Annotated in this window: 53 protein-coding genes (1 of these 53 running past the window's edge); 29 read left to right on the top strand and 24 right to left on the bottom strand. The window is 70.3% G+C overall.

Translation table 11 applies throughout. The features are described from left to right. From QSK32_RS28110 to QSK32_RS28100, 3 genes are all read left to right on the top strand, one after another. A protein-coding gene (locus QSK32_RS28110; RefSeq protein WP_285473611.1) for an FAD-binding and (Fe-S)-binding domain-containing protein crosses the window boundary here: on the top strand, window positions 1-1,984 show its 3' portion. The gene continues 866 nt to the left of window position 1, outside the view; 1,984 of the gene's 2,850 nt are visible here — the last part of the coding sequence; its start codon lies beyond the left edge, outside the window; it ends in the stop codon at window positions 1,982-1,984. 40 nt (window positions 1,985-2,024) lie between these two features. Beyond that, window positions 2,025-2,792, top strand: coding sequence for a class I SAM-dependent methyltransferase (locus QSK32_RS28105; RefSeq protein WP_045746325.1), 768 nt, complete (start codon window positions 2,025-2,027; stop codon window positions 2,790-2,792). Window positions 2,793-2,861: 69 nt separating this feature from the next. Next, window positions 2,862-3,455, top strand: coding sequence for a DUF4232 domain-containing protein (locus QSK32_RS28100; RefSeq protein WP_285473610.1), 594 nt, complete (start codon window positions 2,862-2,864; stop codon window positions 3,453-3,455). A 903-nt stretch (window positions 3,456-4,358) separates the two neighbouring features. Here QSK32_RS28100 and QSK32_RS28095 read toward each other — a convergent pair. Genes QSK32_RS28095 through QSK32_RS28065 form a run of 7 tightly spaced genes read right to left on the bottom strand, consistent with a single transcriptional unit; the run spans window position 4,359 to window position 11,710 of the window. Continuing rightward, a complete protein-coding gene (locus tag QSK32_RS28095) occupies window positions 4,359-5,492 on the bottom strand; it encodes an amidase family protein (protein WP_285473609.1) in 1,134 nt (377 codons plus the stop codon). Beyond that, window positions 5,474-6,043, bottom strand: a complete 570-nt coding sequence (locus tag QSK32_RS28090) for a cysteine hydrolase family protein (protein WP_052721013.1) — start codon at window positions 6,041-6,043, stop codon at window positions 5,474-5,476. The genes QSK32_RS28095 and QSK32_RS28090 overlap by 19 nt, the downstream gene beginning before the upstream one ends. 10 nt (window positions 6,044-6,053) lie before the next feature. Beyond that, window positions 6,054-6,683 carry a cysteine hydrolase family protein gene (locus QSK32_RS28085; protein ID WP_285473608.1) on the bottom strand — a complete coding sequence of 210 codons (630 nt, stop codon included), beginning with the start codon at window positions 6,681-6,683 and terminating at the stop codon, window positions 6,054-6,056. 19 nt (window positions 6,684-6,702) lie between these two features. Beyond that, entirely contained in the window at window positions 6,703-7,695 is a 993-nt protein-coding gene (locus QSK32_RS28080) for an ABC transporter permease (protein ID WP_285473607.1), read from the bottom strand. A 1-nt stretch (window position 7,696) separates the two neighbouring features. Further along, a complete protein-coding gene (locus QSK32_RS28075; protein WP_045746329.1) occupies window positions 7,697-8,509 on the bottom strand; it encodes an ABC transporter permease in 813 nt (270 codons plus the stop codon). Beyond that, window positions 8,493-10,145 (bottom strand): ATP-binding cassette domain-containing protein, encoded by a 1,653-nt coding sequence (locus tag QSK32_RS28070; RefSeq protein ID WP_285473606.1) that lies wholly within the window; start codon window positions 10,143-10,145, stop codon window positions 8,493-8,495. Before QSK32_RS28070 ends, QSK32_RS28075 begins: the two co-directional genes overlap by 17 nt. Continuing rightward, the gene (locus tag QSK32_RS28065) at window positions 10,142-11,710 is read right to left on the bottom strand and encodes an ABC transporter substrate-binding protein (RefSeq protein ID WP_169792524.1); all 1,569 of its coding nucleotides are present in this window, start codon (window positions 11,708-11,710) and stop codon (window positions 10,142-10,144) included. The genes QSK32_RS28070 and QSK32_RS28065 overlap by 4 nt, the downstream gene beginning before the upstream one ends. A 137-nt stretch (window positions 11,711-11,847) precedes the next feature. On the opposite strand from QSK32_RS28065, the gene QSK32_RS28060 reads away from it, so the two are divergent. From QSK32_RS28060 to QSK32_RS28035, 6 genes are all read left to right on the top strand, one after another. After that, window positions 11,848-12,420 (top strand): TetR/AcrR family transcriptional regulator, encoded by a 573-nt coding sequence (locus QSK32_RS28060; protein WP_285473605.1) that lies wholly within the window; start codon window positions 11,848-11,850, stop codon window positions 12,418-12,420. A gap of 60 nt (window positions 12,421-12,480) precedes the next feature. Next, complete coding sequence (locus tag QSK32_RS28055; RefSeq protein WP_285473604.1) at window positions 12,481-13,791, top strand: amidohydrolase; 1,311 nt, start codon at window positions 12,481-12,483, stop codon at window positions 13,789-13,791. Further along, entirely contained in the window at window positions 13,788-14,279 is a 492-nt protein-coding gene (locus tag QSK32_RS28050; protein WP_285473603.1) for a RidA family protein, read from the top strand. Before QSK32_RS28055 ends, QSK32_RS28050 begins: the two co-directional genes overlap by 4 nt. Window positions 14,280-14,424: 145 nt before the next feature. Next, entirely contained in the window at window positions 14,425-14,625 is a 201-nt protein-coding gene (locus QSK32_RS28045) for a lyase family protein (protein WP_245674217.1), read from the top strand. A 76-nt stretch (window positions 14,626-14,701) separates the two neighbouring features. Next, window positions 14,702-15,469: an HAD hydrolase-like protein gene (locus QSK32_RS28040; RefSeq protein WP_285473602.1), complete on the top strand. Its 768-nt coding sequence runs from the start codon at window positions 14,702-14,704 to the stop codon at window positions 15,467-15,469. Window positions 15,470-15,869: 400 nt separating this feature from the next. Beyond that, window positions 15,870-16,733 (top strand): hypothetical protein, encoded by an 864-nt coding sequence (locus QSK32_RS28035; protein WP_285473601.1) that lies wholly within the window; start codon window positions 15,870-15,872, stop codon window positions 16,731-16,733. 74 nt (window positions 16,734-16,807) lie between these two features. On the opposite strand, the gene QSK32_RS28030 is transcribed toward QSK32_RS28035, so the two are convergent. Further along, window positions 16,808-17,227 carry a hypothetical protein gene (locus tag QSK32_RS28030; RefSeq protein ID WP_285473600.1) on the bottom strand — a complete coding sequence of 140 codons (420 nt, stop codon included), beginning with the start codon at window positions 17,225-17,227 and terminating at the stop codon, window positions 16,808-16,810. Window positions 17,228-17,398: 171 nt separating this feature from the next. Here QSK32_RS28030 and QSK32_RS45765 point away from each other — a divergent pair, with 171 nt between their 5' ends. Genes QSK32_RS45765 through QSK32_RS28015 form a run of 3 tightly spaced genes read left to right on the top strand, consistent with a single transcriptional unit; the run spans window position 17,399 to window position 21,448 of the window. Continuing rightward, the gene (locus tag QSK32_RS45765; protein ID WP_285473599.1) at window positions 17,399-19,690 is read left to right on the top strand and encodes a hypothetical protein; all 2,292 of its coding nucleotides are present in this window, start codon (window positions 17,399-17,401) and stop codon (window positions 19,688-19,690) included. Continuing rightward, window positions 19,687-20,235, top strand: coding sequence for a hypothetical protein (locus tag QSK32_RS28020; protein ID WP_285473598.1), 549 nt, complete (start codon window positions 19,687-19,689; stop codon window positions 20,233-20,235). The genes QSK32_RS45765 and QSK32_RS28020 overlap by 4 nt, the downstream gene beginning before the upstream one ends. Before the next feature lie 28 nt (window positions 20,236-20,263). Next, on the top strand, window positions 20,264-21,448 hold the full coding sequence (locus QSK32_RS28015) for a zinc-dependent alcohol dehydrogenase (protein ID WP_285473597.1): 1,185 nt from the start codon (window positions 20,264-20,266) through the stop codon (window positions 21,446-21,448). Window positions 21,449-21,452: 4 nt separating this feature from the next. Here QSK32_RS28015 and QSK32_RS28010 read toward each other — a convergent pair whose 3' ends face one another. Continuing rightward, a complete protein-coding gene (locus QSK32_RS28010) occupies window positions 21,453-21,905 on the bottom strand; it encodes a hypothetical protein (protein ID WP_285473596.1) in 453 nt (150 codons plus the stop codon). Beyond that, on the bottom strand, window positions 21,902-22,588 hold the full coding sequence (locus tag QSK32_RS28005; RefSeq protein ID WP_285473595.1) for a hypothetical protein: 687 nt from the start codon (window positions 22,586-22,588) through the stop codon (window positions 21,902-21,904). The genes QSK32_RS28010 and QSK32_RS28005 overlap by 4 nt, the downstream gene beginning before the upstream one ends. 541 nt (window positions 22,589-23,129) lie before the next feature. Between QSK32_RS28005 and QSK32_RS28000 the strand changes: the two genes are divergently transcribed. Next, a complete protein-coding gene (locus tag QSK32_RS28000; RefSeq protein ID WP_285473594.1) occupies window positions 23,130-23,720 on the top strand; it encodes a hypothetical protein in 591 nt (196 codons plus the stop codon). A gap of 23 nt (window positions 23,721-23,743) precedes the next feature. On the opposite strand, the gene QSK32_RS27995 is transcribed toward QSK32_RS28000, so the two are convergent. After that, window positions 23,744-24,955: a hypothetical protein gene (locus QSK32_RS27995; protein WP_285473593.1), complete on the bottom strand. Its 1,212-nt coding sequence runs from the start codon at window positions 24,953-24,955 to the stop codon at window positions 23,744-23,746. Window positions 24,956-25,096: 141 nt separating this feature from the next. Here QSK32_RS27995 and QSK32_RS27990 point away from each other — a divergent pair, with 141 nt between their 5' ends. After that, window positions 25,097-25,609, top strand: coding sequence for a hypothetical protein (locus tag QSK32_RS27990; protein WP_285473592.1), 513 nt, complete (start codon window positions 25,097-25,099; stop codon window positions 25,607-25,609). Window positions 25,610-25,705: 96 nt separating this feature from the next. On the opposite strand, the gene QSK32_RS27985 is transcribed toward QSK32_RS27990, so the two are convergent. Further along, entirely contained in the window at window positions 25,706-26,290 is a 585-nt protein-coding gene (locus QSK32_RS27985; protein WP_285473591.1) for an acyltransferase, read from the bottom strand. 240 nt (window positions 26,291-26,530) lie between these two features. On the opposite strand from QSK32_RS27985, the gene QSK32_RS27980 reads away from it, so the two are divergent. Genes QSK32_RS27980 through QSK32_RS27960 form a run of 5 tightly spaced genes read left to right on the top strand, consistent with a single transcriptional unit; the run spans window position 26,531 to window position 31,383 of the window. Further along, entirely contained in the window at window positions 26,531-27,577 is a 1,047-nt protein-coding gene (locus tag QSK32_RS27980) for a Gfo/Idh/MocA family protein (protein ID WP_045747056.1), read from the top strand. Next, on the top strand, window positions 27,574-28,533 hold the full coding sequence (locus tag QSK32_RS27975; RefSeq protein WP_045747055.1) for an NAD-dependent epimerase/dehydratase family protein: 960 nt from the start codon (window positions 27,574-27,576) through the stop codon (window positions 28,531-28,533). Before QSK32_RS27980 ends, QSK32_RS27975 begins: the two co-directional genes overlap by 4 nt. 8 nt (window positions 28,534-28,541) lie before the next feature. Continuing rightward, entirely contained in the window at window positions 28,542-29,645 is a 1,104-nt protein-coding gene (locus tag QSK32_RS27970) for a DegT/DnrJ/EryC1/StrS family aminotransferase (RefSeq protein ID WP_045747066.1), read from the top strand. After that, a complete protein-coding gene (locus tag QSK32_RS27965; RefSeq protein WP_045747054.1) occupies window positions 29,642-30,298 on the top strand; it encodes an acetyltransferase in 657 nt (218 codons plus the stop codon). Before QSK32_RS27970 ends, QSK32_RS27965 begins: the two co-directional genes overlap by 4 nt. Beyond that, window positions 30,295-31,383: a DegT/DnrJ/EryC1/StrS family aminotransferase gene (locus QSK32_RS27960; protein WP_045747053.1), complete on the top strand. Its 1,089-nt coding sequence runs from the start codon at window positions 30,295-30,297 to the stop codon at window positions 31,381-31,383. The genes QSK32_RS27965 and QSK32_RS27960 overlap by 4 nt, the downstream gene beginning before the upstream one ends. Here QSK32_RS27960 and QSK32_RS27955 read toward each other — a convergent pair. Further along, on the bottom strand, window positions 31,380-32,036 hold the full coding sequence (locus QSK32_RS27955; RefSeq protein ID WP_285473590.1) for an SAM-dependent methyltransferase: 657 nt from the start codon (window positions 32,034-32,036) through the stop codon (window positions 31,380-31,382). The genes QSK32_RS27960 and QSK32_RS27955 overlap by 4 nt on opposite strands. 30 nt (window positions 32,037-32,066) lie before the next feature. Here QSK32_RS27955 and QSK32_RS27950 point away from each other — a divergent pair, with 30 nt between their 5' ends. The 4 genes from QSK32_RS27950 (at window position 32,067) to QSK32_RS27935 (ending at window position 36,671) form a co-directional block, all read left to right on the top strand. Further along, the gene (locus QSK32_RS27950) at window positions 32,067-33,272 is read left to right on the top strand and encodes an MFS transporter (RefSeq protein ID WP_285473589.1); all 1,206 of its coding nucleotides are present in this window, start codon (window positions 32,067-32,069) and stop codon (window positions 33,270-33,272) included. A 194-nt stretch (window positions 33,273-33,466) separates the two neighbouring features. Beyond that, a complete protein-coding gene (locus QSK32_RS27945; protein WP_285473588.1) occupies window positions 33,467-34,288 on the top strand; it encodes a TolB family protein in 822 nt (273 codons plus the stop codon). Beyond that, complete coding sequence (locus QSK32_RS27940; protein ID WP_285473587.1) at window positions 34,285-35,439, top strand: glycosyltransferase; 1,155 nt, start codon at window positions 34,285-34,287, stop codon at window positions 35,437-35,439. The genes QSK32_RS27945 and QSK32_RS27940 overlap by 4 nt, the downstream gene beginning before the upstream one ends. Beyond that, window positions 35,427-36,671, top strand: a complete 1,245-nt coding sequence (locus QSK32_RS27935) for a glycosyltransferase family 4 protein (protein WP_045747048.1) — start codon at window positions 35,427-35,429, stop codon at window positions 36,669-36,671. Before QSK32_RS27940 ends, QSK32_RS27935 begins: the two co-directional genes overlap by 13 nt. 401 nt (window positions 36,672-37,072) lie before the next feature. On the opposite strand, the gene QSK32_RS27930 is transcribed toward QSK32_RS27935, so the two are convergent. Beyond that, a complete protein-coding gene (locus QSK32_RS27930; RefSeq protein WP_285473586.1) occupies window positions 37,073-37,399 on the bottom strand; it encodes a hypothetical protein in 327 nt (108 codons plus the stop codon). Between QSK32_RS27930 and QSK32_RS27925 the strand changes: the two genes are divergently transcribed. Beyond that, window positions 37,370-38,167, top strand: a complete 798-nt coding sequence (locus QSK32_RS27925; protein WP_285473585.1) for a helix-turn-helix domain-containing protein — start codon at window positions 37,370-37,372, stop codon at window positions 38,165-38,167. The two genes, QSK32_RS27930 and QSK32_RS27925, sit on opposite strands and share 30 nt — an antisense overlap. A gap of 167 nt (window positions 38,168-38,334) precedes the next feature. On the opposite strand, the gene QSK32_RS27920 is transcribed toward QSK32_RS27925, so the two are convergent. From QSK32_RS27920 to QSK32_RS27895, 6 genes are all read right to left on the bottom strand, one after another. After that, window positions 38,335-39,759 carry a lipopolysaccharide biosynthesis protein gene (locus QSK32_RS27920; protein WP_285473584.1) on the bottom strand — a complete coding sequence of 475 codons (1,425 nt, stop codon included), beginning with the start codon at window positions 39,757-39,759 and terminating at the stop codon, window positions 38,335-38,337. Next, the gene (locus tag QSK32_RS27915; RefSeq protein WP_285473583.1) at window positions 39,759-43,445 is read right to left on the bottom strand and encodes a DUF4082 domain-containing protein; all 3,687 of its coding nucleotides are present in this window, start codon (window positions 43,443-43,445) and stop codon (window positions 39,759-39,761) included. The genes QSK32_RS27920 and QSK32_RS27915 overlap by 1 nt, the downstream gene beginning before the upstream one ends. A 100-nt stretch (window positions 43,446-43,545) precedes the next feature. Continuing rightward, window positions 43,546-44,913 carry an O-antigen ligase family protein gene (locus QSK32_RS27910; RefSeq protein ID WP_052721106.1) on the bottom strand — a complete coding sequence of 456 codons (1,368 nt, stop codon included), beginning with the start codon at window positions 44,911-44,913 and terminating at the stop codon, window positions 43,546-43,548. Next, on the bottom strand, window positions 44,910-45,701 hold the full coding sequence (locus QSK32_RS27905; RefSeq protein ID WP_285473582.1) for a hypothetical protein: 792 nt from the start codon (window positions 45,699-45,701) through the stop codon (window positions 44,910-44,912). Before QSK32_RS27905 ends, QSK32_RS27910 begins: the two co-directional genes overlap by 4 nt. Window positions 45,702-45,711: 10 nt before the next feature. After that, window positions 45,712-47,034: a hypothetical protein gene (locus tag QSK32_RS27900; protein ID WP_157411476.1), complete on the bottom strand. Its 1,323-nt coding sequence runs from the start codon at window positions 47,032-47,034 to the stop codon at window positions 45,712-45,714. A gap of 1 nt (window position 47,035) precedes the next feature. Continuing rightward, complete coding sequence (locus QSK32_RS27895; RefSeq protein ID WP_052721105.1) at window positions 47,036-47,884, bottom strand: glycosyltransferase family 2 protein; 849 nt, start codon at window positions 47,882-47,884, stop codon at window positions 47,036-47,038. A gap of 6 nt (window positions 47,885-47,890) precedes the next feature. Between QSK32_RS27895 and QSK32_RS27890 the strand changes: the two genes are divergently transcribed. Together QSK32_RS27890 and QSK32_RS27885 are read left to right on the top strand one after the other, a co-directional pair. Further along, window positions 47,891-48,820: a WecB/TagA/CpsF family glycosyltransferase gene (locus QSK32_RS27890; protein WP_502872566.1), complete on the top strand. Its 930-nt coding sequence runs from the start codon at window positions 47,891-47,893 to the stop codon at window positions 48,818-48,820. After that, window positions 48,817-49,809 carry a glycosyltransferase family 2 protein gene (locus QSK32_RS27885; RefSeq protein WP_285473580.1) on the top strand — a complete coding sequence of 331 codons (993 nt, stop codon included), beginning with the start codon at window positions 48,817-48,819 and terminating at the stop codon, window positions 49,807-49,809. Before QSK32_RS27890 ends, QSK32_RS27885 begins: the two co-directional genes overlap by 4 nt. On the opposite strand, the gene QSK32_RS27880 is transcribed toward QSK32_RS27885, so the two are convergent. Then, window positions 49,806-50,219, bottom strand: a complete 414-nt coding sequence (locus QSK32_RS27880; protein ID WP_285473579.1) for a nuclear transport factor 2 family protein — start codon at window positions 50,217-50,219, stop codon at window positions 49,806-49,808. The genes QSK32_RS27885 and QSK32_RS27880 overlap by 4 nt on opposite strands. A 138-nt stretch (window positions 50,220-50,357) precedes the next feature. Here QSK32_RS27880 and QSK32_RS27875 point away from each other — a divergent pair, with 138 nt between their 5' ends. Beyond that, the gene (locus QSK32_RS27875; RefSeq protein ID WP_045747041.1) at window positions 50,358-51,296 is read left to right on the top strand and encodes a helix-turn-helix domain-containing protein; all 939 of its coding nucleotides are present in this window, start codon (window positions 50,358-50,360) and stop codon (window positions 51,294-51,296) included. Here QSK32_RS27875 and QSK32_RS27870 read toward each other — a convergent pair. The 3 genes from QSK32_RS27870 to rfbA form a co-directional block, all read right to left on the bottom strand. After that, a complete protein-coding gene (locus tag QSK32_RS27870; protein WP_045747040.1) occupies window positions 51,225-52,712 on the bottom strand; it encodes a sugar transferase in 1,488 nt (495 codons plus the stop codon). The two genes, QSK32_RS27875 and QSK32_RS27870, sit on opposite strands and share 72 nt — an antisense overlap. Window positions 52,713-52,975: 263 nt before the next feature. Beyond that, on the bottom strand, window positions 52,976-53,569 hold the full coding sequence (locus QSK32_RS27865; protein WP_285473578.1) for a dTDP-4-dehydrorhamnose 3,5-epimerase family protein: 594 nt from the start codon (window positions 53,567-53,569) through the stop codon (window positions 52,976-52,978). Further along, window positions 53,566-54,438, bottom strand: a complete 873-nt coding sequence (gene rfbA, locus QSK32_RS27860; protein WP_045747038.1) for a glucose-1-phosphate thymidylyltransferase RfbA — start codon at window positions 54,436-54,438, stop codon at window positions 53,566-53,568. The genes QSK32_RS27865 and rfbA overlap by 4 nt, the downstream gene beginning before the upstream one ends. 46 nt (window positions 54,439-54,484) lie before the next feature. Here rfbA and rfbB point away from each other — a divergent pair, with 46 nt between their 5' ends. Together rfbB and rfbD are read left to right on the top strand one after the other, a co-directional pair. Then, complete coding sequence (rfbB, locus tag QSK32_RS27855) at window positions 54,485-55,462, top strand: dTDP-glucose 4,6-dehydratase (RefSeq protein ID WP_285473577.1); 978 nt, start codon at window positions 54,485-54,487, stop codon at window positions 55,460-55,462. Beyond that, entirely contained in the window at window positions 55,462-56,409 is a 948-nt protein-coding gene (gene rfbD / locus QSK32_RS27850) for a dTDP-4-dehydrorhamnose reductase (protein ID WP_285473576.1), read from the top strand. The genes rfbB and rfbD overlap by 1 nt, the downstream gene beginning before the upstream one ends. Window positions 56,410-57,671 lie beyond the last annotated feature (1,262 nt).

Here is a 57,671-nt window from a genome sequence, read left to right as displayed (position 1 = left end):
GGACCGCACCATCCTCGACCTGTCCCGCCGGAAGATCGAGTACGCCGGCCTGGGACAGCTCCTGGCCGGCGACCCGGCGGCCCTGCTGTTCGTCTCGTTCGCCGGCGACGACGAGCGTGAGCTGCGCGGACGGCTGGACCGGCTGACCGCACGGTGGCAGCGCCACGGACACGGATATCACACCGTGCGCGCCGAGACCCCGGCCCAGCAGGCCGGCCTGCTCAAGGTCCGGGCGGCGAGCCTGGGCCTGCTGATGGCGGCGAGCACCGGAACGCTGCGCCCGCTGGCCTTCGTCGAGGACACCGCCGTCGACCCGGCCCGCCTGGCCGACTACACCCGGGACTTCCAGAAGGTGCTGGACCGGCACGGGCTGCACGCCGGTTTCTACGGCCACTGCTCGGTGGGCTGCCTGCACATCCGCCCGTTCGTGGACGTCCGCCGCCCCGAGCACCGCCGGGCGATGCGGGCGGTGGCCGAGGAGATCAAGGACCTGGTCGTCGCGTACGGCGGCGTCAACTCCAGCGAACACGGCGACGGTCTGGCACGCAGCGAGTTCAACCGGGAGATCTTCGGCGACGAACTCTATGCCGCGCTGCGTACCGTGAAGGAGATCTTCGATCCGCACGGCTTGATGAATCCCGGAAAGATCGTGGACGCACCGCCGATGACCGACCACCTCCGCGACGCGGCCCTCCCACCCGCACCACCGATACGCACCCGCCTGGACTTCACGGTCGTCGGCGGCATGCGGGACACGGCGGACCGGTGCATGAACATCGGGCTGTGCCGCAAGGACGCCACCGGCGTGATGTGCCCGTCCTACATGGCCACCCGCGACGAGGAACACTCCACCCGCGGCCGGGCGAACGCCCTGGTCAAAGCCCTCTCCGAAGCCGACCCCCGGGCCGGGCTGAGCGACGACCGCCTGCACGGGATCCTCGACCTGTGCCTGATGTGCAAGGCCTGCAAGAGCGAATGCCCGCTCGGCGTCGACATGGCCGCCCTGAAGGCCGAGACCCTGGCCGCCCGGCACGACACCCACGGCGTCCCGCTCCGGTCGCGCCTGTTCGGTGCCATCCGCACGGTGAACCGCCTCGGCGCGGCCACCGCCCCGCTCGCCAACCTCCTCACCCGGTCGGCCCCGCTGCGCCGGCTCCTCGACCGCCGGCTGGGCATCACCGCGGCCCGGCCGTTGCCGCGGTTCGCCCGCACCGACCTGATCCGCTGGTTCCGTCACGTTCACCGGCCACCCGGCCCGGAGATCATCCTGCTCGCCGACTCGTTCACCACCTGGACCGAACCGTCCGCCGGACAGGCCGCCGTCACCCTCCTCACCGCGGCGGGCTGGCGGGTGCGGCTGGAGAGCGGCGGCTGCTGCGGGCGCGCGAGCTACTCCAAGGGCCTGCTCGACGACGCCCGGCGCCGGGCCGCGGCGCTCGTCACCCGGCTGGCCGGATCGTCGTCGCCGATCGTCGGATGCGAACCGTCCTGCGTTCTCACCCTGCGTGACGAACACCGGCAGCTGCTCCCCGACGACCCCCGCGTGCCCGGTGTCGCCGGCCGGGTCCGGCAGATCGAGGAGATCCTGCTCGACGCCGACCTCCCGCTCACCGGCCGGTTCGCCGGGCGGCGCATCCTCTACCACGGACACTGCCACCAGAAGGCCGAGGTGGGCACCGCCGCGACCCTGGCACTGCTGCGCCGGATCCCCGGCGCGGAGGTGGTCGAGGTCGACGCCGGATGTTGCGGCATGGCCGGATCCTTCGGGTACGAGTCGGAGCACTACGACCTGTCGATGACCATCGCCGAGAGCCGCCTCCTGCCGGCCGTCCGGAACGAGCCCGCATCCACGATCGTGGCGGCCACCGGCTTCTCCTGCCGGCAGCAGATCCGGCACGGCACCGAACGGGTGGCCCGGCACCCCCTCGAGTTGCTCCTCGAGGCCTGTTCTGTGGATCCTGGTTCTCGTTCCTCGAAACGGTGACAGAACGGCGGAGTCCGCCGTTTTCGGGAAGGATTTGTCGATGTCGCACCGTGATCTCATCCGGCGGGAGTTCGCCCGGCAGGCCGGAACCTTCGAGGACAGCCGCCTCAACGATGCCTTCACCCGGCACCTCGACCGGCTCGTCGACTTCGCCGCACCCACCGCCGACGATGTGTGCCTGGACGTCGCCTGCGGCACCGGGATGGTCGCCCGGGCCCTCGCCGGCCGGGCCCGGCACGTCACCGCCCTCGACCTGACACCGGAGATGCTGGCCACCGGCAAGGCGAGCGCCGACGCCGCGCACCTGCGCAACGTCGTCTTCCAGGAGGGCGACGCCGCCCGGCTGCCCTTCGTCGGCGGCTCGTTCTCGCTGGTCGTCACCCGGTTCTCGATGCATCAGGTGACCGAACCGGAGACGGTGCTGGCCGAGATGGTCCGGGTGTGCCGTCCTGGCGGCCGGCTCGTGGTCGCCGACCTGGTGCGGACACCGGGACTGCGCGGCGACCCGGACCGGATGGAACGTCTGCGCGACCCGTCGCACGGCGCGATGCGTACCGTCGCCGAGATCGAGCAGGCGATGGTGGTGGCCGGGGCGGCCCTGGTGGCCTCCGAGGTGTTCGAGGTGGAACGGCCGCTGCGGGTGTGGCTCGACCAGTCCCGGACCCCGGCGGACGTGGGCGCCGGCATCGAGGCGGAACTGCGCGCCGAACTGGACGGTGGAGAGCCGACCGGGATGCGGCCGCTGCTGGTCGACGGGGAGCTCTGGTTCACCCAGACGTGGTCGCACATCACGGCCCGTGCGGTCTGACCTGACTTTCTTTTCCGGTTGCAGGATGGCCGGCTCTCCGGTTGCAGGATGCTGGCAGGATGACCGGCGATGATCCGTCGACTGCTGACCGTCCTGCCGGTCGTTCTGGTGCTGGGTGCCTGCGCGGCGCCCGGCACGACCCCGCAGACCTGGCCCGGGCCGCCGTCGGTGTCTCCGGTCCCCGGGCTGGTCTCCCCGACCGTGCTGCCGACCTGCCCGCCGTCCGGGGTCCGGATGCGGTTCACCGACGGCGACGCGGCGATGGGGCTGCGGGTGGTCGGGCTGACGCTGACGAACTGCGGTGCGCGGGACTACCGGGTCAGCGGCTATCCCGTGCTGCGGCCCCTCGACGCGGACCGGGCCGTGCTCGACGTGACGGTGCTGCCCGGCGTCACCGAGATCTCCAGCGGCCTGGAGCAGCTCGACTTCCCGGACCGCGAGGTGGTGCTCGCCCCGGGACAGGCGGCCAGCGCCGTGGTGGCGTGGCGCAACACCTACGACGACACCACCCACGGGCCGGTGAACGTGGACTCCGTGTCGGTGTCCCCGCAGGAGGGCCGCCCGTTCCAGACCGTGACACCGGACCACCCGTTCGACCTGGGCAGCACCGGACGGCTCGGCGTCACCCGTTGGGAAGCCGACAGCACGAGCCCCTCGTCATGATCGTCTCGTCGACAGACAACGGCATCAACCTCCGATCTCGCGTTCCGCGCCCCTCCTATCTCGCCTTCGTGGGTGAGGGCTGGTCCTCTTCTCGGCGTGGCATCAAGCCGTACACGACGGCCGGCCCCGGTACTGCCATCGCTACCGCTCGAGTCACGTCTCCTGGTCAGCCGTAGACGACGGCTCGAGGGCGCCCGCTGTCGGCAGCGGCTCAACCACGAGCAGAAACCGACCACAACCGACGGCTGGCACCCCCGAGCCGTCCCTGATGGCTGAACAACGCCTACCAGTCAGCCATGGAGGACGGCTCAGCCGACCGAGCCGTCCTCCATGGCTGTCCGGAAGACCGATAACAGCCGTGGAGCACGGCCGACCAACCCCCAGCCGTCGCCCACGGCTCAACCACAAGCCGAAAACAGCCGTGGAGCACGGCTGAGCAGCCCTCAGCCGTCCTCTACGGTCCGTTTTCGAAGCGGAAGCAGCCGTGACCGACGGCTGGGCTACCACCAGCCGTCGATGACGGTTGTCCAGCGTCGTGGGAGAGCCGTGGACGACGGCCGGGGTGGCCGGGACGCCACGTGACTCGCGTTGACCTTGACCGGAGGCGACACCGTGGCGAACGGCTGGACCACACCGGTACGGCGAGACCCCGGGAAGAGGCGCGCGGCGCAGCGGATGTGGACCGGTGAACGGAGGAGACAGCGGCCCCACTGCGAACCGCGAGGCCAGACGTGGACCGGCGAACGAAACAGAGACCCGCGCGGCGGACCCCGAAGTCAACCGTGGACCAGCGCATGAGGCGGGAACACGGGCGTCGGAACTACGAGTCAGGCGCGGAACGACAAGTCACGCGCGGAACGACGAGTCACGCGCAGAGCGACAAGTCAGGCGCAGAACGACGAGTCACGCGTGGAACGGCGGGGGAGGCAAGGGCGCGCGCACGCGGCGGGCGATGGTGACGGCCACGTCGTCGCGGCCGTGCGGGGCCACCACCTGCAGGCCGACGGGCAGGCCGTCGACCAGCCCGGCCGGGACGCTCACCGCCGGATGCCCGGTGATGTTGAAGTCCCAGCACAGGTCGCCGACGAAGTCGCCGGCCACCGGGCCGTCGTACGGGTGCGCCACGCCCAGCGTCGTCGGTGTGACGATCGCGTCGACCTGGGCGAACACGTCGGCCAGGGCCAGGTCGGCCTGTCGCCGCAGGTCGAGCGCGTGCCGGACCTGCGCGTCGGTGGCGCCGCGCCCGGCGTCGAGGGCCGCCATCGTGTCCCACGCGTCGTCCGGCGGCGCCAGCTCCAGCGGCACCTGGACGACCGTGAGATCGCCCAGTCGGGACCGGACCACCGCCGCCGTCGCCGGGTCAGCCGTCCCACGACCGAAACTGGTCAGGAACGCCACCCGCCACGGCTGATCACACTCGGACGCCGGGACGGGCCAGCGTGGCAGGGCTGCCGGGTCGTGCCGGTCCGGGCCGCTGACCAGCGAGGTCGCCGCCACCACGAGGTCCAGGTCGGCGCCGATCAGGCCGGGGACGGCCAGACCGGTGAGCGTCCGACCCCGGCGCGGGACCCGTCCGGCCGTACCCTTGAATCCCGCAACGCCGCAGAAGGCCGCCGGGATCCGCAGCGATCCCCCACTGTCGCCGCCGGTCGCCAGGGGCACGACGCCGGCCGCGACCGCTGCGGCGGCGCCCGCCGACGATCCGCCCGGTGATCGGGAGAGATCCCACGGGTTGCGGGTGAAGTCCCGGCCGTTCCAGCCGTGCGTCTGCGAGTCGGTGCCGGGCCGGTTGCGGGTCGAGACCCCGATCGGAACCGCACCGGCTGCGACCAGGCGGGTCACGATCGGGGCGTCCGGCCGAGTACCGGATTTGATCAGGAACGGCACCCCGGCGAGCGGCGCGTCCGGGTCGACCCGCCGGGCCGCCGCGCGGGCGCCCGCCGGGTCGAGGCTCTCGGCGAAGTGCAGCACCGGGTCCAGGCGGGCGGCGGCGGCCAGTGCCGCCTCGACGCGGCCGGTCACACCGTGGTCAGCCACGCACCGACCTCGTCGCTGGTCACCAGCGACTTGTGCTGCAGGTAGTGCACCATCTTGAGGGCGTCGTCGTGGGCCTGCTGCGACGACCCGCTGACCACGTCGGTGACCACGTTGATGAACAGGTCGCGCTGGTGCGCGTCGACCGAGGTGTACAGGATGCAGATGTCCGTGAACCCGCCGATCATGATCAGGCTGTCCACGTCGTAGGCGCGCAGCACGATGTCGAGTTCGGTGCCGAAGAACGACGAGTACCGCCGTTTGCGGATGTGGAACTCCTCGGGAAGCGGGGTGAGCCCATGCGCCAATGAGGTGCTCGGCTCCCCCTCGATGCAGTGCGGCCCCTCGGACCCGTCCAGCTCGCGACCGATGTCGATCAGGTGCGGCTTGTGCACTTCCTGAACCCAGATGACGGGTACGCCCTTGGCCCGGCACGCGTCGACCATGGTGATCGCCTTGCCGAGCTGGTCCTTGGCGTAGACCGGGTCGGCACCGGTCAGCGGCCCGCCCTGGAAGTCGACGACGAGCAGTGCGGTCTTTCCTTCGATGTTCACCGCTGTCCCTTCAGAGGCTCGTGAGCCAGGCGTGCACGGCGGCGCTGGAGACCAGCCCGTCGCGCTGGAGGTACTTCATCGCCCGCAGGGCCGCGTCGTGCAGCTCCTGCCCGGAGCCGACCACCATGTCGGACACCGTACGGAAGTGGTAGTCGTACTGATGCGCGTCGAGGGCGGTGTAGTGGATGCACACGTCGGTCATCCCGCCGATCAGGATCACCGTCTCGGCCTTGTATCCGCGCAGCACGATGTCGAGTTCGGTGCCGAAGAACGCGGAGTAGCGGCGCTTCTGGATCAGGTACTCCTCCGGGCGGGGCTCCAGCCCGGGGTGCAGTGCGGTCCGCGGGTCGCCCTCGATGCAGTGCGGACCCTCGTTGCCGTCCAGTTCACGGCCGATGTCGACGAGTGACGGCTTGTGCACCTCCTGGATGAAGACGACCGGGACTTCGGCGGCCCGGAACGCGGTGACCATCTCGACGGCTTTGGCGTTGCGTTCGGCGCGGCCGGGCATCCAGGTCTGCTCGGGTTTGGTGGGCATGAACGGGTTGGCGTTGCCGCCGCCCTGGATGTCGACGACCACCAGGACGACGTTGCCGACCGGCTTCAGCTCCTCGTTCGGGGTGATATCGGTGACCTGCACGGGCATGAGGAGAGACCCCTTAGGAGAGACGGACGCGGGGATCGACGACCGCCAGCGCGATGTCGACGAGTGCGTTGACCACGACGTAGAAGGCGCCGAGCAGCAGGCTGATCGTGGCGACCGTGGCGGTGTCAGCGCCGCCGATCGCGCGGACCAGGAACTGACCGAGGCCGTTCCAGGAGAAGATCTGTTCGACCACCACCAGGCTGGACAGCATCATGCCGACCTGGACGCCGAGCAGGCTGAGTGCCGGGCTGGCCGCGTTGCGCAGCCCGTGCCGCCGGAGCACCGCCGACTCGGTCTCGCCGAGGGAACGGGCGGTCCGGGCGTACGCCGACCGCAGGCTGGTGCTGAGGCCGTCGGCGAGGACCCGGGCCAGGGCGACGCCGGGGCCGAGGCTGGCGGCCAGGGCGGGCAGGATCAGATGCCGCAGAGCATCCATCGCGTACGGAAGATTGCCGGTGAGCAGGCCGTCGAGCACGTACATGCCGGACAGTCCGGTGCTCGGGCCGTATCCGGTACGCCCGGAGACCGGCAGCCAGTGCAGCTGGACGAAGAAGATCAGCACGCCGCCGGTGGCGATCAGGAACGCCGGGGCGCTGGCCGCGCTGAACAGGATCAGTCGCAGTATCCCGGAGAACCGGCTCTTCAGCGTGTAGACCCGGGCCAGCAGGATGCCGATCAGCACCGAGAAGAACACGGTCCACAGCGCGAGTTCGGCGGTGGCCGGGATGCGCTGGGCCAGTTCGGCGGCGACCGGGCGGCGGGTGGCCAGGCTGGTGCCGAGGTCGAGCCGGGCCAGCCGGGACAGGTAGTCGGCGAACTGCACCCAGATCGGCTGGTCCAGGCCGAGCCGGGTGCGCATCGCGGCGACCGCGTCGGCGGAGGCGTTCGCGCCCAGGTAGCCGCGGACCGGGTCACCGCCGTACCGGCTGATCAGGAAGACCAGCACGAGCAGCGCGAACAGGACGACGATCAGGGAGGCGATCCGGCGGACGGTGAAGCGCAGCATGTCAGGCTCCCTTACCGCGCAGCACGGCCCGCAGACCGTCGCCGGCGTAGTTGAACAGCAGCGAGAGCAGGCCGACGGCCAGGCCGGGGAGCACCGGGATCCACCAGGAGTTGACCACGTACTGCAGGCCGGCCGAGGCCATCAGGCCCAGTTCGGGGGCCGGGGCGGGCGCGCCGAGGCCGACGAACGACAGGGCCGCGACGGTGACGATCACCCCGCCGATGTCCAGGCTGGCGGTGACCGCGACGGTCGGCAGCACGCTCGGCAGGACGTGCCGCAGCACCAGCCGGGTGCCGCGGGTGCCGCTCATCCGGGCCGCCTCGACGTGCAGGGCCCGGGCGGTGCGGCGGACCTCGCCGCGGACCAGCCGGGCGTAGAGCGGCCACCACACCACCGTGATGGCGATCATCGAGCTGGTCAGGCCGGTGCCCAGGCCGGCGGCGACGGCCATCGCGACGATGGTGGCGGGCAGCGCCAGGAACAGGTCGGTGACCCGCATGAGCACGGTGTCCAGGACGCCGCCGACGAATCCGGCGAGGGTGCCGATCAGCATGCCGGCCACGGCCGCGATCACCGTGACGACCAGGGCGGTGAGCAGGCTGGTGCGGGTGCCCTCGAGGATGCGGGTGGCGATGTCCAGGCCGAGTTCGTCGGTGCCGAACAGGTGCCCGGCCGACAGCGGCGGCAGGTGCGGCGCCCCGGACGGGATGATCGAGGAGTACGGCGAGAGCAGCGGCCCGATCAGCGCGGCGACCAGCACCACGGACAGCATCACCACCGCCAGGGTCTCGCCGCGTCTAAGCCAGGACGGCATCGAGCAACCTCCGCCCGTATTCGCTGGTCATGTCGGTGCTCATCGAGGCGGCCGGCACCTGTTCGACGATCGTCCCGTCGCTGATCACGTCGACCCGGTCGGCGATGATCCGGGCGGCGGCCAGGTCGTGGGTGACGAACAGGATCGACAGGCCGAGTTCGTGGCGCAGCAGGTTGAGCAGGTTCAGCACCGAGCAGGCCACCGACACGTCGAGCGCGCTGGTCGGTTCGTCGCAGAGCAGCAGCGCCGGTGGCACCACGATGGCCCGTGCGATGGCGACGCGTTGCCGCTGTCCGCCGGAGAGCTGGCCGGGCCGGGAGCCGGCCAGCGCGGGGTCGAGGGCGACCCGTTCCAGCGCGAGGCGTACCCGCTGATCTCTCTCCTTCTTGGGAAGATCTTCGAGGCGTTCGGCGAGCAGCTGCCCGACGGTGCGCCACGGGGTCAGCGACGCGCCCGCGTCCTGGAAGACGACCTGCACGCCTGCTCCCTGGGTGCGGTCCACGTAGACGTCACCGGCGTCGGCCGTCTCCAGCCCGGCGACGATGCGCAGGATGGTGGACTTGCCGGAGCCGGACTCCCCGACCAGCGCCACGCTCTGGTGCCGGGCGACCCGCAGGTCGACGCCGGTGAGCACGGTCTTGTGGGCCGCGCCGAACAGGCCGCCGGTGCGGAAGCTCTTGGTGACCCCGGCCAGCTCCAGGGTGTGGCCGCCCCGGACCTCGGTGCGTTCCCGGGTGAAGGACGACCAGTGCAGGTCGCCCCGTTCCCAGCGGTGTTCCAGGTCGTCCGGCGCCGATCCGGTCTCGCGCATCGCGGTGAGCACGGTCGGGTCGGGCAGCCCGATCGGTCGCTGCCGGTCGGTGGCCAGCGTCAGCCGGGAAGCGACCAGCCGCTGCGTGTAGGGCTCGGCCGGTGCGCCGAAGACGGTCGCGGCCGGTCCGCGTTCCACCAGCCGGCCGTGCCGCATCACGGCCACCTCGTCGCACATCGCCCGGGCCACGCCGAGGTCGTGGGTGATGAACAGGACACCGCAGCCCAGGCGCTCGCGTTCGCGGGTCAGCAGGCGCAGGATCTGCGCCTGGACGCTGACGTCGAGCGCGGTGGTGGGCTCGTCCGCGACGAGCAGTGCCGGCCCGCGGGCCAGGGCCAGTGCGATCATCACGCGCTGCCGCATGCCGCCGGAGAGCTGATGAGGGTACGCGCGGAGCACGGTCCCCGGATCGCGGATCTCCACCGCCTCCAGCCAGCGCAGACTCTCCTGCTTGCTGCCGGTGACGCGGGTCAGCATCCGGCCGACGGTCATCGTCGGGTCCAGCGACGACATCGGGTCCTGGAAGACCGTGGTCACCCGGTGGCCCCGGACGCCGTCCCAGCCGGCTTCCGCGGTGACGTCCAGGTCGACGCCGTCCACGCGTACCGTGCCGTCCGCCTCCACGTGCGTCTCCCGGGTGAGCAGACCCTGGACGGCGGCGCCGATCGTGCTCTTGCCCGAGCCGGACTCGCCGACCAGGCCCACGCACTGTCCGGGTGCGACGGTCAGCGACACGTCGTCGACGGCGAGCACCGCCGGGGTCCGCGAGGTGTACCGGATGCTGAGTCCGGCCACCTCGAGAACCCCGGCGTGGGGCTTGCTCATGCTCCGGCCGGGTGCAGGACGGCCAGGTTCAGCACACCGGTGATCACCGGGTGGTAGGACTGTTCGACACCGGCGACGTCGTCGGCGAAGACCGCGGTGCCGAGACTGGTGGCGACGGTGTACCACCAGCCGGACTCGCTGACCTGGGACGCGACCTGGGCGTACAACTGCTGGTCGCCGGTTTCGCGGGCCTTGCCCAGGGTGTCGGACAGGCCGGGCACCTCGGCGCCGAACAGGTCCAGGCCGCCCTTCGGGGTGTAGAACACGGTGGCCCAGGCGTCCGGGTGTGCGGTGTCCGGGAATCCGGCGAAGAACGTGATGTCCGGGCCGGCCGCGCCCTTCTCCAGTTCGGGGAAGTAGGTGCCCAGGGCGTAACCGGTGCTCTGCGCCGTGATTCCGGCGGCGTTCAGCACGGCGGCGAGGTTGTCGCTCAGGTTCTTGGCATCAGCGCTCGTCGCACCGTACGCAATCTTGATGGTCTTGCTCTTGAGGGAGCCGGCGGCGAGCGACGCGAGCTTGGTCCCGTCGTGGGTGATCTTCTGCTGGTCGTCGGCGCCGGTGAGGAGGTTGGCCGGGAAGACGCCGGTCGCGGGCTTGCCGACCGCGCCGAGGGCTTTGGTCGCCAGGTCGGTGAAGTCGACGCCGGCCAGCAGGTCGAGCCGGGTGGCCTGGTCGGCGAGGGTGGCACTCTTCGGGTTCAGGAACATGGTCGGCGTCTGCATGCTGGAGAACTGGTACGTCTTGAGCTTCTCCTTGGCCTGCAGGGCCGTGAAGGTCGTGCTGTCGCTGTATCCGGCGAGCCCGTCCAGTTCGCCGTTCTCCAGCTGGAGCTGGATCGTGGAGAGGCTGGAGACCACCGAGAACTCCACGGTCGGATATCCCGGCTTGGCGCCCCAGTACCCGTCGTACGCCGTGAGCTGGTACGACGTGTCCGGCGTGAAGGTGCCGTACCGGTAAGGCCCGGTGCCCGCGTCGTTGCTGGCGAACCAGTTCTCGCCGTCCGCGCTGTACGGGTGTGCCTCGATCGCCGCCGGGCTGACGATCTTCGGGCCGAACGGGGAGGCGAGAAGGTCGAGGAAGGCGCTGTTCGGCGCGTCGAGGGTGATGACGACCTGCTTGTCGCTGGGCGTCGCCACGCTCTTGACGTCGCCGACCATGTACGCCGGGCCCTCGCCGACGTCGGTGCGCCGCTGGAAGCTCTTCTCCACGGCGGCCGCGGTGAACGGCGTGCCGTCGTGGAAGGTGACGCCTTCGCGCAGGTCGAAGGTGAAGACCGTGTTGGTCGGGTCGGCGCTCCACGTCGTGGCGAGGGCCGCGGTCAGCTCGGCCTTGTCCTGGCCGGACTTGTAGGTGACCAGGCCCTCGTAGGCGCTGTTCACCAGGTTCAGCTCGGGGCCGTCGTAGGCGGTGTCCGGGTCGGGAGTCTTGACACCGCCCAGAAACGCGAGCTTGAGAAGATCGTCGCCGGCAGCGGCGGAGGTGCCGGGCGTGCCACCGCCGGAGCAGGCGGCGAGAAGTGTCAGGGAGATGGTCAGCAGGGCGGCGGAGGCGGTCTTGCGAAGCACGGGACCCACCTTTCTGATTTCCGATCGCCTGCCTATCAAGCGATAGGCTGTGGTGGACGAAAGAAAAGCCGCTGGATGAGGCGGCGATGTTGACTCGGTGTTTCCAGCAGGAAACTTTGACCAGGAGGCGATCGGCCATGGCGGCCACGGGGCGCGAACGGATCCTGCAGGCCGCGGCGGAGTTGTTCGCCGCTCAGGGTTTCGCGGCGACGTCGACGCGGGAGATCGCGGAGCGGGCTGGAGTGCGGCAGCCGTCACTCTATGCGCATTTCAGGGTTAAATCGGACATATTGCTAGAACTGCTGGTCGAGACGCTGCGGCCCGCGGTCTCACAAGCGGACGTCCTGATGCTGTCGCCGCTGCCGGCCCGCGATCGGCTGGTCGCCCTGCTCGACTTCGACATCCGCGCGCTCTTCGCCGGCCGACGGCCGGTCGCCGTCCTCGGGCTGCTCCCCGAGGTGCGCGGCCCGGAGTTCGCCGAGGCTCACGAACTGCGGGAGCGTCTCCGCACCGGGTACACCGCCCTGATCCGCGACGTACTCACCGCACTGGGCCACCCGCCGGGCGAGGAATACCTGCGCCGGATCAGCGGGATCGTCTTCGCCGTGGTGGAGAGCATCAACCTCCGCCGGTACGAGGACCCGTCGCTCACGGTCGACGACGCGGTCCGCGACACGACGACGGCGATCCTGCGCATTCTCGGCGCCTGATCTTCCCCGGGTACGGGATCCACTATATGTTGACGTGGATCCAACCTAGGGAGACGTTCCGTGACCTCACTCCTGATCGCCCCGGTGGTCACCATGGACCCGGCCGCACCACGGGCCTCGGCCCTCGCCGTCGACGGTGACCGCATCCTCGCCGTCGGCAGCGTCGACGAGGTGCGGGCCGCGTGCCCGCCGGACACCCCGGCCGAAGAGATCGACGGTGTGATCGTTCCCGGGCTGATCGACGCTCACCTGCACATGCAGCGCGGCGGACTCAAGGTGGTGTCGCTCGGCGGCTCGTCCTGGGACGCCCCGGCGCTCGTCGCCGAGATGGACCGCACCTTCGACCTGGACGAGTGGCCGGCGGACTCCGCACCCACACCGGACGACCGGGCCACCGGGCTGCGATTGATCCAGCCGCTGCTGCACGCTCTCGGGATCACCAGCGTGGTGGATCCGGCCGTCACGGCAGACGAGATGCGCGCCTATCAGCGGGCTTGGTCCGCCGACGAGCTGACCATGCGGGTGACCGCGATGCCGCACGCCACGCTGTCTGATTTATCCGGCATCGGCATTCACACCGGCTTTGGTGACGATTTTTTACGAATCGGTGGTGTCAAAGTCTATTTCGATGGTGAAGGAATGAAACGGCAGGCCCTGCTGGAGACCGAGTGGACGCCCGGCTCCGGCGACCTCGGCCTGCAACGCCTCACCGACGACGAGTTCCTCGCCCTGGCGTCGTACTGCGCCCGGCACGGCTGGTCGCTCGGCGTGCACGCGGTCGGCGGCGGCGCGGTCGCCGCGGTGCTGCGGATGTTCGCCGAGATCGACCGGGAGACCCCGATCCGCGACCTGCGCTGGCAACTCATCCACGCCTACCTGGAGCCGTCCGCGGAGAGCATGGCCCTGGCCGCCCGGCTCGGCGTGGTCGCCTCCCTGCAGCCGTCGATCCACTGGCGCAACGCCGACGGACTCATCGCACACCTCGGCGAGCGGGCCGTCGCGGCTGATCCGATCCGGTCCTGGCTGGACGCCGGGGCGACCGTGGCGCTCGGCTCGGACGGCCCGTTCTTCCCGTTCGACCCGCGGCACCTGATGTGGAAGTCGCGCACCCGGATGGCCCGCGGCCTGCCCCGCCCCGTCGCCCCCGCGCAGGCCATCACCGGTTTCGAGGCGCTGGCCGGATACACGACCGGGGCCGCGTACGCCGCGTTCGCCGAACGGGACCGCGGCATGCTGCGCGCCGGGATGCTGGCCGACTGGGTGGCCCTGTCCGTCGACCCGACCACCTGCGATCCCGAAGCCATCCGTACCGCCACCGTCCGGCGCACCGTCGTCGGCGGCCGGACCGTCTATTCCGGAGATGATCTGTGACCAGCCCCGAAGCCCGTGTCCGCGAACTCGGCCTGACCGTTCCCGACTACGCGGACCCGCCCTACGGCGGCCGCTACGGCACGGTGAAACCCTTCCACCGCGTCGGCAACCTGCTGCTCCTGTCCGGCATCACTCCCGAGGACCGGGCCGGCAACCGGCTGCACCCCGGCCGGCTGGGCGACGACGTCACCGTCGAGCAGGGCCGCGAGGCCGCCCGGATGACCGCCGTCAACGCCCTCGGCCTGATCCGCCTGGCCGTCGGCAGCCTGGACCGGGTGACCGCCATGGGACGGAACCTGTGCTTCCTGCGTACCACTGATGATTTCGAGGATCTGCACCTGGTCTCGGACGGCGCCTCGCAGCTCTTCGTGGACGTCTTCGGACCCACCGTCGGGGTGGCCGGCCGGGCATCGATCGGGGTGTCCGCGCTCTCCCGCAAGAACTGTTTCGAGCTGTGGACCGAGCTGGAGGTGGTGGATCACCCATAAGGGTGATGAGATCGATATATAGGTATTTATAGTCGTCAGAGCGCCGGGCCAGTAGACAAACCGCCCGAACCGCGCGGACGAGACACGTGTCATGCCCCGCGAGGGTGTTCCCATGACTGGTGCACGTGAGACTAGAGTCTCGGACATGAAAAGGCAGGTCTTCATGGGTGCCGGGGAGATTCGCAAGTGCCTCGGCGTGTCCCGGCAACGGGCGTATCAGATCATGAACCGGCGGGACTTCCCACCGCCCTACCAAACCCTCGAAATGGGCAAGATCTGGGAGAGGGAGACCTTCGAGGCGTGGCTCCAGATCCACCGCCCGAACCTCCACCTCGACCACTTCTGACCACCGTCGCCACCCCTTCGTCGCGGCACCCCTCCCCGGTGCCGCGCCCCTTCCACCCCTGTCACATGATCAGCTGGTGAGCACCGGCATCCTGATGGACATCGACGGCACCCTCCAGGCCCGCGGCACGGTCATCCCCGGAGCCGTCGAAGCGGTCAGCGAGCTGCGCGCCGGCGGATTCCGGCTGCGTCTCCTCACGAACACCGATGCCAAGACGCCCGAGACCATCAGACAGACCCTTCTCGGGTACGGCCTGAAGGTCGCCGCCGACGAGTTGTTCACCCCGGCCGTGGCCGCGCAGCACCTCTGCACCCGCCCGGGCGTCCGCGCGTACACCCTGGTGGCCCCCGCGATAGCCGGCATGCTCCCCGCCGCGCCCGCCCCGGGCCCGTACACGCACGTGATCGTCGGCGATTGCAGCGCGACCCTGAACTACACCCTTCTGGACGAGGCCTTCCGAGCACTGCGCGCGGGCGCAACCCTGGTGGCCCTGCAGCGGGGCCGTTACTACCGGGCAGCCGACGGCGACCACCTGGACACCGGCGCCATCGTGGCGGCCCTGGAGTACGCGGCCGGCGTCCAGGCTGAGGTCCTGGGCAAGCCGTCCACCGACTTCTTCACGATGGCCGCCGGCTCCCTGGGCCTCGCACCGGCCGACTGCCTGGTGGTGGGCGACGACGCCACCACGGACATCGCCGGCGGCCGCGCGGCGGGTCTGCGCACGGTCCAGGTCCGCACCGGCAAATACGCCGACCAGCAGGCCGAGGCCCTCCCCACCGTCGCCGACCACACCATCGACTCGGTGGCCGACCTGCCGGCTCTCCTCCGAGCCCCCGCTCAGTAACGGCCATACCCCCTGCCCTGAAGCCGACCGAACAGGCGACCACCCGCGGCCACAGCCGCTACCCGCGACCTGGACCGGCTGACTCGACCGACGCGAGGCTCAGCCCCGCGTCCAAGTCGAGCCGTTGCCAGTCACCGCACTCGGCGAGTCGACCGGCGGCGTGAGAGTCGCCGGCGTCAGCGCGGGCGCGCAGTGCCTCGAAGTCGCCGCGCTCGACCGACAACGTGACCAACGGTTCGCGAGCCTGCCATTCGCACCCCGGGAGTTTCTTTAAAGAAGCTTTAAGGAACGCTTGCTCTGCGTCATGAACTGCTGCCACATCATTGCTCGTATTTCTCGGCACAAGCAGTACCGAGACGAAGAGGAGCCGTGCATGTATCGACGCGGAGGCAGCAGCCGGATGCGCAAGCTGTTGATTGGAGGTGCCGCCGCAGCACTGCTCGGTTCGGCTCTGGCGGTCGGCACGGGGATGAGCCAGGCCGCCGAACAGGACAACGCCGGTACCATTAACGCGTTGGTGCCGGCGTTGGGTTTCAGCCCGGGAGATCCGAATGCGACGGCCGACCGGGTGGGCCCCACCGGGGTGAATGTTCCCGGCCGTTGCCCACCCACTCAAGCCCAGGTGAACGCGCAGGTAGCGCTCAAGAATGCGAACCTGCCGAGCGGCACGGACCTTGAAAGCCGCATCCAGCGTTTCGAGAAGACCTTGTCCGCGATTCAAGACCTGAAATGCCCCGCATCCTCCACGACTCTGCTGGGCCGCCTGAAATCGCTGACCGCACTGCGAGCGGACGCGAACCGCGATGACATCCTGCGCGGTCTGGATCTGAACGAAACGCCCGCGGACAAGGCAGCCGCAGGATCCGGTGACGCGGCCGCGGGTGGAGCGACGGAGGATTCCGGAGCCGACTCCGGTGACATCAGCGCGTTGGTGCCGGCGTTGGGCTTCAGCCCAGGAGATCCGAACGCGACGGCCGACCGCGTGGGCCCCACCGGGGTGAATGTTCCCGGCCGCTGCCCACCCACTCAAGCACAGGTGAACGCGCAGGTAGCGCTCAAGAATGCGAACCTGCCGAGCGGCACGGACCTTGAAAGCCGCATCCAGCGTTTCGAGAAGACCTTGTCCGCGATTCAAGACCTGAAATGCCCCGCATCCTCCACGACTCTGCTGGGCCGCCTGAAATCGCTGACCGCGCTACGGTCGGACGCGAACCGCGATGACATCCTGCGTGAACTGGATCTGAACGAAACGCCCGTGGGATAAATCCACGGTAAAAACGGCGACCTGATCCTTCGTGGATCCTGATCCACCGCACGGAACCTCCTCGCCGGAGGCCCTCACACCACGGGGGTCTCCGGCGCATCCGTGTGTGGGCCATGCGCGCGGTGATCGTCATCGAGGGCGACCGCTGAGCAGACGTAGACAGGTAGGGTCATCCGCCGCTCGTCCACACCCACAACAGCGTGGTGATTTCGGGCGTCCAGCACGCCCGAAATCACCACACCACCACGGGCGTGGTGACTTCGGGCGCCCAGCACGCCCGAAATCAACACACCACCACGGGCGTGATGACTTCGGGCGCCCAGCACGCCCGAAATCAACACACCGCCACGGGTGTGGTGAATTGGGGCGTCCAGCGCGCCCGAAATCAACACACCACCAGGGGCGTGGTGACTTCGGGCGACCAGCGCGCCCGTAATCACCACACCCCCACGGGTGTGATGAATTGGGGCGTCCAGCACGCCCGAAATCACCACGCGGACGGGCTTCGCACCCTGACCACGAAACGTGTCTAGCTCGGGCGCCGTTGCCTGTCCGGGGGGAAGAACTCGGACCGGATGGGCGGGCTCTGAGGTATCAGGGCGCGTCGCGGCCCCTCCTGTGAGTGACGACCGGAGCGAACCGGTCGGCGGGTGTGGGAGGCGGTCATGACGGGAACGGGTCTGCGGCGGGTGGGGGTCTGCCTTGCCGGAGCCGTGGTGCTGGCGCTGAGTGTGGTGGCCACGCCCGGCCGGGGCACCGCAACGGGGGCCGCCGTGCCGGAAGCCGGCTCGGCGTCGGTGTTCCCGATGCCTGGTGAGGTGTCTGTGCAGCCTGAGGCGAGTCAGGACTCTGCGAAGCCGGAACCCGGCGACGGTGACGTTTCGCCGGACGTCGGTGGGGTGACCGACTCGCCGGAGGAGGTCGGGTTCAGGGTCAGTGTGAAACGGGCCTTCGGCTGGCCGGGCGACACGGTCGTGGTGACATTTGACGATTTCGCCAAGGGTGACGGCCGTTATCTCGCCGGGTGCCGGGTGCGGTTCGCTGACGATGAGGATCGGTTCTGGGAATGTCCCGCGTCGGCCGAGCCCGGGATGATCGTTCCGTTCGTCTCGGCGACGGTGCCGCCGGGTGCTCGGACCGAGCCGACCGTGCTGCACTGGCGGCTCGACTACCGCGTCATCTCCGACGTCATCGAGCAAGAGGCGGTGCCGGACACATCGCTGACGGGGCAGATTCCGTTCAGCATTCTGCGGGTGGATGTCGCGGCCCGGCCGCGGACGGTTGCGCCGGGTGGGACGGTGACCGTCGGGTTCACCTCGCGGTCCGCCGGGCTGACCGTCACCGACTGTGCGGTTCGGCTGGGGCGGCGGACCACCCGGTGTGACGGGACCAGCGCCGCCGTGACTGTGCCCGCGACCGCTGTGCAGGGACGTGACCTCACGCTGGAGTGGCGTTACACCGCGCGGGAACCTGACGGGACCATCACCCGCAGACCGCCGGACACGCCGGGGCGGCTGACCGTCCACGTCGGGCTGCTGGATCCGGAGTTCAGTGTGACCCCCAGTTCGACCCGGGCCGGGCCTGGGGAACCGTTCGTGACCGGGTTCACGAGTCGCACCCGCGGCGTCACGGTCGACACGTGCCGGCTCGTGGTGGCCGGCCGGGACGCCGCCTGCAGCCCCGGCGGCGTGGCGGTGGTGCTGATCCCGCCGACCGTGCGGGACGGCAGCGTGCTCACCGCCGCATGGGAACTGTCCTACACGAGCAGTCGCGCGGGTGAGGAGCCGGGGATCCGGCGGGGCACGTTCCCGATCCGGATCGTGATCGCGCCGCCGGTCGTCGCGGTGGTCGTGCAACCGGCTTCGGCGGCGCCGGGTGAACCGGTTGTCGTCACCCTCGCGTCGCTGCGGCCGGATGTGCGGATCGTCGGCTGCCAGGTGGCCTTCGCCGGTGATCAGGGCGCAGTCTGTCCGGACTCCCCGACCCGCTGGGTTGCCCGGACCCGGGTGCCGGGCGGCACCGCACCCGGCGCGACCTTGCTGCGCTGGGCCGTCTCCACGACCGTCGGCGACGGCCGGCCGGGCGTCGCCGACGGCGTGATCGCGTTTCCGGTGCTCGGCCCCGTCGTGATCCCGAGCCGCCCACCGGTCCGGCCGAGCACCCCGCCGCCCCCGACCGACGGACCGACCGGCAGCTCGACCGACAGACCGACCGGCAGCTCGACCGACGAACCGACCGACGAACCGACCGACAGCTCGACCGACGGACAGGCTGACGGCTCGACCGGTGGATCAACGGGCGGGCAGAGCGGCGGATCGACGACGACGGCCGGCACGACGCAGACGACGAAAACGACGGAGAACCCGCCGCTGTTCGACGCCCACGTCGACCCCGAATCCGTCGTCGCCGGTAAACAGGCATCGGTCACCTTGGCCGCGATCGATCAGAACGTGGAGATCACCGGGTGCCGTGCCCGCTTCACTGTCGAGGGCGCCGAGACCGCCTGCAGCCGCACCCCGGGCGGCAACTGGACCGCCGTCGCGACCGTGCCGGAGAAGGCCGCGCCCGGCATCGGCACCCTGCACTGGGCCGTCGACTACACGCTGTCCGGCAACACCACGCAGAGCGCCGACGGCCTGGTCACCCTGGGTGTCCTGGCCCCGCAACCGGATTCGCCGTCCTGGCTCGCCGCGCTGCTGCGGATCGGGCTCGCGGGGGTCCTTCTGGGTGGGCTGGTCGCCCTCAAGGCAGGAGCGTCGCGGGTACGCACGAAGTGGCGTCAAGCCCACCCCACGCAAGAGCCGGCCCCCGAGGGACACGTCGGTGCGGTGCTCTGCGCGTACCCCGAAAAAACGAATGTGACCGTGAGTGACCCGCATGCCGCGCCCCGGCAGCTGATCCGGATCCGGGTCGACAGGGGACGGCCGACCGTCCGTCTGAGGGAGGAGTTCCGATGACCACACCGATCCGTGCGGTCTTCTTCGACAGTGCCGCCGACGCGTCCGCCGCGCTCACCACCGCGGTGACCGAAAGTGCCGGGGAGACCCTGGGGCGGATCCCGGGCGCCGCGCGGGAGGCGGTGCTCGCCGAGGCCGGCGAGGTGGCAGCCGGCATCCTGGAGATGGACGTGCAGGACGTGTTCGCGCTGGCCTGGGCGAAATACGCGGCCCTGCGTGACGCTGCCGTCCGCACCCGGGACGATCCGAGCGCCGAGGAGATGGTGGAGCTGGCCGGGCACACCCTGACGTTCGAGCAGCGGCCGGCCGTGGAGATCCGGATCGGTGATCTGGCGGTCGCCTCGATCGAGGTACGAGTGTGCCTGGAGATCCTGGTCCGCTGGCTGCTGGCGGTGATCAGATCCGGTCGTGTGATCGCCGTCAAGGCCGGCGCGGCCGATCTGACCGGCACGCTTGAGGTCGCCGGGCAGCAGGTGGTGCAGCGACGGGCCACCATCTACCTGCCCGCGGTGGTCCGCGACATCTCGGTGCCGGTCGCCGCATAACGCCCGGATCATCGGGTATCCGCCCGGTATGCGAGCACTCACCTGGCAGGGCACCGGCAAGGTATCCGTGGAGACCGTCCCCGACCCGGTGCTCCGGGACCCGACCGACGCGATCGTGCGGATGACCTCCACCGCGATCTGCGGCTCCGACCTGCACCTTTACGACGTCCTCGGGATGTACCTGGATGCCGGCGACATCCTCGGGCACGAGCCGATGGGTGTCGTCGAGGAGGTCGGCGCCGAGGTCACCCACATCCGGCCCGGGGACCGGGTGGTGATCCCGTTCAACATCTCCTGCGGGCAGTGCTGGATGTGCCGGCGCGGTTTCTACGCGCAGTGCGAGACCACCCAGGTCAGCAAGCACGGCAAGGGGGCGTCGCTGTTCGGTTACACCAGGTTGTACGGGCAGGTGCCCGGCGCCCAGGCCGAGTTCCTGCGCGTCCCGCAGGCCCACTTCGGGCCGATCAAGGTGCCGGAGGGCCACCCCGACGAGCGTTTCCTGTTCCTCTCCGACGTGCTGACCACCTCCTGGCAGGCCGCCCAGTACGCCGACGTGCGGCCCGGCGACACGGTGCTGGTCACCGGCCTGGGCCCGATCGGACAGATGTCGGCCCGGATCGCCCGGCACCTCGGCGCCGCGAAGGTGATCGCCGTCGACAACGTGCCGGAACGCCTCGCGATGGCCAGCCGGCACGGCATCGAAACGCTCAGCTTCGACGAGACCACCGACATCCCCGGTGCGGTCCGCGAACTGACCCAGGGCCGCGGCGCCGACTCGGTGATCGAGGCGGTCGGCATGGAGGCGCACGGCACCCCCTTCCAGGCAGCGGCGCAGAAGGCGGCCGGGCTGCTGCCGGACCCGCTCGCCCGCAAGGCCAACGAGACGTTCGGCGTGGACCGGATGGGCGCGCTGCGCACCGCCTTCGACGCGGTCCGCCGGGCCGGCACCATCTCGATCATCGGCGTGTACGGCGGCCAGGCCGACCCGTTCCCGATGATGGACCTGTTCGACAAGGGCGTCACCCTGCGGATGGGACAGGCGCACGTGAAGCGCTGGGTCGACGACATCATGCCGCTGCTCACCGGCGACGACGACCCGCTCGGCGTGGACGACCTGGTCACGCACCGGATGCCGCTGGACGAGGCGCCGGAGGCGTACGAGATGTTCAAGAACAAGCAGGAAGGGTGCATCAAGGTCGTGTTGAAGCCTTGAAACCTCAGCCCGGGGTGGGCCGGGGAAGATTCCCCAGATCGATGACGACCTCATTGGTGACTCCGCACTGCACGGCGCTCCGGTCCGCGTCGACGATCGACTTCCCGTTCGGCCCGGGGCGGGTCAGAATCGAGGCCTGCCCGGGATCACCTTCGGCCACGCCGCGGTACGCCTCGTAGACGGTGACGCAGTATCCGGGATCCGGGCTCGGCGCGACGGGCTCGTCGTGGGTGAGGAGCGCCCCCGCAAACGCGGTGCCGCCGACGATCAGCGAGCCGACAGCCGTCACGATCGCCACCCGGACACTCGGGTCCGCTGCCTGGCGCGGCTGCAGCTCGCCCGGCTCGTGCACCTGCTCGTGCCGGATCAGGATCAGCGCGTCGACCTGCTCGGAGGACAGTTGCCGCGGCCGTGGCCGCACCGGCTCGACAGGCCGCCGGGCTCTCTCCGCGGTCATCGCGGGCCGTCCGGGATGGTGTCGTGGAGGCGCCGCGCCGCCTCGAACTCCCCCGCCACGAGGAGCAGGTCGCGCCGCGCCAGCGCCTCGGCGACATCACTGGTGACCAGGATCGCGTTGCCCGCGGCAACGTCCCGCAGCCGGAACTCCAGCAGCAGCGCCGCTTGCAGACCCTCCCTGCGGTGCCGGGCGGCGACGACGAGCGCGACACCGGAGATCACCGACAGCAGCCCGGCCAGGAGGGTGGCGCCGAGGTACAGATCCCGCTCCCCGGGCGGATAGCTGTGCAGGGAGAACACCCAGGCGGCCGCGACGCTGAGCCCCGATCCGGTGCCGGCCACGCCGCCGACCAGCCACACGGTCCTCCGCCGCGGAATCGGCGACGCGACCCCGACCCAGGTGGCCGGCTCGAAAACCCGCTCCCGGACCACCCGGTTCAGCCGGTGGAAGAACTCGGCGGCGGTGGAGGGCGGTCGCGGCCTGGATCGCCGGAGACTCGCAACGACGAGGATGACCGTGACCACCGCGTAGACGGCCGCCGCCAACTGGAAGGGGTCGGTCAGGTCACGCGACTGAACGTAGAACACCACGACGAAAGTGGTCGCGGACGCGGCACTCAGCCCAAGCAGGAACGTGCGGGCGTCGATCACCCTCCGCCAGCGCACCCACCAAGACTCAGCCATGAACGATCCCCGCCCGCGCATACCGCATCCATCGAAACCGATCACACTCGTCTCGGATGCTAACGGTCCCGGGTCGCCCGAAGAAGTGACCTCCCCCGATCAGCTCTGTTCAGCCGGCGTCGTCAAGCGTGACGCAACTGCGTGCCGGGGTTTGCCGCGCCGGATGTCGCCTCAGCCGCTGTCCGGCGGCATGGACGGCGCGGTCCCGCTCCGGGCCGGGCGCACTGAAGTCCAGGCCGGTGTCCGCCGTGCCGAGTCACGCCACGTCAGGATCCGCCGGTGTCGTCCGTTGCCTCGCTCCACATCGTCAAGCTCGGCGATCTGCCGGCGATCGTCAGCGCCGCCGGCTCCTCGCGTGCCGAGGAAGCGGTGCACCGATGCGGTGCGGAGATCGGCGAGGAGTACGGCTGGTCCGGCTACGTCATGATGAACGTCCTGGACAGCCTGGAGACGCTGGACATCGTGCTGGAGGATCCCGCCCTGCAGGAAGCATCTGCGGCGCTGAACGAGGACGATGAGCACACCTCGTTGATCACCAGCGGTGCCAAGGAACTCCTCCACCGCCTCGACCCGGCCGCCTACGAGCCGTCCGACCTGCTCGACGGCCCGATCGAGCTGGGACTCGACGACGACGAAGCCCGTCCTGGCTTACCTGGGCGCTCAGCAACGCGGTTTCGGCGGCTACTACGCCGAGTCCCCGACGTTCAACGCTGCGCTGAAAGCGCACTACCTGTCTCTGCTCGACGGCCTTCAGCGGCTCTTCGTTCTGCGCCTCGACGGGGGCGCCGGAGACCGGCCGAACCCCGTTCTCCTCATGCTCTTCCGGTCCACCGCCGACTCACTGCTGACGCTGCGTACGCCCTGGTCCAACTTCCTGGAGGCCGGGCTCATCCATCGCAAAATCGACGAAGCGGGCGAGCAGGGTCTACAGGTCAACCGCGCCACCGAACGAATCAACGCAGCCGTGGCCGACGCGCGTGAGGGACACCTGGAGATGCTCGACGCTTTGATCGCAGCCATGCTGGGTGATCGCGCTGACCTGGTCGTGACTGAGTCTGATATCCGCACTGCCGGAATCGACATCATTGCTGAACCGAGCCCGATGGACCACCCCCTCTTCGACGAGGAGTAGCCCTCCGGGTGAGGACGCCGGCGTCAGGGTAGAGGGCCGAGGAGTCCGGGGCCTGGACTGGACACGGTCACGCTGAGGGTGTTCGGGTCGAGGCTCCAGGCGGCGGCTACCAGCATGACGTCGTCCTCGTCGGCGAAGCGGGCGCCCGGTGTGGCCGGGGAGAAGCCCAGGGCGAGTTCGACCGGGGTGGGTGCGCCCGTCTCGTCGGCGATCTCGCTGTCCTCGCTGCACAGGACGTGGCGGACCAGGTGGCCGTCGACGGCCAGGGCCCATTCTGCGTACGCCACGACGCGGTGGTTGCCGAAGTACTGGACCTCGGTGCCGAGCCGGGCGCTGAGTGATGCCACGGAGGAGCCGTCGAAGCCGCGGGCGGCGTTCACCACGAAGATCCAGCCGCTGATCGACGGGGAGACGAAGACCTGATCGTCGTCGGCTGCTGCCACGCCCTCGTCCCAGTCGGCCGGGCGGGCTGCGGTCAGGCCGATGGCGGCGGCCACCTGGTCGACGGTGCTGTCGCGTACGGCGAGCCAGGTCCTTTTCATCCCGAAGTCCGTTCCGGCGGGGGTTCCGGGTGGCAGGTGCTCAACCGGAAGACCTTTGATCATTTGTACGGCTTCAGCACAGACCGTGGTCAGGTCGTCTGCTCTGCCCAGCCAGGTCCGCTCCGCTACCGGACGGTTTCCGGCGCTGCCTGTGCCGGTCAGCCGGACCTCGCCGGTGGACAGTTCCTCGACGTGGACGGCGGCGCATCCGTCGAGCAGGCGCCGGTTGATGCCGGCCTCGGCGAGTGCTTCGGCGTAGTTCGGGGCCTCCCCCGGCTCGCGGTCGGAGTCTGCGAGGGCCGTGGGGAGAGCCTCATGCGGTGATGCGACGCGGGCCGGGCCGACGGCGAAGCCTCTCTCGACCGGCATGACGAGCAGCTCGCCGGTGGCCATCGTTCTGATCACGGCCTTGCGGAGCGCCGGCCAGTTCGGGGCGGTCGCGTCGAGCAGGCGGCACACCGTGGCGCCGAGCCGCTGCGGGAGGTCGTCGGCCGGGGGCGAGGGCAGGGTCTCCTCCGGACCGAACAGGTCGACGGCGACGTGCCACCCGTCCTCGCTGAGGTAGACCCGGGCGGACTTCTCCGGCTGGTAGCGGCGGGCCGGCACACCGGCGGCGTCTTCGCAGAAGGCCCGCCACGAGTCGGCCTTGTCCCATGACGACAGCTTGTAGAGCTGCAAGATCGTCTCGCCCAAGCGATCCCGGGAGGGGACGGCCACTCCGGTGGTGAACCGGCCCCGCGTCACGAACAGACGCCCCTGGAAAACCTCGACCTCGCCCCAAGACACGTGCGCAACCTCGTCCATTGAAGATGGATGGGCGGTTAGTATCTCGCGATGCGACGGAGCGGGGCACGGAGCGGGGCATCGATCGTTCTCCTGGCCGTTCTCCTCGCCGGCTGCGGGGACGCGGTGCAGCAGGACGGCGCTGCGCCGTGGACGGTTCCGAGCAGTCCGGCGGCCGGGGAGCGCTGGTCGGAAAGGATCAGTGTTGACCGGGACAGCGGTGTGATCGCGGCGCCGGGATTCAACGAGCTGATCGACCGGGCCTCCCCCGGCTGGGCGGGAGCCGCGGACACCACCGCGGCGGAGCTGCTGGGGCTCAACGGGCCGTTCGACGGGCGGCCCGAGATCTCGCTGCTCCAGGAGAACAGCGAGGACAGCGAGGACGGGACTGTCGTCACGGCGACGCTGTCCCGGCTCGGCGACGACTCGGTGCAGGCCCAGCGGTACCGGGTCGTGCTCACCCGGGGCACGGACGGGCTGTTCCGGTTCGGTTCGGGTGAGCGAACCGTCAAGTGCCACTCCGGGCGGGGGCATCAGGACTTCAGCGTCGGCCTCTGCTCTTGAAAAGAAGGACCCGGCAGCTCAGCCCGGCGGTCGCTGCACGGGCGTGCGTGGGCACACGGCCGCGTGCAGCCACGGTACTTCTGCGTAGGTCGTACCCTAAATGCGGTCTTGAAGTTCGCCGTTGATCTCCTGGTATTCGGCGCCGGTGGCGGGGCAGAGCCAGATGCCGTCGTCCTTCGGCTGCAGGGGGTGGCCGGCGCGGCCGACCCAGCCGACGCGGCGGGCCGGGACGCCGACGACCAGGGCGAAGTCGGGGACGTCCTTGGTGACGACGGCGCCGGCGGCGACCAGGGACCAGCGGCCGACGGTCACCGGGGCCACGCAGACCGCGCGGGCGCCGATCGAGGCGCCCTCGCCGACGGTGACGCCGACGGCGGTCCAGTCGTCGCCGGTCTTGAGGCGGCCGTCGGGGGTGACGGCCCGCGGGTACTCGTCGTTGGTGAGGACCGCGGCGGGGCCGACGAAGACGCCGTCGCCGAGGCGGGCCGGCTCGTAGACCAGGGCGTGGTTCTGCAGTTTGACGTTGTCGCCGATCTGCACGCCGGGGCCGACGTAGGCGCCGCGGCCGACGATGCAGTCGGCGCCGAGCACGGCGTCCTCGCGGATCTGGGCGAGGTGCCAGACGCGGGTGCCGGGGCCGATCGTGGCGCGCGGATCGATGTCGGCGATGTCGGCGCTCACAGGAACCACCCTCCCAAAGAGCCCCAGAATAGACCGGACGATCACCCGGTTGATGTCGGCAAACCGACGTTTACGGTCCAATGTGGCCGATCGTTGAAGCATCGACAACCAAAAGTACCGGGGTGACCCCCCGGCTTCGCCGGAATTCCACTCAGGGTCTGGTAACGAGCCCACCGCGATCGATAGCTTTCTGTGGCGCTTCCACCGCGCACAGTTGCCAACATCGATGGGAAATCCTCCGTGACTTCCGAACGTCCGATCGGCGTCGCCGTCGTCGGGGCCGGCTACTGGGGCCCGAACCTCGTCCGCAACTTCCAGGCATCCTCCGCGTTCCGGCTGCGCCGGCTCTGCGATCTCGACGTCGACCGGGCCCGCCGGGTTCTCGGCGATTATTCGACGGTGATCGCCACCCGCGACCTCGACGATGTCCTCGCGGACCCGTCGGTCGACGCGGTGGCCATCGCCACCCCGGCCGGCACGCATCTGCCGGTCGCTCTGGCCGCGCTGCGCGCCGGCAAGCACGTGCTCGTCGAGAAGCCGCTCGCGGCAACCCACGCCGAGGGGCTGGAGCTGGTCGAGGAGGCCGAACGCCGCGGGCTGACGCTGATGTGCGACCACACGTACTGCTACACGCCGGCGGTGCTGCACATCCGGGAGCGGCTGCACGCCGGTGACCTGGGCGAACTGCACTACCTGGATTCGGTGCGCATCAACCTCGGCCTGGTCCAGCGTGACATCGACGTGGTGTGGGATCTCGCCCCGCACGACCTGTCGATCCTGGACTTCATCCTGCCGCCGGGGATCCGCCCGATCGCGGTCGCCGCACACGGCGCCGACGGGATCGGGGCCGGGCGTGCCTGCGTGGCCTACCTGACGCTGGATCTGAGCAACGGCGCGATCGCCCACATCCACGTCAACTGGCTGTCCCCGGTGAAGATCCGGACGACGATCGTCGGCGGGTCGAAGCGGACGCTGGTCTGGGACGACCTGAACCCGAGTCAGCGGGTGTCGGTCTACGACCGGGGTGTGGACGTCGCGTCCTCCGAGGAGCAGCGGCGGGACATGCTCGTGTCGTACCGGTCCGGGGACATGGTCGCGCCGGCGCTGCCCGAGCGGGAGGCGCTGCGGACCATGGTCGAGGAGTACGCCCGGGCGATCACCACCGGCACTCCCGCGCTCACCGACGGACGCTCCGGCCTGCGTGTGCTGGAGATCCTGCAAGCCGCCTCGCGCAGTCTGGCCGAGGGCGGATCGATGATCAAGCTGGATGAAGGGCGCATGGCGTGACTGGAGTACCGATCGAGGGCGCGCGTGTCCTCGTGACCGGCGGGGCGGGGACGATCGGCTCGCACGTGGTGGACGAGCTGGTGCGGGGTGGTGCCGCGGAGATCGTCGTGCTGGACAATTTCGTCCGGGGGCGTCGCGAGAATCTGGCCGGAGCCGGTAACGCGGTCACCGTCCTCGAAGGCGACATCCGCGACAAATCGCTTGTCGATCAAGCTACTGCCGGCAAGGATCTGGTCTTTCACCTCGCGGCCATCCGGATCACCCAATGCGCCGAAGAACCCCGGCTTGCCAATGAAGTCCTGGTAGACGGGACTTTCAACGTCATTGAGGCAGCAGCCAAGCATGAAGTCCGAAAAATCGTGGCATCGTCGTCCGCCTCCGTTTACGGGCTCGCCGAGGAGTTCCCGACCACGGAACGGCACCACAGCTACAACAACGACACCTTCTACGGCGCGGCCAAAGCCTTCAACGAGGCCACCCTGCGCAGCTTCCACGCGATGACCGGCCTCGACTACGTGGCCCTGCGGTACTTCAACGTCTACGGCCCGCGGATGGACATCTTCGGCCTCTACACCGAAGTGCTGATTCGCTGGATGGAACGGATCGAGGCCGGCCGGCCCCCGCTGATCCTCGGTGACGGCCTGCAGACCATGGACTTCGTGCACGTCGCCGACATCGCCCGCGCCAACATCCTGGCCGCCCGGGCCGACGTCACCGACACGGTGTTCAACATCGCCAGCGGCACCGAGACCAGCCTGGCCGAGTTGGCCGCCGCGTTGACCGAGGTGATGAAGTCGGACCTGGCGCCGGAGCACGGCCCGGCCCGCGCGGTGAACGGTGTCACCCGGCGTCTCGCGGACACCAGCGCCGCCGCCGGCCGGCTCGGTTTTCGCGCGGAGATCGGCCTGCGCGAGGGCCTGCAGGGGCTCGTCGACTGGTGGCGGGCGTCCCAATGATCCCGGTGATGATCCCGATGCTGGGCGAGGAGGAGGCCCAGGCCGCGGCCGAGGCGGTCCGCTCCGGCTGGGTCGCGCAGGGGCCGCGGGTGGCGCGCTTCGAGCAGGAGTTCGCGGCCACGGTCGGCGCGGCGCACGGCGTCGCGGTCAGCTCGTGCACGACGGCGCTGCACCTGACGCTGGTACTGGCCGGTGTCGGCCCCGGCGACGAGGTGATCGTGCCGTCGCTGTCGTTCATCGCGACGGCCAACGCGGTCCGCTACACCGGCGCCACCCCGGTCTTCGCCGACGTGGAGCTGACCACCGGGAACGTGACGGTGGAGACGGTGGACGCGGTGCGCACGCCGCGGACCCGGGCGGTGATCGCGGTGCACCAGGGCGGGGTCCCGTTCGACACGGTGGCGCTGCGCAAGGCAGCGGACGGGTGGGGGGTCGCCCTGGTCGAGGACGCCGCCTGCGCTGCGGGTTCTTCGGCGTACGGGCAACCGGCCGGCACCGGGGCGGCCGCGGCGGCGTGGTCGTTCCACCCCCGGAAGCTGCTCACCACCGGTGAGGGCGGCATGGTGACTGTCGACTCTCCGGAGGCGGCCGCCCGGTTGCGGCGCCTGCGGGAGCACGGGATGAACGTGTCCGCCGCTGATCGGCACACCAGTAAGCAGCCGGTCATCGAGTCGTATCTCGAGACCGCTTTCAACTACCGGATGACGGATATCCAGGCCGCGATCGGGCTGGTCCAGTTGGGCCGGTTGTCCGGTTTGGTGGAGCAGAGACGAGCGTTAGCCCAGAATTACCATGCCTTATTGTCGGATATTGACGGATTAACCCCCATCAAAGATCCGTCATACGGTCAGACGAACTACCAGTCCTTCTGGGTTCTTATGACGAAAAATCGTGACGAAACGCTGAGGGCCCTCGCCGACGCCGGTGTCTCCGCGCGACGCGGGATCATGGCCGCCCACCTGGAACCCGCCTACGAAGGCGTCGACCACGCCCCCCTCCCGGTGACCGAACGCCTCACCCGGAACTCGCTGATCCTGCCCCTGCACCACAAGCTGACCGAGGACGATCAGGTACACATCGCCGGGGTCCTGCGCGAACAGGCCGACCGGTGACCGATCTCGTCATCGTCGGCGCCGGCGGGTTCGCCCGTGAGACGGCTGCCGCCGCGGCAGCGGCCCGCCGGCGGGTCCGGGGGTTCGTCGACGACGACCCGGCCCTGCACGGCACCACCCGGTCCGGCCTGCCGATCCTGGGACCGGTCGACAGCGTGGTCTCGATGCCGGACACCGCGGTCGTCGTCTGCGTCGGCAACCCCCGCGACTACACCGCACGGCAGCGGATCGTGCACCGGCTCGGCCTGCCCGAGGATCGGTACGCCACGATCGTGCACCCCTCCGCCGAGCTGGGCGCGGGCAGCGCGGTCGGCCCCGGGACGGTCCTGCTCGCCGGGGTGGTGCTGACCGCCGACGTCACGGTCGGCGCGCACGTCGCGTGCATGCCGCAGGCGGTGTTCACCCACGACTGCCGGGTCGGGGACTACGCGACGGTCGCCTCCGGGGTCCGGCTGGGCGGCGGCGCGTGCCTGTCCGCGGGCTCGTACACCGGATCCGGCGCCCTGATCCGCGAGGGCGTGACCGTCGGCGAAGGGTCGTTGGTCGGGATGGGTTCGGTGGTGCTGCGTGACGTGCCGGCCGGTGAGGTGTGGGCCGGCAACCCGGCCGGGTTCCTGCGATTCACGAAAGCTCTGGAGGAGAAGACAGCATGACCAGGATTCCGCTCGTCGACCTGGCCGCCGCGCACGCGGAGGTGGCCGAGGAGGTCGAGGCCGGTTTCAAACGGATCATCGCGGAGACCGCGTTCGTCGGCGGGGCCGAGGTGGCCGCGTTCGAACGGGAGTACGCGGTCTTCGGCGGGGTGCCGCACTGCGTCGGGGTGGCGAACGGGACCGACGCGCTGGAGCTGGCACTGCGGGCCGCCGGGGTGGGTCCCGGCGACGAGGTGATCCTGCCGGCCAACACGTTCGTCGCGACGGCCGAGGCGGTGGTGCGGGCCGGGGCGGACGTGGTGCTGGTGGACATCGATCCGCGGACGTACCTGATCGACGTCGCCGCCGCGCGGGCCGCGGTCACCCCGCTGACCCGGGCGATCGTGCCGGTGCACCTGTTCGGGCAGATGGCGCCGGTCGAGGAGCTCACCGGGTTCCCCGGGGTGGTCGTGGTGGAGGACGCCGCGCAGTCCCAGGGCGCGACCCGGCACGGCCGCGGGGCGGGCGCGGACGGGATCGCGTCGACCAGTTTCTATCCGGGCAAGAACCTGGGCGCGTACGGCGACGCGGGCGCCGTCGTCACCGGCGACGAGGTGCTGGCCACCCGGGTCCGCACCCTGGGAAGCCACGGTGGCCTGCGCAAATACCACCATGACGAGATCGGGGTGAACAGCCGGCTGGACGGTCTGCAGGCGGTGGTGCTGCGCGCCAAACTGTCCCGGCTCGCTGCCTGGAACGAGCGCCGCCGGGCCGCCGCCGCCCGCTACGACGAGCTGCTCGCCGGGTGGGACGACGTGACGCCGCCGGTCACCCTGGACGGCAACGAGCACGTGTGGCACATCTACTGCGTCCGGGTGCCGCGGCGTGACGAGGTGCTGGAGCGCCTGAACGCGGCCGGGGTCGGCGCGGCGATCCACTACCCGTTCCCGGTGCACCGGACCGGCGCGTTCGAGCACCTGGGCGGATCGTTCCCGCACGCCGAGACGGCGGCCGCCGAGATCCTGTCGCTGCCGATCTATCCGCAGATCACGGCGGTTCAGCAGGCCCGGGTGGTCGAGGAACTGGCCACCGCACTGCGGTTCTAGGAGATCGCGGTGACCGACTTGATCAGGCCGGCCGCCTTCTCGTACCAGAACGAGGATTCCGGGAAGTAGGAGCGCATCTCGGTGAGGGACAGCAACTCCACGGAGGCGGCGTTGGCGATCGCCTCGGGCAGGTTGTCGGCCCGTCCGGGGCTCAGCGGCCACCGGCGGGTCACCTCGGCCCGGGCCCGCAACGGCAGGAACTGCATGCCGGGGAACACCCAGTGCGGCTCGACCGGGAAGTACCGGTACGGCGTCTGCACCCAGTGCCGGCCGGCGGACCGGCGCACCACGTCGGCGAACCGCTGCCGCTGGTGGTGGCCGCCGACGTGCTCGATCACCGAGTTGGAGACGACCAGGTCGAACCGGCGTCCGGTGATCGCCGGCGGCGGGTCGCAGGCGTCACCGACGACGGTCTCCAGCCAGCCCTCCGAGGGTGGGAACTCCAGGAGGTTCAGCACGGTGACCGAGGCCGGCCGCACGGCGAAGCCCCGCCAGAACGGCGGCTCGCCACCCAGGTCGAGCACGTGCATGCCGGCCAGGCCGGGGAACGTGGCGGCCAGTTTCGCGGCCCGCCGGGAGCGGGCCCGATGGCCGAGCGAACCGGGCCGGGAACCGTCGGCCAGTCGTGCGCGCAGGCGGGGCCCGATCGACATGGCGTCCACTGTAGTCAGCGGGGTCCGGGCATGTACGTGACGGTCCGGGACCGTCCGGGTGGCGCGGCGTCCGCGGGCGGGCGGGTCGCCACGACGGTGCTGCTGCTCGGCACGGTCAGTCTGCTCACCGACGTGTCCTCGGAGATGGTCGCGTCGGTGCTGCCGCTGTATCTGACGGCGGTGGTGGGGCTCAGCCCGGTGGCGTACGGGTTCCTCGACGGGATCTACCAGGGGGTCAGCGCGTTCCTGCGGATCGCCGGCGGCTATGCGGGCGACCGTGCGGGCTACCCGAAGTGGGTGGCGGTCCTCGGGTACGGCACGTCCGCGGTCAGCCGGATCGTGATGCCGGCCGCCACCGGGTTCGGTGCGATCACCGCGGTGGTCACCGCGGACCGCCTGGGCAAGGGTCTGCGGACCGCGCCCCGGGACGCGCTGATCGCCGAGGCGTCCGATCCGGCCGTGCTGGGCCGCGCGTTCGGGGTGCACCGGGCGCTGGACACGATCGGGGCGGCGCTCGGCCCGCTGGTGGCGTTCGCGCTGCTGGCGGCGGTTCCGGGCGGCTACGACTCGATCTTCGTGGTGTCGTTCGCGTTCGCCGTGGCGGGGCTGGCCGTGCTGGTGCTGTTCGTGCCGAACCTGCGGACCGCGGCGGGCACGGCCCGGGTGGGGTTGCGCCGGGTGGCCCGCGAGGTCGGCGGGCGCCGGCTGCGGCGGCCGCTGGTCGCGGCCGGCCTGCTGGGGCTGGTCACCGTCGGGGACGGGTTCCTCTACCTGGCTCTGCAGGACCGGGACGACTTCGCGGGACGCTGGTTCCCGCTGCTCTACGTGGGCACCAACGTGGCGTATCTGGCTCTGGCCGTACCCCTGGGAAGGCTCGCCGATCGCCTGGGCCGGGCTCGCGTGCTGGTGGCCGGGCACGGCGCTCTGCTCGCGTGTTACTGCCTGGCTGCGTTGCCGGCGGGCGGCGCCGGGCTGACGCTGGTGGTGTTGCTGCTGCTCGGGGTCTTCTACGCGGCGACCGACGGGGTGCTGCCGGCGCTGGTCAGCAGGCTCGTGCCGGACGGGACGCGCGGGACCGGGATCGCGTCCGCGCAGACCGTGGTGGCGCTGGCCCGCTTCGCGTCGTCGCTGATGTTCGGCGTGCTGTGGGGCGTCACCGGCCCCACGACGGCCTTGATGCTCTTCGCGGTGGCGTTGGCCCTGGTCGCACCCCTGGCATGGCGGTTGCTGCGATGACCTTCCGCATGCGGGTCGTCGTGTTGGTCATGGTGGTGATCTCCGCGGTCGCCGGAGCCGGTTCCTATGTCTGGAAAAATCGTCCAAAACCTATTTCACAGTCAAATTCCCATATCAACCTTGATGTTGTACGCGCAAAGCCGCACGTTGTTTTCCGCAACACCGTCCCGGGCCCCGGATACGGCAAGGTCGCCGTGGCTCCACTCGACGACCCGGCCGGTCCGCGGGCGCTGACACCCGCCTCGTGCGAGCGGGTCTACGCCACCGCGGTGGATGCGATCTGCCTGTCCGCGCGGCGCGGGATCGCCACGACATATCGGGCAAATCTCTTAAATCGTGATTTTGTGGCGACGGCTGAGCTTCCGCTGACCGGCATCCCCAGCCGGGCCCGGCTCTCCCCGGACGGCAGCCTGGCCACCACCACGACCTTCGTGTTCGGGGACTCCTATGCCAACCCCGGCCAGTTCTCCACCCGGACCGTCGTCAGCCGCACCACCGGCTCCACTCTCGGCGACATCGAGAAATTCACCCTCCTCGTCGACGGTAAGGAGATCGGCGCCGCCGACAAGAACATGTGGGGCGTCACCTTCGCCGACGACGACCGCTTCTACGCCACCGCGGCGTCCGGCGGAAAGACCTGGCTCGTCGAGGGCTCCCTGAACCGGCGGACCGTCACCGCGATCCGCGGCGACGTCGAATGCCCGTCGCTGTCCCCGGACGGCACCCGGATCGCCTTCAAGAAACACGGCGACCTGCCCGCCGGACAGTGGCGGCTGGCCGTGCTCGACCTCACCACCGGCGAGGAGACCGTGCTGACCGAAACCCGCAGCGTCGACGACCAGGCCGAATGGCTCGACGACCGGACCGTCCTCTACGGGCTGTCCCGGCAGGCCGCCGGCACCGCCTCCAGCGACGTCTGGCAGGTGCCCGCCGACGGCACCGGCACCCCCCGCATCCTCGTCCCCGACGCCTGGTCCCCCGCCGTGATCCGCGTTCCGGAAGGGACGACACCGTGAACGACCTGCTGATCTACCTGGCCGGGACGCCGTACGACGGCCCGGCCGGCACCGACCGGCACATCGCCGACGCACTGTCCCGGCTCACCCCGGTGATGTACGTCGACCCGCCCGTCTCCGCCCTCACCCAGTGGCGCAACCCGGAACAGGCCCGCTCGTGGCAGGCACCGCTGCTGTCGTCGCCGCGCCCCGGGCTGACCCGGCTCGCACCCCGGGTCGCGCCGGGCATGCACCAGCCGGTCCTGCACCACCTCACACCCCCGCTGATGCGCCGGGCCATCCGCAAGGCGGTCTCTGCGAACGGGCCCGTCGCCGCGGTGATCTCCACCCGGGTCGAGGACCTCCTGCACGCCGTCCCGGCCCGGCGGACCGTCTTCTACGCCACCGACGACCTGGTCGCCGGGGCGGACCTGATCGGCATCCCCCGGGACCGGCTCGCCGCCCAGGAACAGGCCACCCTGCGCCGCGCCGAACAGGTCGCGGTGATCTCGCTGCCGCTGCAGGAGAGGTACGCGGCCCTCGGCCACCCGTCGACGGTGGTGCCGACCGGGTGCACGCCGGAGGCGTACGCGAACGTCGACACCGCCGGCATCCCGGAGGACGCCCGGCTGCCCGGCCCGATCGCCGGGTTCGTCGGCCACGTCAATGACCGCATCGACCTGTCCCTGCTCGAAGCGGTCGCCGACCGGGGCGTCTCCCTGCTGATCGTCGGACCGGTCGCGGCGGGATACCAGTCGTCGCGGTTCGCCGCCCTGGCCGCCCGCCCCAACGTGTGGCACACCGGACCGAAGGCCTTCGGCGACCTGCCCGGCTATCTCCGGGTCATCGACGTGGGGCTCACGCCGTACGCGGACACCCCGTTCAACCGGTCCAGTTTCCCGATCAAGACCCTCGAGTACCTGGCCGCCGGGCGTGCCGTCGTCGCCACGCCACTGCCGGCCAACGACTGGCTCGCCACGCCACTGATCACCGAAGCGGCCGGGCCCGCCGGGTTCGCCGACGCCGTGGAGCGGGCTTTGCGCGTACCCCTTCAAGGTTGTGATCGCGCCGAGCGCCGTGCGTTCGCGGCCCGGCACACCTGGACCGACCGTGCCCGGGTGCTGGCCGGCCTGGCCGGCCTCACGACAGGAGAACCCCCTTGCGCATCCTGATCTACCCGCACGCCATGGAGATCGGCGGCAGCCAGATCAACGCGATCGAACTGGGCGCCGCGGTCCGCGACCTGGGCCACGAGGTGGCGGTGATCGGCGAACCCGGGCCGCTCGTCGACCTGGTCGAGAAGCTCGGCCTGGAACACCTGCCGCTGCCCGCTGACCGGAAACGCCCATCGCCGTCGGTGGCCCGCCGGATCCGCGGCCTGGTCCGCTCCCGCAGGCTGGACATCGTTCACGGGTACGAGTGGCCGCCCGCGATGGACGCGGCCGGCGCTACCCTCACGGTGCCCGGCGCGACGGCGGTCTGCACGATCATGTCGATGGCGGTGGCGCCGTTCCTGCCCGCCCACATGCCGCTGGTCGTGGGCACGGAGGCACTGCGCCGCCACTCCGCGGCCCGCCGGCCCGGCCCGGTGCACCTGATCGAACCGCCGGTGGACGTCACCCTGAACACCCCCGACCTTCCGGCCGCCGCGTTCCGCTCGGAGTTCGGGCTCGACCGGGACTCCGGCATCGTGGACATCGGCGTGGTGTGCCGGCTCGTCCCGGAGTTGAAACTCGAAGGCGTCCTGACCGCCATCGACGTGATGGGGACACTCGGCCGCACCCACCCGGTCCGTCTGACGATCACCGGCGACGGCATCGCCCGCGCCGACGTGGAGGCCAGGGCCGCGGCCGCCAACGCGGCAGCCGGACGCCGGGTGGTGGTGCTGACCGGCGAGCTGCGCGACCCGCGTCCCGCCTATGCGGCCGCCGACATCATGCTGGGCATGGGCAGTTCGGCACTGCGGGCGCTGGCGTTCGGACGCCCGCTGATCGTCCAGGGCGAGCAGGGCTTCTGGGAACTCCTGACCCCCGAGACGGTGGACCTCTTCCTCGAGCAGGGCTGGTACGGCCTGGGCGGCTCCGGGGCGCCCGCCCTGACCGCGCACCTGCTGCGCCTGCTCGACGATCCGGCGCTGCGGTCGCGACTGTCGGCGTATGGCCGCGAGCTGGCGGTGGAGCGGTACAGCCTGCTGCGGGCCGCGCACACCCAGCTGGCCATCTACCAGCAGGCGCTGGCCGCGGCCTCCACACGTCCGGCCGGCGCCCGGGCGTGGGAGGCGTCCCGCTCCGCGGCGGGCCTGTTCACCTACAAGGTCGACCGCAAGTACCAAGCATTCCGGGGCACCCAGCGCCGCGACGACTTCAACGTCGCAGTCCTCGCCAAGCAGGCCATGAAGCCCTGAGCATCCAGGCCCCGGCGCGCCAATCGGGTCCACCGGGCCCGACGAACTCAAGCTGCATAACGTCTGCGCGGCCCGAACCTGCCACCACCGACGGCTCCCCACCGCCGGCCGTTGTTCACGGCTCCCGCCAGGCCCGAATCCGACCACCGACAACGGCTCGAACGTCCCCGCCGTTGCCCACGGCTCGAATCCGGCGCGAAAAGGACCGTCAACGGCGGCTCAACGATGTCGGCCGTCGCCGGCGGTTCTTGCGGATCCCTCTGGTGCGGCGGCACTCACATGGTGGCGCGGTGGCGTCCCGGCCTCGGTGATCCAGTTCTGCCGATCGCGGGTCGGCGTGCCCGGCCGCACGTACCATCCACGATCCGGAACGATCGCTGATCGGCACAACGCGAGGGCCGTCAGACATGGCTGATCGGGCGCACCTGCAACTCGTTGATCAGCACGTGGGCGGGCTGCCCCGTGATGTAGGCGATCGCGGCGGCCACCTCGTCGCTCGCCAGATTCCTCCGGCTCGCAACGAGGCCCTCGATGTTCTCCCGGATCGCGGCGACGGTGATACTGCGCCGCCCGCAGGGCGCATTCCAGGCCCGGTCACTACCAGGTTTTCCGCACCGCTGCCGGCCTACCGTGAAGGGATGCGCGGGGATCTTGCCGACTTCCTCCGGGCGCGGCGTGCCCTCGTCGCCCCAGCCGCCGTGGGTCTCCCGGCCGGCGGCCGCCGGCACGTCCGCGGCCTGCGCCGGGAGGAGATCGCCCAGCTGGCGCGGATCAGCATCGACTACTACGTCCGCCTGGAACAGGGCCGCGACCGCCACCCGTCGGCGGAGGTGGTCGGCGCCTTGGCCCGCGCACTGCGCCTCAACGCCGACGCCACCACCCACCTGCACGGCCTCGCCGTCGCCTCTCGGCCGGCCACCGAACCCGGCGGGTGCCAGGTCCGCCCGCCGGTGGCCCGGCTGGTCGACACCTCCCCGTGGCCGGCGGTGCTCCTGGACCACCGGCTGACCGTGGTGCACGCCAACGAACTGGCCACGCTGCTCAATCCCGGTCTCGCCCCCGGCCGCAACCTCGTCTGGGACGCCTTCCTCGACCCGGCCTCCGCGCAACTACACGTGGAGCCGGCTACGGTCCGGGCCGAGTGCGCGGCCGCCCTCCGCTCCGCCGCCGGGATGCACACCGACGACCCGCGAATGCAGCGTCTGGTGGGCGCGCTGTCGATGCGCAGCGCGGAGTTCGCCCGGCTGTGGGCGCGGGCGGACGTGAGCTACTGCCGAACCGGCCGGAAACTGCTTCATCACCCGGCCGCCGGCCGGATGAGTCTCGATTACGAGACCCTCGAGGTCGGCGAGAGCGGCGGTTTGCGGCTGCTGGTCCACTCGGCCGAACCGGGCTCCCCCGACGCCGACAGGCTGGACGCGTTTCGTCATCGGGGTCCGCGTGGAGACGGCAGCCGCCCCTCCCACCCGAAAACACCACACACACCGCGAGTGTGATGACTTGGGGCGTGCAGCCCGCCCGTAATCACCACACCCACCACGGGTGTGGCGACTTGAGGCGTCCAGCGCGCCCGAAATCACCACACGGATGGGCTTCGCATCCTGACCACGACACATGTCTAGCTTTCATCGCCGCACGGTAGGCCGCTGCGGAGAAGCCCTGGTCAAGCGGTGGCGCGCAGCGTTTTCAGGGAGTGGCGGGAGCGGTGGAGCAGGACAGCCAGGGTGGCTGCGCCGATCACGGCAACGCCGGCCAGCGCCGCCGCCGGCACCGGCAGGTAGATCACGGCGGCGAAGGAGGCGGCTGCCGCGACGGCGGTGACGGCGGTGGGCAGTGCCAGACGCGACAGGAACGCGGCCGGGGCGATTGTGGTCCGGCGGAGTTCGTGCAGGTAGAGCGGGAGGATCGCGACCAGCGCCACCGCGAGTTGGGCCGCCGCCGCGCCCGGTGAACCGCCCCAGCGGGCGCCGAGGTAGACCGCGGGGGCCAGGAGCAGCAGCCACGCCACCTGGACGGCGAAGACGACCCGGGTGTTGGCCAGCACCACGAAGTAGTCGTAAATCAGCTCGAAGATGATGCGCAGCGCGCCGAGCAGGGCCAGCCACGGCAGGACCGCGGCCGCCGGCGCCCACGTCGAGCCGTAGACGAGGGTGATCACCGGGGTGGCGGCGACGGCCAGTAGGGCGCAGGCCGGGAACGTGATGGCGGTGAGCAGGCCGGCCGTGGTGAGGAAGGTGCCGCGCATGGCCGGCGGGTCGTGCTGGAGGCGGGCCAGCGCGGCCGGCGCCACCTGGCGGACCGGCTGGGAGAACATGGTGACCGGCCAGTTGGACAGGTTGACGGCCAGGACGTAGAAGCCGAGCGGGACCGGGCCGAGGACCGCGCCGACGATCAGCCGGTCGATGTTGGCGACGGCGAAGACGACGATGCTGGAGCCGGCCAGCGGCAGACCGAAGCGGAGCAGGTCGCGGGCGGTCGCCCGGTCGAAGCCGGGGCGCAGGCCCGCCGGGGCGAACGCCGCCAGGAGGATGCCGCCGGCGACCGCGCCGGTCAGCTGGCCGATGGCGAGGCTCATCGCGCCCTGGCCGGACAGCGCGCAGGTGATCGAGACGCCCGCGCCGAGCCAGGTGGTGACCTGGTCGGCGATCATCTTGCGGCCCTGGCGGAACTGCCGTTGCAGCAGGGCGGCGGGCACTGCGACGACGCCGTTGACCAGGACGCACAGGGTCAGCAGCCGGACCACCGGGGTGGCGGCCGGGTCGCCCATCAGCGTGGCGAACGCCGGCGCCCCCAGGTAGCAGACCGCGTAGACGACGGCGCTGGACAGCATCGAGATGGTGGCGACGGTGCCGGCGATGGCGGACGGTTCGCCGGGCCAGCGGACGATCGCCAGGCTGACGCCGAGTTCGTTGAAGCTGAGCACGGCGAGCAGGGCCACCATCGCCACGGCGAAGGTGCCGAACTGGGCCGGCCCGAGGATCCGGGCCAGGGCGACGCCGATGGCGAGGGTCCCGAGCCGGGCCAGGGCGGTGCTGAGGAAGCTCCAGCCCAGGGCCCGGCCGGCCCGGTCGGCCAGTGTCTGCGCCATCAGTCGCCCGCGGTGGTGGAGGGTTCGAAGTAGACGTCGGTCCAGAAGTTGTTGTTGATCGGCAGGTTGGGGAAGTCGCTGGTGCCGTAGGCATACATGCCGCCGCCCTGCGGGACCCGCAGCGGCGGTGCGATCACTCCGGCGTCGGCGAACCCGTTCGGTGTGACCGCATACTGACCGGCCGCGGTGTGGTAGCCGACGACGTACGTCTGCCCGCCGCTGACCTCGACCGGCGTGGCGAACCGGATCGACTGCCATCCGGAGGCGGTCTCGGTGCCGAAGGTGGCCTGGGCGAGCGGGTCGCCGTCGACGGTCCAGAGGGCGCCGGTGTGGGTGCCGGTGTTCTCGGGGCCTTTCCAGAACCTCATGCCGGTGACGGTGCCGTCGACGTCGGGGATGAACTTCATGCCGACGTTGATCGGGTCCTCGTCGCCGGAGTTCGCCTGGGCCGGGGTGGCCGTGGCGTCGAAGACGTTGACGCCGGTGGGCGGTTCGGGTGTCGGGCCGGGTCCGGTGGACGGCAGGAACAGCGGGTCGACCCAGTAGTTGGTGGAGTTGTACGAGCTGGTCGGGAACCCGGTCGACCCGTAGCGGTAGACGCCGTTGGCGCCGGCCGGGGCACGCAGCGGCCCGTTGGTCCGGGCCGTGGTGAAGTAGTTCGGCGTGGCCGCATACCCGCCGTTGGGTGCGAAGTAGGACAGCACGTATGTGCCGCCGGCGAGCACGTCGACCGGGCTGTCGAACGCCGCGGTCTGCCAGCCGTTGCCGGAGCCGGGCCCGAAGGTGACCTGCCGGATCACGTCGCCGGTCGAGGACCAGAGCGTCCCGGTGTGGGTGCCGGTGTTGCCGGCGCCCTGGTAGTACCGCAAACCGATGATCTTGCCGCTGGTCAGCGGGACGAATTTGACGCCCAGCTCGACCGGGGCCGCGTCGTCGCTGCTGGCCTCGTCGGGCACCGCGTCGGTGGCGAAGAGTCTCTTGACCGACGGGTTCAGGTCGGTGGTGAAGGTCCACTCGACCGGTTCCTCGGTGGTGATGCCGTTGGTGTCGGTGGCGGTGACCGTGGCGTGATAGGTGGTGGCCGGGGTGAACGGTGCCGACGGGGTGAAGGTGACCGTCTTGGTGGGCGCGGCGTAGGCGAACGTTCCGGCGACCGGGGCGCCGGCTGCGGACGTCACGGCGAAGGTGATGGTCGCCGGGTCCAGGGACTTGGTGAAGACGACCGCCGGGTGCACGGCCGGGTCGACGCCGCTGGCGTTGTGCAGCGGCGTGGTGGCGACCGGGGCCGGCGGTGCGTTCTCGCTGGAGACGAACTGCACGTCGACGTAGTAGTTGGTGTCGCCGTAGGTGCGGGTCGGGAAGCCCGCGCCGTACCCGAAGACGCCGTTGCCCCCGACGGTCGCCGAGCGGGGTGCCCGCAGAGGCGGCGCCGACCAGTCGAGCAGGCTGAACGCCTGCCCGTCGGCGGCGTAATGTCCGTTCGGGGCGTAATACGAGGCGATATAAGTCGACGAAGGCGTAATTTCGACTGGCCGACTGAACTTCAGAGTCTGCCAACCAGAAGCCGACTCATCAGTGAAAGTCCCATTTGCCAACCGCTCCCCCGACGACGACCACAGGCTGCCGGTATGGGTTCCGGTGTTTCCCGCGCCTTTGTAGAAGCGCACAGCCGTGACGAAACCCGCCACTGAAGGTCTGAACTTGACACCCAACTCCAACGAGGTCCCGTCGTTGGTCGAGGTGTTCGCCGGCACGCGCGCACCGAACAGGGTGTTCCGGCCGGTCAGGACGAATTGCCGGGCGACCGGGTCGCCGATGTTCACGCTGTCGTCGATGGCCCGGACTCGAACCATCTGGGCACCGAGACCACTCGTGTAGAACGTGTAGGACCAGGAGGACGTCCCGACGGCCGGATGCCAGGAGACACCGTTGTCGAGGGAGACCTCCACACCCGCGACGCGCCCGCCGCCGGTGTCGGTCGCCGTGCCGCTGAGCGTCACCTGCGAGCCGTTGGCCACCGTGGCGGTCGCGGCCGGCGTGGTGATCGCGACCGTCGGCGCCGCGGTGTCGGTGGACGGCGTGGCCGCGGCCATCCCGCTCATCAGCGTCGCGGGCTGCACGTTCATGTCGGCGAACAGGTTGATGGTGGCCTGCTGCATCCGTTCGTCGACCGGTGAGACCGCGCCGTCGTGGTAGTCGTCGAGCCCCCACGCCCACTGGATCGTGCCGGCTGAGAACACCAGCGCGCCGCTCGGTGCGCGGTAGAGCGTCATCGAGTGCGTGGTGGTGCCCGGTGCGACGTTCTTGCCGAAGTCGAGCAGGTATTCCGGGGTGGGGCCGACCGTGGTGGAGAGCCGGATCAACCCGGGCGGCCGGAACCCGTTGTCCAGGTCCTCGTTCGACTCGTACCCGACGGTGTGCGGGGCGAGCGTGGCCAGCCCCGAGGTCAGATCGGCGACGCTCGTGCCGCGCCAGAGCCGGTACCTGCCCTGCGCGGCGGGCACGGTCATCGGCAGATCGGTCGAGTTCGCCATGTAGGCGGTGCCGATCAGCTCGTTCTCCGGGCGACCACCCCCGTTGGCCGGTGGGCTGAACCGCGGGTCACGCCAGGTGCCGGTCCACTCACTGGTCGGGTCGAGGGTGTCGGTCTCCGCCCAGGTCTCCTTGTAGCAGACCAGCGTGCGGTAGTCCGTCGGCGGACCGTCGGTGCTCGGCTCGTAGCGGGTGCGCCAGTAGACGTCGTTGCCGCTGAAGAAGGCCAGGTGCGTCCCGGCGTCGCGGGCCGCCTCGACGTTGGCCCGCTGGGCGGCCGACCAGTATTCGTCGTGCCCGTTGGTGATGAACACCTTGTGGTTCTGGATCAGCTGCCCGCGCCGGTCGCTGTCGATGTTCGTGGTGTAGCTGACGTCGTAGCCGTTGCGTTCCAGGAACCGCAGCATCGGATATTCGGCGCTGAACAGGAAGTCGCGCCCCTCCATCGCCCCGCGGGTGGCGAACGGCCGGTTGTAGCTGACCTTGTAGGCCCGGCCGTTCTCGCCGCCCTCGTAGAAGTCCGGACCGCCCCACAGGTTGTAGGCCTGCCAGGTCGCGTCGGACGTCTGGAACAGCATGTCGGAGGTGCTCGCGTCGTTGCGCACCACGAACACGATGTGACTGGCGCCGCCGGTGTCCGGCCGGGTCAGCTTGGCGATGTAGACGCCGGAGACCATCGTGACCGGAACCGTCCAGGACGCCGAGACGTTCCACGCGCCGCAGTCGAAGATCCCGATGTCCTCGTTGATCAGGCAGTCCTCGGTCGAGTTGACCACGCCCGGGTTCGGCGTCACCGAGGTGATCCGGCGCGCGCCGTCGCCACCGTAGAAACCGAGACGAAAGACATCGATGGTGTACGCGGAAGCGTCCGTCGCGACCTTGAACCCGATCGTCTCGCCGAGCCCCACACTGATGTCCGTCGCGTAGCCCTGAATCGTGTCGTCCCCGGCACCGAGGATGTCCCAGTCCTCCGGCGGCGTGCCGGCCTTGCTGTTCTCACAGGCGACCGGGTTGAGCACCGGCGCGCACGGGTCGGCAGCCCGGGCCGGGCTCGTGGTGAGCACCTGGCAGATCGCCGTGACCAGCGTGAACGCGGTCAGCAGGGCGAGCCGGCGCCGCCGGGGAAGGACGGAGAGGATCCTGGGAGATCGCACGCAGTGAACGTAACCTCTGGATCACCCTGCGTGCTCACCTGTTCGGGCACTGTCCACTGTCGTCAGTTCGACACACGCCTATGCCGAACGACGGAACCGCCTATGCCGAACGACGGGAGACGGTCGTCCGCACGATCCGCGCCGGGTGCGTCATCCGCCAGACCGCCCCGGTCAGCCCGATCATCAGGGCCAGCACCATCGCGTACGTGCTGAAGCTCAACGAGTCGAAGAACGCCGCCACCACCAGCGCGATCACCTGCGTGGCGATCAGCGCCGCGCACAGATCCCGGTCCGCGGGCGTGATCGCGCGCCGCATCGACACCGCCGCGAGTCCGATCGCGGTCAGATGCAGGCCGGCCAGCGCGGCGACCCCCACCACCCCGGTGCTCAGCGCCTGCGCCAGCCACTGGTTGTCCAGGAACTGGTACTGCGGCGAGATCCAGGTTCCGGTGCCGCGTCCCCACCACGGGCGCTGGGTGAAGTAGTAGCCGACCATCTCGTACCGTTTGGTGCGCGCGGTGATGCTGGTGTCCTCGCCGGCCCCGGCGAACAGCCCGATCAGGGTGTTGGCGAGCGTCGGTTTCATCACCAGCAGACCGGCGAGCAGGCCGACGCCGACGACGGCCATGTTGTACCGCATCCGCCAGCCCCATACCGGGATCATCACCAGCACGGCCAGGCCGACCGCGACGAACCCGGTGCGCGACACGGTGGCCGGGATCGCGGCCGCTACCACCAGCGCCACCAGCATGAACACCTGGCGGCCCAGCCGGGTCGGCGCGAACCGGGCGAAGTGGATGGCGAACGGCAGCGTCATCGCCATCACGGTGCTGAACTCGATGTAGTGCGTCATGGTGCTGGCGACCCGGATCGCCCCGCCGCGCCACTCGAAGCCCGGTTCCACCCCGTTCGAGGAGAGTCCGGGCACCACGATGTACTGGGTGAAGTCGAAGAAGAAGGCGAACTGCACCAGGCCGAGGAAACCGACGATCCCGGCGCACCACACCAGCGTCTTCAGCACCCCGCGCAGCCGGGCCCAGTTGGGGATGCCGTCGGCACCGGTCAGGATCACCCCGGTGAAGGCGAGCGCGGCCAGGATCGCCCGGTCCGCGCCGTTCGCCTCCATCGCGGACAGGCCGCGCCAGTAGCCGGCGGCGTACGAGATGAGCAGGGCGACCATGTAGATCAGGACCGCCCACCGCAGGGGTTGTGGCCCGCCGACCATCAGCCGGGGGCTGAACCGGACCAGCACCCACCAGCACCACAGGCCGAGGCCGAGCAGCACCGCGGGCCGTCCGACGTCGCTGAGCGCGGGCAGGATCAGCCGGGCCGGAATCAGCATCAGCAGCACGATCAGGATGCTGAGCAGGCCGGCCGCGTCGATCCGGGTGAAGCGCCGCCGGGTCGCGTAGGTGCGGTCGGCGACCAGCGTGGGGTCGAGGTCCGCCGGGTGCAGCGACAGGCTCAAGGGCTCGTGCTCCGGTCGCGGTCCTTCCACGAGGGCGGCAGCACGATGGTGTCCTCGATGCTGGCCACCTTGACCGGTGCCGCACCCGCCGCGGAGACCGGGATCCTGGCGGTCTTCTCGCCCGGGCCCTCGGCGGGTGACGGGGGTTCCGGAGCCGGTTCACCGGACGCGGGACGTTTCCTGCGGTGCCGGATCCAGGCGTCGATCGCCACGGTCAACGCCACGGTGAGCAGCACACCCACGCCGGCGACCGCGATCAGTGCCCGTTTCACCTTCGACGTCGACTCCTCGACGTTGTCCCCCAGGTCCAGCCGCCGCACCGTGATCATCTGCTCGCCGGGGGCGCCGTACTCGTCCTGCAGCGCGGCCACGCTCTCGGTGAATCGCTTGATCAGCTGTTCGGAGGTCTGCGTCGACTGCACCTCGGTGTCGCCGATCACCTCGACGGTCAGGATCGGCAGCTGCGGGTCCTGGGTGATGGTGAAGTCGTCGCTGAACCCGGCGCTCTTGAGCGCCTTCACGTTCCTCTGGTCCTGGGTCGCGATCATGCCGGCCTTGGTCAGCGACGCCAGTCCCAGGTCGAGCCAGGGGTTGCGGGCGCTCGCCTTGGTCTCGTCGGCGGCCTTCGGCGTGATCGCCGGCGGCACCAGCTGCACGTAACTGGTGGCCACGTAGTCCGGTTCGACGCGGGTCGCGACGAACAGGGTGACCGCGACCGCGATCAGCAACGCGGGCACCGAGACGTACCACCGGCGGAACATCAGCTTGGTGAGGTCCCAAAAGTCCACGTCTGCCCTTTCACCGGCTGATCTTGTAGATGTGGTAGGAGTACTCCTCGGCGAACGTATCGATGATGGCACCATTCTCGATGGACACCGTCCGGTCCTCGAAGAGAACGGTCGCGTTCGTCGCGGCGACGCCGCCGGGAAGCGTCAGCCTCTGCTCACCGGTGCCGCCGAACCGGCTCGGCATCGCGAACACGTAGTACGACCCGTCGTGTTCCTTGAGCATGGTGTCCAGCCGCGGGTTGAACCTCCACGCGTACGACTGGGTGTTCAGCACCGGGGCCAGGCCGGTGATCCGCCTGTTCAACTCGGTGACCGCGGGCCGCACCGCCGCGCCGCAGGCGTCCCGCAGCACGTGCTGCGACACGCAGTCGCCACTGAAGTTGTGGTTGAAGTAGAGGATCCCGCGCGCCTCGTGGATCAGTGAATTGACCACCGCGCCGGCGATCTGGTCCCGTGTGATCGTCGGCGCGGTGGCATCCTCGAACGGCCTGCCCACCTCGACGAACGCGTAGATCGGCTGGCGTTTGCCATCCCGAGCGTCAAGCTCGCGCATCCGGTCCATGGTCAGGCCGTAATTGGCGGAACGCCGGCAGGCGTTCTCCGGGACACCGATCGCCGGGCCCTCGGAGGCCGAGTAGCAGACGTTCGGGTCGGTGTACCAGTACACGTCGTTGGAGACGACGGTGGTCCAGTCGTTGACGAACCGGCCGGCCGCGTCGTCGCCCTGCCAGAACACGACGCCCTTGCCGAAGTTCGCATACCGCATCCGGCCGTCGCCGGTGGGCAGCTCGGCGGAGAGGCGTTTCATCACGTCGAAGCCGCAGTCGTACTGCCCGGAGGTGCACGGATGACCCTCGCCGGGATACTTGCCGGTCCAGGTGCCGGTCCCGGCGCCGCCCCACATGTCGACCTCGTCGTTGATGATCCAGGCGGTGGTCTCGTCGCCGGAATCGGCGCGTGCGTCGCCGGTCATCGCGTGCATGCCGTTGCGCTCGATCAGGTCGAGGTCGGAGTCCTTGGTCAGCATCACGTAGGTGTTGAGGCCGACCGCCTTGTCCCTGTCGAGCTCCTCCTGGGTGTAGACACCCTCGTACCACACGCCGATCGGGAAGAAGTCCGGATCGTCCCAGTCCTTCGCCTTGGCGAAGCGCGAGTAGTAGGACGGTCCGCCTTCCCACGCCACCCGTCCCAGTTCCGACATCTCCGAAATTTCAATAGAAGGAGACTCAAAAACGTTGTCGGGTACGTCCGAAGCCCGCGACTGCACGAAGAAAGTCCCCGACGCGACCACCGCGACCCCGGCCACCAGCACCGGAATGATCCTCTTGTCCACGTCAGTCCCTCGGCGACCGCTGCGCCGGGATGCGTCCCCACCCGGACCGCACGTCCCAGGAAGCCGACCGCCGGCGGCGTTCGGCCAGCAGCACCACGGCCACGTAGACCACCGCCGCCGGGCCGAGCCACGGCCGCCGCAGCACCACGTCACGCAGCCACGACGTGGCGTCCGGCTCCGGCGCGACGAGCGCGACCCCCGCGGGGGCCGACTGCCGGAACCGCTGGAACTCCGCGTTGCCGTCCCGCGCCCGCGCGACCCGCCGGACCAGCTCGTCGAGCGTCCGCGGTGCCACCACCCGCACCGGCACCCCGATCTCGGCCTTCTCCCCCGGGGCCACCACGGCGTCCAGGAACATGTCGTCCGCCGTCAGGTCGGGGAACCCGGCGAACCGGGACCGGGCCCGCGTGCTCACCGCGATCACCCCGCGCCCGAACAGCCGCCCCCGGAAGACCGGCAGGCGGGAGTTGATCGCGTAGAAGGCCCGCACCGGCCAGGTGCTCCCGGAGGTGTCGACGGCCGGGCGCGGCACCGCCGCCTCGATCCCCGGCTCGGCCACCGCCGCGGCCAGGTCCCGCAGCAGCGCCGGGCGGGCCGGCACGTCGGCGTCGAGATAGATCCGCACGTCGCCGGTGGCGACCGCGTCGGCCGCGTTGAGCGCCGCGGTCTTGGACGCCGCGGCGACCTCCACGACCCGCGCCCCGCAGGCGCGGGCGACCTCCGCGGTCCGGTCGGTGCAGCCGTTGGCGGCCACGACGATCTCCAGGTCAGCGTCCTCCGTCAATGCGTTCACGGCGGCGGCGATGCCCGCCTCCTCGTTGAAAGCCGGGATGATGACGCTAATTCGCACGTCGTGATGCTTTCGCGGGAGCAAGGCCGGGACAACCGGTCGAAAGGACGAGGAAGTATCGCTTTGTTGACAGGCTTCGCGGCCGATAGTGCCCTTGTCCACATCGGATTGCACGCTAAGTTGCAAGATGTGAAGGCGTCTCGGGAGAAGCCTGCCCAGCAGCGAAATCGCATCCTACTAGCCGGTGTCCACTTTGATCGCATCACCGAACCCGAGGTAATTGATCAAGTGACGGGCAGCTGGCGGGCGGGTAACGGCGGGCAAATCATCACCCCCAATGTGGACATTCTGCATCGAGTGGTGCGAGATGCTGATTCACGCCGTCATGTGACATCGTCGTCAATCGTTGTCGCGGACGGAAAGCCACTGGTCTGGGCGAGCCGGATCGCCGGCACTCCCCTGCCGGCCCGGGTCGCCGGCTCCGACCTGATCTGGAGCCTCTCCGCGGCCGCCGCCGGTGCCGGGCGTTCCGTCTTCCTGCTGGGAGGCGAGCCCGGCACCGCCACGCGGGCCGACCACGCGCTGCGCGCCCGCTTCCCCGGCATCCGGATCGCCGGCCACCTGAGCCCGCCGTTCGGCTTCGACACCGACCCCGGCGGGTTCCAGCAGGTCTGCGACACGGTCACCGCGGCCGCCCCGGACCTGGTCTTCGTCGGCCTCGGCTTCCCGAAACAGGAGCGGGTCATCGCCCGGCTGCGCCCGCTGCTCCCGCGGACCTGGTTCCTGGGCTGCGGCGCGGCGATCGGCTTCGTCGCCGGCGTGCACTCGCGGGCCCCCGGCTGGATGCAGCGCACCGGCCTCGAGTGGGTGCACCGCCTCGCCGGAGAACCTCGCCGGCTGATGCGCCGCTACCTGATCGACGACGCCCCGTTCGCGCTGCGCCTGCTCGCCGGCAGCGCCCTCGACCGTCTCCACACCCGAAAGGCCACCCCGTGACCCGCCCCGACATCTCGGTCGTCATCGTCTCGTACAACACCAGCGAGCTCACCCGCCGCTGCCTGCGGGAGCTCGACGCGAGTCGTACCCCCGATGTCGCCTTCGACGTGACAGTGGTCGACAACGCGTCGGCCGACGGATCGGCGGACGCCATCGCCGGCGAGTTCCCGGGTGTGCGCCTGATCCGGCTGCCGGAGAACGTCGGGTGGGGCCGCGCGATCAACCGCGGCGCGGTCGCCACCGACGGCACCCACCTGCTGTTCCTCAACCCGGACACGGCGCCGGTCGGCAACCCGGTCGCCGAACTGGGCCGGTTCGCCCGCAAGCACTCGCGGCACGGCCTCTACACCGGCCGCACGCTGCACCCCGACGGCACCGACGACATGTTCTGCGCCTGGGGTCTGCCCACCCTGCGGGGATACCTCGGATTCGCGACCGGCCTGTCGACGCTCTTCCCGCGCAGCGCGCTGACCAACCCCGAGGGCCTTCCCGGGTACGATCGGCGCAGCGTGCGCGTGGTCCCCGCGGTGTCCGGCTGCTGCATGCTGATCCAGCGCAAACTCTTCGAACGCCTGGGCGGCTTCGACCCGCAGTTCTTCCTGTACAGCGACGACATCGACCTCTGCACCCGGGCGGCCGAGCTGGGCGCACGCCCGGTCGTCGTCCCGCAGGCCACCGTGATCCACGTGGGGGGCGCGTCCTCCAGTTCCTCCGGCCAGCGGCTGAAGATCCTGCGCGGCAAGTCCACGTACGTCCGGCGGCACTGGACCCCGTGGCGGGCCCGCACCGCTATCACCCTGATGGCGGCCGGCGTCGCCCTCCGCGCCTTCGGGCAGGCCCTCCGCGGCCGGGGCCGCGACCGCGCCGTCGACTGGCCGTCGATCTGGCGCGACCGCGACGTGTGGTCGCAGGGCTGGCCGCCGGTCGACGAGCCGCGCCCGCCGCTGTCACCCCTGACCGCCCAGAGCCTCCTGCCGGGCAGCCGCTAAACGCTCGCCCGGTCGTAGAACGCGGCCAGCTCGTGCGGGTTCTTCGTGTAGACGTCGATCTTGCGGATCGTGCCGTCCACGACCTCGTGGATCTCGACCATGGTCAACGGGAACTGCTCACGGGTGGTGTGGGCGGTGAGCGTCCCGGTCAGCGTGCCGACCACACCGGCCGGGCCCTCGAACACGTCGGCGGCGGTGATGGCGACCTCGGCGTACCCCATCATCGCGCCCAGGATCGCCTGCACGAACACGTCGCGTCCCCGGTGCACACCGCCGTAGGGGAGCTGCGCCGGCTCGTCGACGATCACGTCCGGGTCGAGCCGCTCCAGCAGGCCCGGCACGTCGCCCTGGGCCAGCGCGCCGTACAGCTCACGGACGACATCGGCGGGGCTTGCGATCTGGTTGCTCATGGTGAAGTGCCTTTCGTCGGGCCCCGGTGATCGGGACAGGCACCATGCAACGGCAACCGGCGGCGACCGGGGAGCCTCTGCCACGAGGGGTACCGGCAGGGACCCCCCACCCGCGCGGGGCGCGCCTATTCTTTGATCATGGACAACCGGGACGCGGCCAGCGCCTTCCTCCGTTCCCGGCGTGACCGGGTCACCCCCGAGCGGGCGGGTCTGCCGGTCTACGGCCGGCGGCAGGTGCCCGGGCTGCGCCGGGGTGAGGTGGCCACGCTGGCCGGGGTGAGCGTCGAGTACTACACGCGCCTGGAACGCGGCAACCTGCAGGGCGTCTCGGACAGCGTGCTGGACGCCCTCGCCCGGGCGCTGCGGCTGGACGCCACCGAGCGGATGTACCTGTACGACCTGGCCCGCGCCGCCGGCCCGGGCGCCAGGAGACAGGCCGGTCAGCGGGCGGCCCGGCCGGCGGTACGGCCGAGCGTGGCCCGGATCGTCGACGGCATGCCGGGGATGGCCGCCTACGTGATGAACAACCGCCTCGACATGCTGGTCGCGAACCCGCTGGGCCGGGCCCTCTACGCGGAGATGTTCGCCGACCCGGCCTGCGGGGCGAACGTCGCCCGGTTCGGGTTCCTGCACCCCGCTGCCCGGCGGTTCTTCACCGACTGGGACCTGATGGCCCGGTTCGCGGTGGGCGCGCTGCGCGTCGAGGCGGCCCGCAACCCGTACGACCGGGACCTGTCGAACCTGATCGGTGAGCTGTCCACCCGCAGCGACGTGTTCCGCGTGCTCTGGGGATCGCAGGACGTGCACGTCTTCCGGGAGAGCACCAAACGCCTCACCCATCCCCTGGTCGGCGACCTGGAACTCGACCAGGAGACGATGACCCTGCCGGACGACAGCGGCCTGCAGCTGTGCGTCTACAGCGCGGCCCCCGGCACCGCCGCCGACGACAGCCTGAAACTGCTCGCCAGCTGGTCCGCCCCGGCCGCCCCCGCCGCCCCGGCCGCCTCAGTACGCCCCGGAGCTGCGGACGACGGCGCTCGCGGTGCGGGCCAGGATCGCGAGGTCCATGGCGAGTGACCAGTTCTCCACATAGGTGAGGTCGAGCCGGATCGACTCCTCCCAGCTCAGGTCGGAGCGTCCGGACACCTGCCACAGGCCGGTCAGTCCGGGTTTGACCACCAGCCGGCGCAGCATGTCCGACGGATAACCGGCCACCTCGCGGGCCAGTGGCGGCCGTGGGCCGACCAGTGACATGTCGCCCTTCAGCACGTTGACCAGCTGCGGCAGTTCGTCGAGGGAGAACCGGCGCAGCCACTGGCCGACCGGTGTGACCCGCGGGTCCTTGCGCATCTTGAACAGTTCGCCGTCGGTCTCGTTGAGGTTGCGCAGTTCGGTCAGCCGGGCCTCGGCGTTGACGACCATGGTGCGGAACTTGTAGAGCGTGAACGGCCGTCCGTCCTTGCCCACCCGTTCCTGACGGAAGATCACCTGTCCGCCTCCCAGTGCGACCAGTGTCGCGACCACGGCCAGCAGCGGTGAGCTGAGGGTCAGCAGGATCAGTGCGCCGATCCGGTCGAAGGCCGCTTTGATCAGGCGGGCGCTGCCCTTGAGGCGGGGATGTTCGACGTGCAGCATCGGCAGGCCGTCGACCGGGCGGATGGTGGTGCGGTCCCCGGCGACGTCGACCAGGGTGCTGGCGACGATCAGGTCGATGTCGTCGCGCTCGAGTTCCCAGGCGAGGCGGCGCAGGGCGGCGCCGTCGATCTCCGGGCAGGAGAGCACCACCACGGTGTCCGCGCCGGAGCGCCCGACGGCGGTGCCGACCGTGTCGAAGGTGCCGTAGACCGGGGGCATGCCCGGAACGAAATCGGTCCGGCCGGGCCCGGGCGGCAGGCACGCGCCGATCACCCCGAGGCCGTGGTACCGCTCCCGGCGCAACCTGCGGGTCATGTCCGCGACGGCGTTCTCGTGGCCCACCAGAATGACCCGCTGGAGGCGGTTGCCGCTCGCCCAGGAACGGTGCAGGCGCTGCCGGAACACATATCGCGCCCCGATGCCGACGGCGACGGCCAGCGGCATCGCGATGAGCACGTATCCCCGCGCCAAACGCAGGTCGAACCCGAAGGAAACAATAGCGATGAGAGCGGTGAGCGCCAATCCGGCACGAAATACCCGGGCATACTCGTCGGTTCCGACGAACAGGTGCCGCGGCTCGTAGGCGCGATTCACGGCGAGGCACGCCATCCACGCGACCGGGAACAGGAACGTGAGGAGCAGGTAGCCCGGCAGGTGGGGTCCCGCCCCCGCGGGTCCGAAGCGCAGGATCAGCGCCCAGGACGCGGCGGAGAAGCCGACCGTGAAATCGAGCAGGTAGAGGGTCAGGGAGTACCGGCTCTGCCAGCCGATACGGGTCCCGGGTGCCCGGTTGGGTTCCTTGAGTCGCTGTGCCGCTTCGCTGAGGTCGACCGTCGAGACGGAGTCGATCGTCTGCACGCCTGTGCCCCCACAGTATTTGCTGCGATCAATGCGTTTGTCCGTTTTAACCGACATGACGGACCATGATCCCGTCGCAGAAACACGCGGGACATGAAACAGAGTGCACACGCTCCCACACGGACCGCTACAGCTTTCCGATCGACAGGAATGACGATTCGGTGGATGGGGGCCTCAGTTGACTGTCCTCATCGGACAGCAGTCTTTATCGTGCCTGTTGGCGGGCGGTCAACAGGCCAGGAGTCACGATTGACTGTCGCCAATCAGACGAATTTGCTTTCGACATAACTGTTGCAGGCCTCGAAACTCGGCAGCAGGCCCGCCGCGCGCGCCTGCGCCAGCGTCGGGGCCGACTCATCCTTCCCGGACAGCAGCGGCACCGCCGGCCAGGTGATACCCAGCTCCGGATCGAGCGGATGGATGCCGTGCTCGTGGCCGGGACGGTAGGTCGACGAGCACAGGTACGCCACCGTCGCCCCCTCGGTCAGCGCGCAGAAGGCGTGCCCCAGCCCCTCGGCCAGATACACCGCCCGCCGGTCGGTGTCGTCGAGCGTCACCGCCTCCCACAGGCCGAACGTGGGCGAGCCGACCCGGATGTCCACCACCACGTCGAGCACCGCGCCGCTCACACACGTCACGTACTTCGCCTGACCGGGCGGCACGTCGGCGAAGTGCACACCGCGCACCACGTCCCGGGCCGAGGTGGACAGGTTCGCCTGCGCCAGGTCGAGCGGATGGCCGACGGCCGCGGCCAGATGGTCGAAGCGGTACCACTCCAGGAACGAGCCCCGGGCGTCACCGTGCTGCACCGGGGTGACCTCGAAGGAACCGGCGATGCCGAGCGGACGGATCTTCATCGCAGGCCACCGTCCAGCAGGCGCAGCAGGTAGTCCCCGTAACCGCTCTTGCGCAACGGTCCGGCCAGGTCACGCAGGTGCTCGTCGCCGATCAGGCCGAGCCGCCAGACCGCCTCCTCGACACAGCCGATCTTCAAGCCCTGCCGCTCCTCGATCACCCGCACGTATTCCGAGGCCTGCACCATCGACTGGAACGTCCCGGTGTCCAGCCACACCGTGCCCCGGTCCAGGACGGTCACGCCGAGCCGGCCCTGCCGCCGATACTCCTCGTTCACCGCGGTGATCTCCAGTTCGCCGCGCGCGCTGGGCTCCAGCTTCTCCACGATCCGCACCACGTCGGCGTCGTAGAAGTACAGGCCCGGGACGACATAGGTGGACTTCGGCCGCTCCGGCTTCTCCTCGATCGACAGCACCCGGCCGCCGGCGTCGAACTCGACCACGCCGTACCGCTCCGGGTCGGCCACCGGGTACGCGAACACCCGGCCACCGGCCGGCTCCCGGAACCGGGACAACTGCCGGCCCAGACCCGTACCGTGGAAGATGTTGTCGCCCAGGATCAGCGCGACCGGCTCGTCCCCGATGAACTCCGCACCGATCCGGAACGCCTGCGCGATGCCCTCCGGGCGGGGCTGCGACGCGTACTCCAGACGCAGGCCGAGGCGGCTCCCGTCGCCCAGCAGGCGCTGGAACTGCGGCTGGTCCTCCGGTGTCGTGATCACCAGGATCTCCCTGATCCCGGCGGATATCAGCGTGGTCAGCGGATAGTAGATCATCGGCTTGTCGAAAATCGGCATGAGCTGTTTCGACATGGCCATCGTGATCGGCCACAGTCGCGAGCCGGTGCCACCGGCGAGCAGGATTCCACGCACCAGAGGAGACTAAACAGATCACGACGTTCGTCTACACTCGACACCCGTGCGGATTTTCGTGACCGGCGGCGCCGGCTTCATCGGTTCAGCCTACGTCCGGGCTCTCCTGCAGGACGAATACCCCGGCGCGCCCGGGGCCGACGTGACCGTTCTGGATCTGTTGTCCTATTCCGGAAATCGCGCGAACCTTCCCGCGGAGAATTCTCGGCTGACCTTCGTCGAAGGCGACATATCCGATGCGGGATTACTCCGGGAGATCCTCCCGGGACATGACGCGATAGTCCATTTCGCGGCGGAATCGCACGTCGACCGGTCGATTGCCGGGGCCGTCCCCTTCGTCGCCACCAACGTCCTCGGCACCCAGGTCCTCCTGGACGCCGCCCGCGACGTCGGCGTCCCCCGCTTCGTGCACGTCTCCACCGACGAGGTCTACGGCTCCATCGCCGACGGCTCGTGGACCGAGTCGTGGCCGCTCTCGCCCAACTCGCCGTACGCGGCCTCCAAAGCCGGCTCCGACCTGCTCGCCCTCGCCGCCCACCGCACCCACGGCATGGACGTCGTCGTCACCCGATGCTCCAACAACTACGGCCCGCACCAGTTCCCGGAGAAGGTCATCCCGCTCTTCGTCACCAACCTGCTGGACGGCAAGCCGGTCCCGCTCTACGGCGACGGCGGCAACATCCGCGACTGGCTGCACGTCGACGACCACTGCCGCGGCATCCAGCTCGTCCTGGAGAAGGGCGCGGCCGGCGAGGTCTACCACATCGGCGGCGGCACCGAGCTGAGCAACAAGGAGCTGACCGGGCGTCTCCTGGAGGCGTGCGGCGCGGGCTGGGAGATGGTCCGCCCGGTCGGCGACCGCCTGGGTCACGACCGGCGCTACTCCCTCGACATTTCCAAGATCAAGACCACGTTGGGGTACGCGCCGCGGGTCCCGCTGGAACAGGGACTCGCCGGCACCGTCCAGTGGTACCGCGACAACCGCCCGTGGTGGGAACCGCTGAAGGCCCGGGCCGGCCTCTGATGCGCTGGCTGATCACCGGCGCGGGCGGGATGCTGGGCCGCGACCTCCACGCAGTCCTCGGCTCCCCCACCCCCACATCCCCCACTCCCACATCCCCCACTCCCACATCCGCCGCCCCCACATCCCCCACTCCCACATCCGCCGCCCCCACATCCGCCACCTCCACGGACAGCCGGCTCGAGGTGATCGCGACGACGCGGGCCGAACTGGACATCACCGACCCCGCAGCCGTCCGCGACGCCGTCGCCGGAGCGGACGTCGTGTTCAACACGGCCGCCTGGACCGACGTGGACGGCGCCGAGACCTCCCCCGGGGCCGCCGCCGCGGTCAACGCCGAAGCCGTCCGGGTCCTCGCCGCCGCGGCCGGCCCCCGCCTGATCCACTTCTCCACCGACTACGTCTTCGACGGCACCGCCACCAGCCCGTACGCCGAGGACACGCCCTACGCGCCGGTCAACGCGTACGGCAGGACGAAAGCGGCGGGTGAGCGGGCGGTCCTGGCCGCCGGCGGGTACGTGATCCGCACCGCCTGGCTCTACGGCGCACACGGACCGAACTTCGTCCGCACCATGCTCCGCCTGGCCGCCGAGCGCGACACCCTGACCGTGGTCAACGACCAGCAGGGGCAGCCCACCTGGTCCTACGCCCTCGCCCAGCAGTCGGTGGCGCTGGCACACGCCGCCCTGGCCGATCGCGCCCCCGCCGGCGCCTATCACGGCACGGCCGCCGGGTCGACCACGTGGCACGGGCTGGCCCAGGCGGTCTTCACCGAGGCGGGCCTCGACCCGGCCCGCGTCCTCCCGACGACCAGCGACCGGTTCCCACGGCCGGCTCCCCGCCCGTCCTACAGCGTGCTGGGTCACGACCGCTGGTCGACCACGCCGGTGTCGCCGCTCCCGCACTGGCGAACCATGCTCAAGGAGGCCTTCCCCACCCTCCGCCCCTGACCCTCGACGCCCCAGACCCCACCCAGCCGTATACGACGGTCGAACCCATACCCCGAGCCAGCCACGCCCGACGGCTCAGCCCCACCAGCCGTCCCCCACGGCTCCACCCAGACGCCAACTCAGCCCTGGACGACGGCTCAGCCCCACCAGCCGTGCTCCACGGCTCCACCCAGACGCCAACCCAGCCCTGGACGACGGCCCAGACCAGCCAGCCGTCCCCCACGGCTCCTTCCGGACGCCAACTCAGCCCTGGACGACGGCCGGGACGAGCCCAATACCACTTAAACGGAAGTTGATCATGAACGTGACCGTCGACTCGGCTGCGGATGCGATCACGCCTGACGGGCGCCGCCTCCGGTCGCCTCGTGCGTCGGCGCCGTTCAGCCACTCGCGGCCTCCCCCCAAGCCGTCGCCGAGATCGGAAGAGGCCGAGTGACGTTCCGAACACCCCGGCCGTCGCCCACGGTCCACCCGAGATCCGAAAACAACCGCGGGAGCCGGCCGGAGTAGCCGAAGCGACCACAGGCAACGGCCGCGGCAACCGAAGCAACCACAGGCGACGGCCGGGTGCCCCCGAGCCGTCGCCGACGGCTGATTCCCACCCTCCTGAACAGCCGCAGCCGACGGCTCAACCGACCCGGCCGTCAGCTGCGGTCCATCCGCGAGCCGAAAACAACCGTGAGCGACGGCCGGCAATCGCACCATGCCACCCAGCTTCAAGTTGACCTTGGACGTGACCCCGCACTGCGACAAACGACTGAGCCGCGCTGATGCGACCACCACCACCGCCGAGGATCGCCACGGCGAAGGGATCGCATAGGCACTGGTCACGGCGTTGATCAACTTTAACTAAACGGCATTGAGGAAAAGCCAGACATGTTTCGTGGTCAGGGCGCGAAGCCCATCCGCATGGTGACTTCGGGCGCGCTGGCCGCCCGAAGTCACCACACCCGTGGCGGTGTGGTGAATACGGGCGCGCTGGACGCCCCAATTCACCACACCCCTGGTGGTGTGGTGAATACGGGCGCGCTGGACGCCCGAAATCACCACGCTGTTGTGGGTGTGGTGAATACGGGCGTACTGAGCGCCCGAAATCACCACAGAGGCAGACCCTGACTGCGAAAGATGTCTAGCCGCAACGCCGTTCAGTTAGGCGGATGGCTCATGCGTCAAGGCTCGTCGGTGACGACGTTGATGCTGGTGGTGGCCTTGTAGGTGTGGCGGTCGATGTTCGGTCCGCGGGCCTGGTATTTGGAGTTCGA

This window comes from Actinoplanes sp. NBRC 101535 (genome assembly GCF_030269225.1).
Classification (GTDB): Bacteria; Actinomycetota; Actinomycetes; order Mycobacteriales; family Micromonosporaceae; genus Actinoplanes; species Actinoplanes rectilineatus.
Note: the sequence above shows the minus strand (reverse complement) of the source record. Positions and strands in the feature narration are given on the sequence as shown.

Bases quoted from the DNA above. Each gene is read 5' to 3' on its own strand.
- QSK32_RS27920 (WP_285473584.1), bottom strand. From the start codon at position 39,759: ATGGCGCAGACACTGGCCGACCGGGCCGGCCGGGCCCTGGGCTGGAGC.
- QSK32_RS28080 (WP_285473607.1), bottom strand. From the start codon at position 7,695: ATGCTGCGCTTCACCGTCCGCCGGATCGCCTCCCTGATCGTCGTCCTG.
- QSK32_RS27960 (WP_045747053.1), top strand. From the start codon at position 30,295: ATGACCAGGATTCCGCTCGTCGACCTGGCCGCCGCGCACGCGGAGGTG.
- QSK32_RS27865 (WP_285473578.1), bottom strand. From the start codon at position 53,569: ATGAAGATCCGTCCGCTCGGCATCGCCGGTTCCTTCGAGGTCACCCCG.
- QSK32_RS28005 (WP_285473595.1), bottom strand. From the start codon at position 22,588: ATGGCTGAGTCTTGGTGGGTGCGCTGGCGGAGGGTGATCGACGCCCGC.
- QSK32_RS27950 (WP_285473589.1), top strand. From the start codon at position 32,067: ATGTACGTGACGGTCCGGGACCGTCCGGGTGGCGCGGCGTCCGCGGGC.
- QSK32_RS28035 (WP_285473601.1), top strand. From the start codon at position 15,870: ATGCGCAAGCTGTTGATTGGAGGTGCCGCCGCAGCACTGCTCGGTTCG.
- QSK32_RS27990 (WP_285473592.1), top strand. From the start codon at position 25,097: ATGCGACGGAGCGGGGCACGGAGCGGGGCATCGATCGTTCTCCTGGCC.
- QSK32_RS28100 (WP_285473610.1), top strand. From the start codon at position 2,862: ATGATCCGTCGACTGCTGACCGTCCTGCCGGTCGTTCTGGTGCTGGGT.
- QSK32_RS28010 (WP_285473596.1), bottom strand. From the start codon at position 21,905: ATGACCGCGGAGAGAGCCCGGCGGCCTGTCGAGCCGGTGCGGCCACGG.
- QSK32_RS27880 (WP_285473579.1), bottom strand. From the start codon at position 50,219: ATGAGCAACCAGATCGCAAGCCCCGCCGATGTCGTCCGTGAGCTGTAC.
- QSK32_RS28070 (WP_285473606.1), bottom strand. From the start codon at position 10,145: ATGAGCAAGCCCCACGCCGGGGTTCTCGAGGTGGCCGGACTCAGCATC.
- QSK32_RS28015 (WP_285473597.1), top strand. From the start codon at position 20,264: ATGCGAGCACTCACCTGGCAGGGCACCGGCAAGGTATCCGTGGAGACC.
- QSK32_RS28020 (WP_285473598.1), top strand. From the start codon at position 19,687: ATGACCACACCGATCCGTGCGGTCTTCTTCGACAGTGCCGCCGACGCG.
- QSK32_RS28045 (WP_245674217.1), top strand. From the start codon at position 14,425: ATGAAAAGGCAGGTCTTCATGGGTGCCGGGGAGATTCGCAAGTGCCTC.
- rfbD (WP_285473576.1), top strand. From the start codon at position 55,462: ATGCGCTGGCTGATCACCGGCGCGGGCGGGATGCTGGGCCGCGACCTC.
- QSK32_RS27875 (WP_045747041.1), top strand. From the start codon at position 50,358: ATGGACAACCGGGACGCGGCCAGCGCCTTCCTCCGTTCCCGGCGTGAC.
- QSK32_RS27955 (WP_285473590.1), bottom strand. From the start codon at position 32,036: ATGTCGATCGGGCCCCGCCTGCGCGCACGACTGGCCGACGGTTCCCGG.
- QSK32_RS28075 (WP_045746329.1), bottom strand. From the start codon at position 8,509: ATGCCGTCCTGGCTTAGACGCGGCGAGACCCTGGCGGTGGTGATGCTG.
- QSK32_RS27890 (WP_502872566.1), top strand. From the start codon at position 47,891: ATGCTTTCGCGGGAGCAAGGCCGGGACAACCGGTCGAAAGGACGAGGA.
- QSK32_RS28105 (WP_045746325.1), top strand. From the start codon at position 2,025: ATGTCGCACCGTGATCTCATCCGGCGGGAGTTCGCCCGGCAGGCCGGA.
- QSK32_RS27970 (WP_045747066.1), top strand. From the start codon at position 28,542: ATGATCCCGATGCTGGGCGAGGAGGAGGCCCAGGCCGCGGCCGAGGCG.
- QSK32_RS45765 (WP_285473599.1), top strand. From the start codon at position 17,399: ATGACGGGAACGGGTCTGCGGCGGGTGGGGGTCTGCCTTGCCGGAGCC.
- QSK32_RS28060 (WP_285473605.1), top strand. From the start codon at position 11,848: ATGGCGGCCACGGGGCGCGAACGGATCCTGCAGGCCGCGGCGGAGTTG.